This is a genomic window from Paracholeplasma vituli, from assembly GCF_025446935.1.
Lineage (GTDB): Bacteria > Bacillota_I > Bacilli_A > Acholeplasmatales > UBA5453 > Paracholeplasma > Paracholeplasma vituli.
In genome coordinates this window covers 57,672-115,342 of sequence record NZ_JAOEGN010000001.1, presented here as the reverse complement: position 1 = coordinate 115,342, position 57,671 = coordinate 57,672, and the positions used below count along the sequence as shown (strand labels likewise).

Here is a 57,671-nt window from a genome sequence, read left to right as displayed (position 1 = left end):
AAACTCACTTTTAACATTGAATCTGTTAAAGATGAAAACCTCGGTTTATTTAACCCTAACCTACATGCTGCACAGCTTTTATGGTATTTCGTGATTCACGATACAGGGATTGAAGGTTCTAAGGGCTATGGCAACTTCAAAGAATTCTTTTGGTTTGGTATACCGCTTTATGATAACCGTTATCCATTCATTGAAGAGTCGATGCATGTCGACCAGGGAGGGATTGGTACAACCGGTAGACTCATCTACTCGATGTCCAATCGAAACTACTTAAAAGAACCCATTCAATTTGGAAAAACCTATCACATTGTAGTGGATATCTTACCGTTTGTCTTAAAAGCCAAACAGTATGCCTTAGACCACGGGTATTTAAAAAAACATGATCAAGCAAACTATCAAATAGGTTATATGAATTTTGGATGGGAACTGCCTGGACGATTTGATGTTAAATCATACATCCAAGGCGTTAGCGCATTAGCAGTATTAAAATAAGTCGATTCAACAACTGAGACAGTTGTAAAAAATATATGGAGGGAACCATGAAAAAAATCGTAGCATTCAGTTTAATCGTTGTTTTAGCATTTATGATGATGGCAAAGCAAGCTAAAGCAGCCGTATTACCAGAAAATCCACCAGTCGTTGGTGTAGAATCAACCACAACGGATTTCTATTCACATTGGCAACCAGGTAGTTTTGGTGCATCCCGTATTGGCGACCAAGGTGTCGCAATGGCGTTAACCACAGGGTTCGGCTTAAGAGCTGGATTTAGAACCCCATTTAACGCAACCGATTTTGAAATGCAACTGGATTTAACTTATATGGACCCAGGTACAGCAGCAATCACGTTCTTTGGACCACAAGGTTCATACATCAGTGGTAATGGTGCAGTCTTATCGATTGAATTTGTTAAGCACACCACAGTCGCTAATAAATACTTAGTCGCTATCCAAGTAGGTTCAGGCACACACCACATTTCCTTACCAGAATTCATTTTGGCTGAACAAGGGGATTGGGAAGATGCGAACTGGAAAGGCTATCAATTAGTCGCTTTAGAAGATGTGATCACCGTATCGATCAAAGAAGTAGGCACCAATGTGAATGTGACCATCAATGGTCAAGTATTCACCGTCGCTTCAGCCACTTTCTATCAAAACTTCGCAGATAAGACGAACTCTTATTTCCTAGTTGGTGGATTAAACATCGATGGTTCGATTCAAACCTTAATCGCGAATTATGTTGTGGATGCTAGCCGTAGAGCGTATTATGCAGAAGATGGTGCTTATGACACCTTCAAAACAAACTTAGTCGCTTTAGAAGCCGCATTATTAGAAGACTTATCCGTGATCGCGAATGTACAAGCTGCACAAGCCATCAACGCGAACATTAACTTTGATTCATTGAAATCATATGACAAGAATTATTACCAAGCACGCTATGACGCGGCTCAAGACACCCTTGAAGCAGCAATCACTGAACTTGGTGGCGACATCGTCTTAGATGAACTTGAAGCTTCCGTAGTCAACCTAGAAGGTAAAGTCAATTTAATTACCAACTTTGCTACAGCTAATCAAGCTATCACCCAATTAGAAACAGCCCAAACAAAAGAATTAGCCGTAGATTCAAGTGAATTTACCCCAGAACAACTTACAAGACTCACAGCATTATCCGGTAGAATTGAAGACGCCGATGCATTAATCATTTCTAAGGTTCACGATTTAGTTTCAACTCAAATCGATGCTTTCGAAGCCTCTGTATTAGACTTATCAGATATTTCAAAAGTCAACGCAGCCCTCGATGCGAAAGCAGGCGTTTCAAATAACTTAATCAGCTTATTAGCAGAAGTAGACCAAATTGAATTCAATGATGCGTTTGACGCTGCTGAAGCTGTATTGCTTGAAGCAACCCAAACCTTAGAAGGTTGGATTGTTGGCGATAACACCTATGTCATCGAAAACAACAATAAGATTGAAGCGACTTTCCTAGGCTCTGGTTTAGGTGAAGGCAACAATGGTTTATTCTATGAACTTGAAGCACTTGATGTCAGAAACTTCAAGATGACTTTAGACATTTCTGCCATTACAGTAGAAGCTGGTGGATGGATTAGCTTTGGTATTATGGAAAATCCAGAAATCTTCTCAACTGCCGATGATGCTTCTGTACAAAACAATAAAGGCTTATTCTTCTTGATTATCCCTGATGGCGCAAATCAAGCGAGAGTTGAAATTTATATGTTAAGCCTATATTCTAACCGTTTTTTTGATGCGAAACGTACAGCGACCCTAACGATAGATTTATCAAATGAAATAGTCATTGACTTCTCAACCGAAATGAAGACAGTCTCTGGGGTCACAGATGAATATCTAAAACTTTCCATAGGCGGCCAAGTGATGACTGGTGATACTATCACAACAAGATCCTTAAAAACATCTTTAGCCAATGGTACAGGTTATTTATACTTAGCGGCCACCGGTGGAACCAATGCTTCTAAGAATACCTTAAGCGTATCCTTAATCAATGGTAAAAACCCACTTTCTGAATCCTTAGCCGTTGCTTATGCACCAGCACCGCATGTATTAACAACAACGCTATCTTATGAACTTGAATCCTTAACCGATAAGAATATCGAATTCTATAACAGAGATTTAACCTACACTGTGAAAGTGAATGGTGTGGTTGTTGATGGTGCAAACTACACTTATGCAAACAACGTTCTTAAACTTAAATCAAGCTTCTTAGAAACACTTGAAGCTGGAGAACACGAAATTAAGATTGAAACAGCGGGTGGGTCAGCAAGCGTTGCTTTATCCATCACAGCAGCCCCTGCAGCGCCACAATCTTCTAACCGTGCTTTAGTCTTATCCTTAAGTATTGGTGGCGGGGTCATCCTCTTAGCCGCAGCTGCCTTCTTCGTATTTAAGAAAAAAGGTATCTAAATGAACAAAAGAGTAATCTATAAGCACTTAATCCTGTTTATCAGCTTACTCTTTACCAGTTTTATTCTGAGTGCTTGTCAAAAAGACTTAGGCTATCAGTATGGAGAAAAACAAATGTTAGTAAACGTATGGAAAGATAAAATCATCTATAATGAAACGGTTGTCTTAGAAGATAACGGTTCGGAAATATCCGGTAAGTTACTCTTTACACCCACTGAAATCATATCTGTAAGAGATTATACGCTTGATAAAGAATATGATCCAAAAGAATATGAAATTAGAGATAACACCCTCATTAGAACCGATGTTTCCACGATGCCCTATTTAACATCTGAACAGTTGGCTGGAAAAAACTTACCTGAAGAGTACGCTTTTAGTACCTATCAAGCGAAAGCCCCAGGCACACAAATTATCTTTACTGAAGGCATTGGGATTGTCATGCATCAAATCGCCGTAACGTATAAACACGCATCCACATGGGCAGGCATTACACCTGCCCATCAAGCGGATGCATTGGCGCGATTTACTAAAAAAATAAATGCTGGTGAAGCAGTAAATGTCGTATTATATGGAGACTCGATTTCCACCGGAGCGAACGCTTCAGGCATCTTAGGCATCAAACCCTATTTGGACGATTTTGGAACGCTATTTACCAATTACATCCAAGATAAATATGATTCAGAAGTCAGCTTAATCAACACCGCTAAGGGTGGTATGTTGGCTTCGTGGGGAAAAGACAATGTCGATACCCTCGTCAATGACTATAACCCTGATTTAGTCATCATTGGGTTTGGGATGAATGATGGGTCTTTAGGGGTTTCTCCATTAACCTATAGAGAACACATTGAATTTATGATTCGTTCAATTCAATCCAGACACCCGGTTGCGGATATTATTTTGATTCAAACTATTTATGCGAATCCGTTATCCATTCAAAACCAAGGTCAAAAGAATTACTTAGTTGAGTTAGAAGCGTTAAAAGACCAATACGGGGTGGCGTTACTCGATATGGGTAGTATTACTGAAGAGCTTTATAAAACCAAAAAGGGTGTAGATATTCTCGCGAATAATATCAACCACCCGAGTGACTTTTTAGTTAGAATCTATGCAGCAGGACTCATTCGAGTGTTGGAGGGATAAGAGATGTTAACTTATAGCGCAAATCACAACAGTTTAATTGAAGCTTCTTATGAAATGAAAGAAGAAGCGAGAAATGCTGCGCTATTTACCACAGGGAATGGGTACTTTGGCATCAGAGGATCATTTGAAGAATTCGGTTCTTTGAATGTTCAAGGCGCGTACATCCGAGGTTTAATCGATGAAATCATCGAGATTCCTCAAATTTATATCGATAATATGTATATGCGAAAATACTATATCAATGAGATCGAAGCGAAACAGTTCGAGACTCAAGATTCGTGTATTAATTTTGCGGATATTTTACTCTTAAGATTTACCATTGGGGGGCATACCTTTTACCCTTGGGAAGGTAAGATTGAATCGTGGGTTAGATACATTGATACCAACGATGGGTGTTTAATCAGAGAAGTGGTTTGGAATGACTTAGAAGGTCATTTAACCAAACTCTCCTTTAGACGGTTCGCCTCATTTAAAGACAACCACCACTATTTCATTCACGCAACCCTAGAAAAACTCAATCATAACCTCGATGTTGTGATTGATAGTGGGTTAGATACATTCATTAAAACAAACGGACAAAAGAAATCCAAACTAAAATCATTCGATTATGATCAAGGTCAGTTTTTGTTTGGTATTGGAGAGAAATATCATTTTGAAACAGCGATTTCCATTCACAATGAAGTAGAAAAAGAATCATCCGAATGGATGTATGATACCGGTTGTCATTTTGAACGTATACATCCGAAACAAGAAAAAGTAATCCACATCAAAAAAGCGATTGTGGTTCATATGACCCAAGATGTACTGTTGAAAAGCGAACTTGCAAGTGTTAATCATCAGGCAATGAGAGAAGTGAAAGAACAACCCCATAGTTCGCACTATCAAAAGCACCTAATCGCCTATGTTCAAGCATTCACACGAATGAATATTGAACTTGACCATAAAGAAGATGAAGCCTTACTTCAATATGCTAACTATCAAACTCTCATTTCACTAGACCGTTATGACCAAGTTCATAGCGTCAGTGCGAAAAACTTAACCGGTGAAAAATACAATCAATTTGTATGGTGGGACGCTGAAATATTCCAATTTCCTGTGTATTTAATGACACAACCAGAAGCGGCGAAATCGATCTTGATGTATCGGTATAACCGGTTAGAAGAAGCCGTTAAAAATGCGAAAAAAGAAGGCATTGATGGCGCACGTTATGCGTTTTGTTCATCGGTATTAGGGGATGAGAAAGTATGGGCTTATGCAAGACACCCGTTTATGCAAATCCATATCAACTCGGATATCGCCTACGCAATCCTCGCCTATTACCGCGTAACTAAAGACCATGAGTTTATGGTGAATTATGGGGTAGAGATGCTTTTAGAAATTTCCAAGTACTTTATCCAAAGAGTTCAGTATAATGAAAATGAGGATATCTACGATTTAAATAACGTCACAGGTACCGATGAACACCACCCTTATATCAACAACAATGCCTATACCAACTTTATGGTTTCCTATGTATTAGGAGAAACTGTTGAGTGGTTAAGAAACAAGGTTTTAAAGGATAAGTATGGTATTCAAAAACCGTTACTCGACAAAATAAAACAAGTCTCTTTAAAGATTAAAAAAAGCATTACCAAGGATGGCTATATTCCACAGTTTGATGGGTACTTCAATTTAAAAGAAACCCTCGAAGTGACTGGCAATGGGTCAGCCAAGAGTTTCCAAATGAAACAATCAGGCCTTTACCATGAATCTCAAGTCATCAAACAACCGGATGTCATCATGCTATTTACCTACATCGATTTACCATTAGGACCTGTCTCTTATGAACGAAACTGGCAATACTATGAAAAGATGTGTGAAGCCTCCTCTTCACTCACCTACCCAGTTCACGCCATCGCAGCGATAGACCATCAAGAGTGTGATAAGTTTTATGATTACTGGTATAAGAGTGTCGCTATTGACATCATCGACCACCACAAAGAAGCCCATTTAGGCTTACACGCTGCGTGTATGGCTGGTGGATGGTACTCAGTATTTAGAGGTTTATTTGGCTTTAAACCAGCCCTCAATTACTTAGAATTAAACCCAACGTATTTTGAGCGTTGGGGGAACGTTAAAATGGAATTCATGTATCAAGGTAAACTAGTCAAAGCGGAGTTGTCTAAAGAGTCTGTAACGATTTATTGTACATCCCCACTCCGATTGGTTTATAAACAACAAACATTCGAACACACAAAGAAAACCATCATACCACTAACCGGTATGAGAAAGGATCAAATATGAAAAAAGTCTTGACCCTAGTTGCTTTAATACTATCGCTAGTAATCGTGTCAGCTTGTAACGGTAATGGCGGTGTAGGTGAAGTAAAAACCATCGTGATTGATGGGGGTGGCGATATTGGTAACTTCAATACAACCCCACTCATGACCCCAAGTGAAGCCAATCCATTTCCTTATAATACATTAGAAGTATTGGCGAGAGAATGGGAAAAGTTAAATCCGAAATACAAAATTGAAATCAATAAAACATCTTCTAATGGCGATAGAGCCATCTTAGTGCCACAATTAAACAATAAGACCGCCCCAGATATTACCTATCAAAACGGAACGGTTGTCAACATGGATTTAGGTAAAGATTACTATGTCGTTTTAAATGAGTATTTAAATAAACCAAACAAATATGTTTCAGGGAATAAAGCCTGGAAGGATTTATATATTCCTGAGGAACTTGCCCAAAATATGGCAAGTGATGGCAATTATTACACCATCACGTTAGAAAAAGTACCGGTGGGCATTATGTATAATAAAGCCATCCTCGCAGAAGCGGGCATCACCAAAGTACCTGAAACCTATGCAGAGTTTTTACAGGCTTTAAGCGATATTAAGTCCAAGACTAATAAAGAAGCCTATACTACGACTTACACATGGTATGATATTGTTTTAGAATCTACGATGTTCTCTGATATTTTACCGCTTGCAGATGTGCTAACAGTCAATGGTAAAGTCGATACGGAAGAATTTGTCAGAGCCTTTGAAAAAGGCATCTGGAACCCAACTGTAAATGCGATAGGTTCAGGCGCATCTTTAGTGGATAATCGTTATTATGAATACATCAAAGTCACGAAGATGAAGACAGAGTTTTACCCACAAAATTGGCAAAGCTATGATGCTCATACGAATTTTGTCAACGGCAATTTGGCCATGGTTGAAGTAACAGGTAGGGAAATCCGTAAGTTATCCATCAATAAGAACATCAATTTTGAATGGGGTGTCATGCCGTATCCTGACCTAACTACAGCAACCACTCAACATGCGTATTCGCCGTCGATTCGAGGTGTTGCTGGACTTGCAACACCGTGGTTTATCACTAATTCGGCAGTAGAAAAAGGTACAGTTGAAGGCGCAGTTGATTTCTTAATGTTTTTAACAGCACCACAGAATAATAATCGTTTAATCGGTGATTTAAAAGGTGGTATTCCACTGAATCCAGATTCAGAGACTGCCATCGCACCATACCTTCAAGATTTATTAGAGATTTATACCCAAGATAAAGCAACCGTAAACACAGGTAGCCGTGTATATTGGGGTTCTGTAAATTCATGGGCTATGTTAGGTTATGCTTATAACACAGCATTCATCAAGAGCTTACAAGATATTGATAATAAGGTTAAAACCACCGAAGAAGTAGCTCGTTCTTTGGCACAAACAATTCGAAATACGATTCAAGCACTCAAAATAGAAAACGAGTACGACGAATCTAAATGGTGAGGATTATGAAGAAAAATCAGCGAAAACCCAAATTTCAATACAAAGCCTTTATATGGCTTTCGCCAGCGATTTTGTTATTGCTGATTTTTTCTTACTATCCACCGATTCGAACATTGATGTTTTCGTTTACGGATGCGAATGGTGCAGGGATTGGAAAATTCATTTTCCTTGATAATTTCATTGAACTATTCACATCCCCAGTTTTTTATCGAAGCTTGTTTAATGTGGTAATTTTTATTGTGGTAGGGATGTTTGTAGGTAATTTTGCTACAATCTTTCTAGCCGAGTTATTATATAATCTAAAAAGTCGATTTGCGAGTGCATTATACCGTTTCTTATTTATCATACCGGTATTAGTCCCTGCTGTCGTCGTCATTCTTATTTGGCAATATATCGTGTTTGCTGGTGGTGATTCGGGTATTGCGAATCGACTCATCAACTTCTTCGGTGGTGGCAATCAAAACTGGTATTTTGATCCTAAATTAGCGCCAGTAGCCATTATGTTAACTGCATTTCCATGGGTTGCCGGGACTTCATTTTTAATCTATTTAGCGGGACTACAAAACATATCCAGTGGGGTCATCGAAGCCTCTAAGCTTGATGGTGCAAACCTACTTCAACGAGTGATTCGAATCGACATGCCTTTATTGAAAGGTCAAATCAAATACTTTGTTGTGATGGGAATTATTGGGGGATTACAGAACATTAATCTACAGGTTTTAGTCACAGGTAGTGGGCCAGGAACAACGAACGCGACGAATGTCCCAGCCTTCATGTTATTCGAAGAAGCGTTCACGTATGACCGGTATGGCTATGCCTCTGCAATCGGGATTGTTATTTTTCTAATGACGTTAGGGGTTACCCTTTTCAATATGAAAAAACTGAAAGGAAATGACTAATATGCTGATCGTTAGATATTTAAAGAAACAATATGTCGAAGTCATCATAACTTTATTAGTAGTGACCTTATTGGTTTTATCATTCTACCCATTGTTCATGCTTGTCATTAAAAGTTTTAAAACCATTTCAGATGATCAGTCTAACCCATTCGGATTACCCAAAGTATGGAGTCTTGAAAATTATGAATATGCTTGGATTGTCATCAAACCGTATTTGTTTAATTCGTTGTTTGTTACGATCATTCAAACTTTTGGGATTGTTTCCATCGGTTCATTTACAGCGTTTGCTTTTGTGAGATTCAATTTTCCGTACAAAAACACCATCTTTTATATGATCATTGCTTTGTTGATGATGCCAGGAATAGTGACCATCACCAGTCAATATGAACTTGTTAATAAACTCGGGTTAGTGAATACACATTGGGGTGTTATTTTGCCCGCTATTGCAGGTTCGATTCCGTTTGCAACATTCTTACTCAGAACCTCATTTTCTGGTGTTTCTACAGAATTATTGGATGCTGCAACTATCGATGGTGCAACTGATTTTCAAGTCTACTATAATGTGATGTTACCCATCTCAAAACCCATTATTTGGACTTTGGTAATTACCTCATTTATTGGTGGTTGGAACGATTACTTATGGCCATCACTGGTCTTACTTGAAGAACGATTACACACGTTACCGATCGCACTAGTCAATTTCACCTCAGCTTATTATGGTATGACAGGTGGTTATGGGGCACCTTTTGCAGCGTATGTCATCAGCAGTTTACCACTACTCATCGTGTTTTTATTAGCATCTAAACAATTTATCGCTGGATTGACCAGTGGTAGCATTAAAATGTAAAGGAGAAACCTATGAAAAAAAGCCTGATACTGTTTTGTATGTTAGGATTATTTATGACGCTTACAGCCTGTAATCAAAAACCACCGAATCCAGAAAGTAAGGTCATTGAACTCATTCAAGATAATCATTTCCGTAATGGATTTGTGATATCTCCAGCAGATAATGAACCACAACCAGACAATCGTTATCCTTTAGATTATAATTTGACCTATGGGACACCAACGGGTCAGATTGCTTGGCTTTTAGGGCAAGCTGGCAATCGTTTTGGATTAGCGGATGATTATGCATTGAATGGTAAAAAAGTTGCCTATGTGGATGGTTTCTATACCATTGAAGATCCATCTAAAAAACTCATTATTAATCCAGATACTGGCGAAATCACATTTGTCTTGAATACCTCAAAAGAATACCTACGTCCAAGAGAATCTAAAGAAGCTTGGCCCCATTTATTAATCCAACAAGGCTTATCACAAAATGTATCAGTCAGTGATGTAGAAAGCATCGTATTGAGTCTTTCCATTCAATTGAATAGTTTAGTGAATCATATGTCAAATGCAGAGTATAACGCCTCATTACACACAGCACAGTTCTTGATGTACATTGTAGTAAGAAGTAATGCAGCTGCTGATGCAGGTGAATATATGTGGTTTGGTATCCCATTTTTTGATGCACGATATCCATTGATGCAAGAAAATGGCATGATTGATGCAGGTACTTCAGGTAATACGGGGAAGTTTATCTATCAAATGCCACAAATTGATTTTATGCCAAATGGGTTACAAGTAGGTGTTCATAATGACATTAACATCGATTTGATTCCATACTTTGCTCGCGCATTAATGCTTGCTAAACAACAAGGCGCATTACTCAATACCGAGGTAGAAGATTTATACTTAACGAACATGAATATTGGGTATGAAATACCAGGGACATATGACGTTTCAATAACCCTCCAAAATTTCTCATTAAAGGCGACCAAGAAATAATATGATAAAAGGTGTAATATTTGATTTAGATGGGGTCATCGTTTCAACCGATGACCTTCATTTTGAAGCATGGCAATTTATTGCAAATCAGGAAGGAATACCTTTTGATCGAACTATCAATCATCAGTTGAGGGGTGTTTCGAGAATGGAGTCTTTAGAGATTATTTTATCTAGAGCATCTAAGGTGTACTCTAATGATGAAAAGCAATCATTGGCTACTCAAAAAAATGAATTCTATGTAAGATTATTAGATCAACTATCAGAAGCAGATATATTACCCGGTGTAAAAGAGACTATTCGATTGCTAAAACAGCAAAATATTAAGATTGCTATTGGTTCATCTAGTAAAAATGCAAGGAAGATACTAAAAAAGATTGGATTACTGGATAGTTTTGACGCGATTATTGATGGTAATGACATCACATACAGTAAGCCTCATCCTGAGGTGTTTATTAAAGCGGGTCAAGCACTGGGGTTAAAACCTGAACAATGTGCTGTCGTTGAAGATGCAGAAGCTGGTATCTTAGCAGCAAAAAATGCTAAGATGTTTGCTATTGGCATAGGGCCAGCAAGTCTCTCAAAAATGGCGGATAAAACACTACTAGGAATTAACGAACTATTGGTTGGACAAGCATTCCTTGACAATAAATGATTAATGACTATATTGGTAACCCAAGTACAATATAATAACCAAAAAAGAGACCAAATGGTCTTTTTTTGGTATAAAATGAAAAATTCAGTATTTTTTTCTAAAATAAAGCGGACAAAAAATTAATAAAATTCGTTTTATTAGTATGAATGGGGTACTATCTAATACATTTTTCGATAAAAGTGGAGGTGAATATGAAATATGGATATTGAAATGTGTATAAGGAAGATGCATCATCGAAAGGGAGAAAAAATGAAAAAAATTGTTTTATTAGTGTTATTAGTATTATCATTAAGCGTAAAAGTTTATGCATTAGAAGACAATAGTCTAGTCGTACCTGATGTTCTTAATGTAGTAGAAAACACGAACTCATTATTGTTCACAGAGTTTGACGAAATTAAATTAACTACACTTAAGCGATTATATGGGCCATATTATGGCAACGATTATAATATTTATTATGAAGTTAATAATATTATAGGTACAGATTCAAAAGGTCTTTATGCACATAATTCTGGCTATGCAAGAGACATTTATAGATCAGTTAACGGTAGAACAAACTCAAGCAACACACCTATGCCGTCTGATGATGTATCAATACTTATTGGAGCGGAAAATGCCAATATAACCAACGATCCAATTTCCTTATCAATTATCTATGAAACGAGATACTACTTTGTACCAGTGGATTTTGATTACACAAGCAATAGCGGGGAATTCATACACTATGTTACATCGATAAGTGGAGTTACCGAAGTACCGGAAAGTGTCATTGAATATACACCAAATGATATGAAAATTCCTAAGACGAATGGAGTAAGTGACAGCATAACCTCTGGTGCAGTTGCCAAATTCAAACTAACTGATCTATACTCGTATATTAAGAATCTTCATTCCCTTGTAGATAGCACCAGTGATTTTCACGATTATGGTGCATATTGTAGCTCAATAGGAAATAATAGCTATCTTGGATTTTGCAATGTTGAACAAGGCTCGAACGTTCAAGTAAATATAATTCCACTAATAAAAATTAGAGAGATTCGAATGAACTACACAATAAGAGTAAATAGTCAATACAACGACAAGACTGGTGAAGAATCCGCTACCCAAGTATTTCATACATTGTTTGGAATGTTTTCTAGTGCAACCTATAATCAGACTACAGTAGATTTAAACTTTAATCATACTTACGGGTGTGGAATAGAGTTATCAAAAGATATTTTGGGATGCTTTGGACCAAGTTTTAGTCTTGATATAGGCAATGAAGTAGTAAATGATGTAATCAATAAGGAGCTTATGATTAATCGATACATACATGTGACGCAAACTATTAAATATCCAGGTGGTGCATATGCAAATAAAACACATGTAAAGTATAACGACGGCAGTATAATGAAGATAGATTCATTTGTTAAAGGTGATTGGTCAGAACAAAACCCAGGCATTTTAAGTAGGCCAACATTCACAATCTTGGGCGCAAATCAATCGGGGTATCAGTTACAACTTACAAATAATGCACCAATTCCTGTGTCAATTTCACTAACGAATGGGTTAACAGGCACACACTCAATCAATGGATTACAGTGGGTAATTTTAACGAAAAACTTTGGTTCTTATAACCAAACAAGCACAATTAATGCCCAAGCATTCAATCAACCACAAAATATAGAAACTCAATTCTATAATACAACATCGAGTGTTACCTCATATGCCGTGTCTGTTGCGCATAAAGTACCAATCGTAACCATTGATCAGCAAACACCCTATAGTTTTAGAATTCAAGTTAGAAATCAAAATAATTTTGCTGTGCCAATGTATTATAATTTGAATGGGATTAATTATTACTTAGGATATGCTTCTTCAGATCAAACATTAACAAAAACTATAAATAATTTACAGCCAAGCATGAAAATCAGTCTAACTGTCTATTCATTTGCTAATACGATGGTATCTGTAAGATATACATCAACATTTTTTACACCAGCCTATGGACTTGAACAATAAATGAACTTGAGCATAGTTGGCGTGAGTGAATCTTACGCCAGTTATGCTTTATAAATAAGGAGAGTATATGTTTAATTTTGGTAATCACGATGATATCACAAAAATAGTTAATGGTGTTTCGATAGAAGAAAGTGACTTTAAAGTTGCTTATAAGAAGTGGGCGATTTATTACTATGAATCTGCAATTAAAGCGGCCACATATGTCATTAATAATTCAGACATTAATTTAATAGTTGATACAAACACATTACCTACTTTTTATTTATTTCGACACGCAATTGAACTGTTGCTAAAATCTATACTTATTAAGAATAAATCCAAAACTGAGTGCATATCGATATTTGAAAGTAACAAGCACGATTTGAAAGCATTGTTTGATGTAGTTAGTACAATACGGATGATGCCTCAAGAAGAATATACTTGGATAAGTAAGTATTTTGATAACATCAACATATTTGATCAAAAATCTGATTTGTTTAGATACCCTTTTCCGAGTACATTCTTAGCTCAGTATAAAAACAAATATTTAGATATACTAATAATTTTAAACTGTTTAAATAGTGTATTTCTATTGGTTCACGACTTCTATTGTGATGATAAGTTAGCTAGTGATTCTTTACAAGAAAACATAGATTATATATATGAGAATTCACCCGACGCAACTTTTTTATGTCAAGCATCGAATGGTTACGGCAATTGCTACTTATGGCAAATGTACGAAATGGATAGTTTTAAACAAATTGAGGGTTATAAATCAATAGGTGATCTTCTTTATAGGGAATTTACAACATCAGGTGATGTCATGTATATCCCACCAATGATCTTTATGTATCGTAATCTCATTGAATTACTACTTAAGGATATAGGCATTAGTTTGCATCCTAATGTGATAAGCGAAATTAAAAGACGCTACGTTGTCAATATAACACAGGATTACTTGAAGTCACATGAACTGAGAAGAGGATTATGGAGTAAGTATAAGTTTGTTTTTGAATACTATGCAAATATCGAACACTGGCAGACAACAGAAATTCACATTCTTGAAAAATACATCAAAAGCATTGATAAACTAGATAGAAATGGTGATAAATTCAGATATCCTACCAATAAATCGTTAGAACTTTATCACAAAGGTTCCTTATATGATCCAAATAATATGTTTTATTTCTTTAATGAAGCTGCTATGTTTATCGAAGGAATGCTAATGCATATTGAGGCTACAAATGAATTTTTGAATGAATACTAGTATGAGCATCAGGATTTAAAGAATTGAAATCGGATTAAACTACCAGTTTATTGCTCCCATAAATAACAACCCCTATAATAAAGGTGTAAAGACACGAACAGCCAATTTACAGATTATAGATAAATAGGTTCTTCAATATTCACACAAACATGTGTCTTGTCGTATGAGGGTATCTTATATTAGATATCCTCATACCCCCTTATGATGGAGGTTTTTTTCATGGATGCCTATACCTATTTCACACAGGAACTCAACAACACCAAAACAGAGAATGGCGACAAAGCCTATGTTAGCACAGGCTCATACTGTTTAGATCTTTATGCATTAATTGGTGGCATGCGCTATCATGTAGAAGACTTATATACCTTATTCTTAAAGGCATATTATGAAGACTATAAGCTTGCAACTAAAATTTTGTTTTATGCACGTGACATCAAATCAGGTCTGGGTGAAAGAAGAATCTTTAGAGCACTCATCAATGGGTTAGGTCACTTTCACCCAGAAATTGTGAAAAACCTCATTCCTATCATCCAAGACTACGGTCGATATGATGATTATTTCGCCCTAATGGACACCCCGGTCGAACAAGACATGTTGGAATGGATTAAATTACAACTGTCAAAAGACATGAAGGCCAAAGAACAGAACGAACCAATTTCGTTATTAGCGAAGTGGATGCCCTCAATCAATACCTCATCCAAACAAACCAGAGACTTAGCACATAAAGTAATTAAAGCACTCGATTATACCAATCAAGATTATCGTATGATGTTAGCTTACTTAAGAAAGGGTCTCATTGTTGAAAATGTACTCAGAGAAAAAGGTTTGGTTGATGATTATCAAACATTACCCGTTAAAGCCTTATTCAAATACAAACAAGCCTGGATCAGAAATGACTTGACTAGATTTACTGAGTTCATTAGCAGTAAAGCACCCAAAAAAATGGATGCTTTACATCCTTATGAAATTGTAAGAGATGTCCTAGAACAATCTAAAGTGGATGAAACCACCAAACAGTTCTATCAAAAACTATGGGATAACTATCCAAGACAAGAATTAGATAGTTCAACCATTGTTGTGAGAGACGGCTCAGGTTCAATGTTTCAAGAAAATGCGATACATATCGCAACCAGTCTAGCCATACTAACCTCAGAAATGCTGAGTGGTCCATTTAAAAACTCATTCATCACCTTTGGAGCAACACCACAATTGGTTAAACTAGACAAAGGTGATATTTATGATAAAATAGTGACAGCGATGACCTACGCTGATTGTTCCAATACAGACATTAAGAAGGTTTTTGATTTAATTCTTAAGTATGCTAAAAAGACTGGAATTAGTCAGGAAAACCTACCCAAACGAATTCTCATCATATCCGATATGGAATTTGATCAGGGTGTCAAAGGGATGTCATCCTATGAGTATTTCGAAACTGAATATGCCAAAAATGGATACGCGTTGCCTACCGTCGTATTCTGGAATGTATGTGCAAGAAGCGTTCATGTACCTGTCCTAAAAGAGGATCAAGTTTTATTGGTTAGTGGAGCATCACCCAGAATTATAGAGAAAATTGCACAAAATAAAAGTATCAATCCATATGAATTTATGATGGAATCACTTAAGAAATATGAGGTGATTGATACCTTAATTTAGAGGAGGGTGAACAATTTTGGCAACAACATTCCCACGAATTAACATGAGGGCAACCGGCAAAAACATTGAATCGCTACGAAAACAAAAAAACCTGTCAGTCAAGGGCATCCAAGCATTCTTCGGATTTGATTCTCCCCAAGCCATATACAAATGGCAATGGGGAGATTCACTCCCCTCGATTGACAACTTAGTTGTGTTAGCGACAGTATTTGAAGTATCCATTATGAACATCCTAGTCATTGATTAGGATGTTTTTATATTAAAGAGTTTAGGCTTGCAGCTAAACTAGGATCAACTTTTGGAGCTGTTATTTCTAATACTGGAATCGATTCGATCAGTTTCTTATGAAGCGTCTTTTTAAAGTAATTCGTTTCATTCCCAAGCGTGCCGACAATGACAAGTTGTGAATGTTCAAACTGTAGTCTTCTGTGAACTGCACATACAGCTAAAACCAATTCATCCACTGCGTTATCACAAATCTTCATGGCATAAGCATCGCCTAAATCTGCATGCTTCGTCACGATAGGAGCGAGCGACGCGATGAAGGTTCTATTTTCACGATAGTGTTCCATAAAGTCGATAACGTCGTTCGGTTCTTTAAAGTTTAATACTTCAATAACCGCTTTAGTAAAGGCGGTTGTTTCATATCGATTATCCAGTGCTTTTGATGCTGCTTGGATGGCTTTCAAGCCCAAATCATAAGCACTGCCAAAGTCGTCTTCTTTGTATCCAAGTCCACCTGCTTTATGGGTTTCACCTTTTTTATTTTTACCATAAGCTACTGAACCAGTTCCTACAATCAAGACCATGCCTTCATCTTCAAATAAACCGCTTACTAGAGCGTTTTCCATGTCACTGCCTGCAGTGACATTTGTTTTATTAGTAACGCCTGGAATGAGCGAAAGGATGTTTTTAAGTTGTGTTTTATCAGACACTTTTGAAACGCCTCCAAGACCTGCGAAAACACCTTTAAAAACAGTATTTGGGTGTTTTTCAAAGAAAGGGATCAATGCGTCTTGAAACGCTCTTAAAGTAGTCTTTTGATTGACTGTATCAAGGCTTGAAGGTCCGGATAGACCTTCATAGACTAGTTGCTTGTTTGCGTCGATGATGGATACTTTGGTTTTGGTTCCACCACCATCAATACCTAAGAACAGTAAGTCAGGTTCTTTATCTAAAATGTGAGAAGCAATCACCAAAGTTGGCTCATTTGGATAAATATCAATCAATTTCATTAGTGAAGTCACAATACAAGAATCACCTTTTTTATAGGGATACCCATTAATCATACCCGAACCTTCAACGAATGTAATCAGTTTGAACAATGGATTAGTGAATGTCATATGTTCAGAGAGTACCCATTTATCCACAGTGAAGAAAGATGAATCAATCAGTCTTGTGATTTGATTTTGATCCACTTTGAATGTATGTGGCTTAGTATTTGAATTTGGACTTGGGATCAGGGTTGCTTCTATACCTGCTTCTAAATGAAGTTCTCGTTTGGTGCCATTGATATCGATACGATCATAGTCGTATAAACGATAAGTGATATCTGAAGACTGCTGTGTCTCTAATACTAAGATGCCTTTACCTAATGCATGTAGAATCCCTGCAGGAATATAGAAGAAGTCACCCTTTTTAACAGGCACTTTATAGAGCAATTCATCCCATTTGCCTCTATTCACATAATCAATAAATTCATCTTTGGTTAAAGCCTTATGACCAAAAATAATATAAGCGTCTTCGCTTGCGTCTAAAATATACCAACACTCGGTTTTACCCAGTGATTGGTATTTTTTTGCAAGTAAATCATCAGGATGAACCTGAACGGATAAATCATCATTCGCGTCAATGATTTTTATTAATAACGGAAATACATCACTCTCAATGTTACCGAAGAGTTCACGGTTGGTTTTATACAGTTCAGTTAAGGTTTTGCCTTGATGATCACCATTCAAAACTTTTGAAGGTCCATTTGGATGTGCACTGATGCACCAAGCTTCACCTGTTTTATCAAAAGGTAGCTTTTCAGAATAGATTTCTTCAAGTCGGCGTCCACCCCATATGCGATATTTAAACTCTGTGGATAAAAATAATACATCGTTTTTCATGGTGTATACCTCACTTGTAAAATTTGTCACTTTACATGACTTAGCACACATCATATCATTCACTTTGAAAATTGTCTATACACCAAAAATCGTATGTTTTATTATATAAAACATAGAATTTTTTTGAGTATCCATTTGAAACCGAAAGTTACAACTATTAAGCCAAAAACCATTATTTTAAGTATCCATTATTTCACATTAAATTATATTTAAATAGGCAGTTTTCCAACTAGCTGGAAATCGGTTGCCTAAAAAAAGTGGTGTGAAAGCGTTGACATTTGAAAATAAAGTCGGTATGATATAGTTACGAAAATAAATGTAAAGTTACGAAAGGACACAAAAACCTTATGAAAAAAATGCTAGGTATGTTACTGATGGTCTTAGTAACCGGTATACTTGCTGCTTGTACAGATAACACCCCGTCGAATGAGTTTACGATTGCGACATGGGCAGCTGGTACAGAATTATCCGAATTCAATGCGATTGTCAAACAAGTCAATGAACAAGCAGAAGGGAAATATACGATAAAGACGTTATCGATACCTTCGGATTACTATATTAAACTCTCGACACAAATCGCCGCGAGAAGAGCGCCATCTTTCTTTTGGATCACACAAGAACTCATCGCTAAGTATGCTGACTTAGGCGCTATTGTCGATCTAACAACGTATATGGCAAACAGTGAGTCACTCAATGAAGAAGACTACTATGAAGGTGTCATCCAAAGTGCACAGTTCCAAGATAAGACTTGGGGCTTACCTTGGATTGCGAACCCATTCATCGTCTATTACAACAAAACGATGTTCGAAGCCTTAGGCGTCGATATGCCAACACAAACCGACGACTGGACTTGGGCAGAGTTTATTGAAACTTCCAGACAAATCGCTGGTAAGACCTATCGAGATAAATCGGTATATGCGACAGTAATTGAAGGTAACCCAAACATCGAAACATTCATTTGGAGTGGCGGTGGTGATATCTTATCCTCTGACGGTAAAACTGTCTTACTCGATTCAGAAGGCACAAAAGCCGGTATCGGTAATTTAGTGACACTATTTAGAGAAAACCTCATTCCAAGATATAACAACATCTCTTACCCACGTAATGTCTATTTTGAAAGACAAGAAGTGGCGATGTATATGGGGGGCATTCAAGATGACTTTGAAAGAAAAATCACCTTAATGCCTGAAGCGGATCGATTTGAATTAGGCTACGCCCAAATTCCATCCGACCCAAGTGGTAAATCGAACCCATTTGACTGGACCGCATCTACCGTGATGTCATCAAGTGTTAAAGATAAAGATTTAGCCTATGAAGCTCTAGAAGCTTTGACACTAGCCTTCTTTACTTGGAAGATTGCGCCACCAATTAAAGGCACATTAGATAACATTAGTGTGATTGCTCCTGATAAGATTCCTGCTTTGCCTACGATTGAACATGCCTTAGCGAATGCAAGAAGTGCGAACTACACAGAACAGTGGACTGAACTATCAGATTTATATTTATGGAGAGGCTTATACTTACCAATTCTGCAAAATCCGAATGTCGACTACATCGATTTAATCGATAAAGCCGCAGCGAATATGCGCGCAAAGATTAAGGATTAGATGATGAGTAAAAAAGATAGAATAGGACTCTACTTTGTATTACCTTGGGTCATTGGATTTCTTTTGTTCACCATTTTACCAATGATTGCTGCGGTATTCATCAGCTTTACCGATTGGTCAATTGTAGGAACCAACATTCAATTTATCGGTTTACAAAACTATCAAGAAATATTTAATGCGGATCAATTTTGGCATTCATTATGGATTACGTTTAGATATGCTATTATTGCGATTCCATTAGTGGTATTTACCTCATTTACAATCTCAGTCATGCTATCAAAGAATCTACGAGGCGCTGGCGTTTACCGTATTTTATACTATATGCCTGCGATTGTCTCAGGGGTTGCCGTATCGATTGTATTTAGATGGATATTAGATCCAAACAATGGCTTAATCAACTATATATTAGAGTTGGTGGGAGTCAAAGGGTCTAACTGGCTTTATGACCCGGAATGGGTATTACCTTCCTATCTCATTATGGCAGTATGGGGTGCAGGCGGGGGGATTCTAACGTATCTCTCTGCTTTAAAAGACGTGCCAACCTCACTCTATGAATCTGCAGAGATTGATGGCGCGAATAGCTTACATAAGACTTGGTATATCACCTTACCAATGATGACACCGATTATCTTCTATAACTTAATAATTGGTATCATCTCTGCGTTCCGTAAGTTTACAGATGCCTACGTCTTGGGTGGAGCGGGCGGTGAGGGTGAATTCTACATGGTTTACCTTTACGAACAAGCCTTTGCGCATTATAAGATGGGTTACGCAACTGCGTTAGCTTGGATTTTGTTTATCATCATTATGTTCTTCACTGTCATTGTGAATGTGACCAAAAAATATTGGGTTCATACGGAATAGGGGGCACATCATGGAAAAAACAGTCAAGCAAGTCAGAAGTGCACACTTCCGTAAAAAAACCATTCAGAGCGTACTTATTCATACGGGTCTACTCTTAGGCTCAGTGGTCATGTTATTGCCATTTTTCTGGATGATTTCGACTTCACTTAAAACCGAATCGGAAATCATCAATGCGAATATCTCGTTTTTCCCGAAAGGCTTCTTTATTCAAAACTTTAAAAGAGCCTTCGAAATCATTCCCATATTCAGTTATATGTGGAATACCGTAGTAATCGCTATTCTTAAGATCTTTGGGGAAGTGTTTGTTTCCGCAGCGGTCGCTTTTGGCTTCGCACGATTCAAGTTTAAAGGTCGTAATCTCTTGTTCATGATATTATTAGCAACCATGATGTTGCCTTATGAAGTCACGATGATTCCAACCTTTATCATGTGGTCGATGTTAGGTCTTACCGACAACTATACCCCACTTATACTTCCTGCCTACTTCGGGAGTGCATCGTTTATATTCTTCCTAAAAATGTATTTTGAAACATGCCCCAAAGATTATGAAGAATCGGCTTATATCGACGGTGCAAACCATATGCAAATATTCACCCGTATCTTTATTCCGCTGGCTAAACCAGCGCTCATAACGATTGCGCTATGGGCCTTCATGGGCACATGGAATGACTTATTAGGTCAGTTGATTTATATCAATGACCCAGCGAAGTACACGATTCAACTGGGTTTGGCTTCATTCAACTCATTATCGGGTGAGATCCTCTGGGGTCCACTGATGGCAGCGAGCTTCATCGCCTTAGTCCCGATATTAGCCATTCTCTTATACGCCCAAAAGTATTTTGTGGAGGGCGTCAAAATGTCCGGTATCAAAGGTTAAAAAATATATAGAAAGAGGAGAAAAAAGAAATGAAAAAGTTTTTAACTTTGGCAGTAGTTTTATTAACAGCTCTCGCGCTTGTAGCGTGTGGCAATGAATCAGGAGATGGCTTAAAAATCGTTAAGCAATTCTCTGCACAAGATTTAGGTTCATGGACAGGTTCTGTAACTCCAGACGGTTCTGCATTAGGTACAGCAACGTATAACGCAGAAGGCGACTTCACTGTGATTCGTGTAGGTGCTGAATCTTGGGGTGGCGTTCAATCTCCAGTTTTAACATTAGATTTAACTAAACAAACTTATATCGCAATCCAAATCAAAGAAGTCAATGACGCTTTCAAATGGACTGTTAAGTTCGTGCCTGAAAACCCAGAAGAAGGTCACGATTGGGGTCTATATGTATTTGAAGACAACGGTATGAAATGGGGCAAATATGTCATGGTTGACGTGAACTCTCAATTCGGACAAGACATTATCGACGTATACAATGGTAAAATCGAAGGCAAATTCTGGATTTGGGCTGTCGGAGCTTCTGACGCGAATGTAGAAGTATTATCCTTCACCATTTTACAAGGCAACTTATAAGATCCCATGAGGGTCAAAAAGATCACATTGGTCATGCTACTGGTGCTTACAAGCGTAAGCACCTTTGCTTGCACCAATACTCAAAATAACAACTTAAAAGCCGTATATCAGAAATCGATTCAACGCGTGAATCAATTCGATTCTGAGCTACCTGAAAACTACGAAATCATCGATTTCAAATCAAAAGCACTCGCTTATGATCAATTGGTGTTTGATTTTGAAAAGACCGGTACGTTATTTCCGCTTATTTGGGCAGATTCGACAAATGACGCATATGGGATTTCCGCTTATGTAGGCGATTATCGTAATGGCGTGGATGGGTCTCAAGAAGCTGTAACTTCAGTTGCTGCTGTCTTAAGTGCTTCCTTACTCGGGATTGATAAATCCAATCAAAACGGACACAACTTTGTTACCCCACTGAATGTATACTTCAATGAAGAAGAACAAGTGGTCATCAATAACCCATCGGGCAATAGCCGTAATATTTCGATGTGGTATATGATCTACCCAGCGATTCTTTTTACCCAAGTATCGATACTCTATGAGGATGAAGTACTCTTAAGAACCAACACATTAAAGACAATTGAATCTTGGTATCAAGCGTATTTAGTAATGCATAACTTACAAGATTATGACTTTACTGGTTTTGATTTCAAATCCATGACCCCTTACCGTAACAACGTATGGCGTGAACCCGATAGTGCAGTAGGTATTTCGATGCTTATGTATTATGGATACAAACTCACTGGAGAAACCAAGTATAAAGACGCTGCGATTGAATCTTTGAAGTATATTGAAGAAAAATACTCAGGGTCACCCATGTATGAAATCCTTTTATACTTTGGACCTTACTTAGCTGCTAAATACAACCAAGAATTTGACACCAACTTTGATGTGAACCGTTTGTTTAACGCGGTGTTTAATGGGAACTCCATTCCGCGTGGTGGTTGGGGGATGCTGAATGATAACTATAATGGCTTCGCGGTATCGGGTTTAATGGGTTCTATTACCGATGGCGGTGGCTATCCATTCTCGATGAACTCTTTCGCCTCAGCATTCATTATGGCGAAAACCGCCAAATACGACACACGCTATGCGGCCAGTATCGGAAAATGGCTCAACCATTTGATTTCAAACTCAAGATACTTCTTCCCGAATTACGCTAAAGATGAAAATGAATCGATGAATAACAGCGAGTACGCAAGTGAAGCACAGGCCTTCAATACACTCGCGAATAACGTCTTCCCGTATGAAGGGATTCGTAAATCAGGTAACAATAAATCACCTTGGTTTGGTGGAGACCCAACGGTTTACAATTGGGCTAAAACAGACTTTTCAGTCTATTCAGGGGCCTCTATGGGAATGCTTGGTTCCCTCTATGAGAAGACGAATGTGGATGGCATCCTGAAGATAGACTTGAACTCAGGTGATTACTATAACCAAACCTATCCAACTTATTTACTCTATAATCCAAATTCAAAGACTGAAACAGTTAAATATACACCTGAATCGGGTACTGTACTTTATGACGCAGTCACAGAAAATGTACTTACGACTAACGCTAAAGGTGAATACGATTTGGTTTTAGAAAAAGAACAAGCAGTTGTAATCGTTGAACTTCCAAGTGGTGCGAACCCAACAAGAACTGAAAACCTCACTAAAGTAGGGGATATCATTCTTTCCAGTTCACAAGCCACATTAAATGTTCTCAACTATCAAAACAATGCAGAAGTACCTAAAAACTTCAAACTCATTGTGGATACATTCTTAAACAATCCAACAGATGAAGTGGATTACTATGAAGTCGTTTTCGAAGGGAAAACAACCCAATATACATCCAATAGTTTAAACTTAACAGGGACCTCAGGATCTAAGTCAATCATCATTCGTGTCTACACAAAACAAGGCGCTTATGATCAAATCACACTTAGAGTCCGAGTTCTATAAAGAAATGATCGGTGAATAGATGAATAGAGCTAAAGAAAATCCACTTATAACCACTAAAGATATTAAGCCCACCCATGAATCACTCAAAGTGGATGGTGTATTCAATTGTGGCGCAACCACTTACAATGGACAAACCGTCCTATTACTTAGAATCGCAGAGAGTGCGAAGAGTAGACCTGGGTTCATCGATGTACCTGTTTTAAATAAAGACAACGAAATTGAGATAAAGACCATCGATAAATCGAACCCAAATCTACTATTCCACGACTCTAGAACAATTAGTAATTTAAACAAAAAAGTGGAATACCTCACCTCGCTCTCTCATCTTAGAAGGGCCTTCTCTAATGACGGTATTCACTTTATAATCGACGAACAGCCTTGGATCTTTCCAGAAGGAATGATGGAATCCTGGGGTGTCGAAGACCCACGCATTACCCAAATCGAAGATACGTATTACATTACCTACACCGCGGTGTCCAAACACGGTGTATCTGTTGGACTCATTGAAACCAATGATTTTGATACATTTACACGTAAAGGGATCATTTTACCTGTAGATAATAAAGATGTTTCGCTATTCCCAGAAAAAGTAAATGGTAAATACTATATGTATCACCGCCCCGTGCCGAGTGATATTGGTTATCCAAACATGTGGGTGGCTTCATCCTTAGATTTAACCCACTGGGGTGACCATCACCTCTTGATGACTGTAAACAAAACAGGTTGGGATAATGGCCGTGTCGGTGGTGGAGCGCCTTCTGTGAAAACAGACAAAGGCTGGCTACACATTTACCACGCCGCGACTGCAGGTAAAGCCGTCTACAGTTTAGGGGCTTTCCTAACCCCACTAAATGATCCAACCAGAATCACACATAAAACCAAGCATCCGATCTTAAAACCGGAAACCATTTATGAAAAAGAAGGTTTCTTCGGAGATGTGGTATTTACCTGTGGGGTCATTTTGAAAAATGACTTACTAGATATTTATTATGGCGCAGCAGATGATAAAATATGTTTAGCTACGATATCATTAGATGAATTATTTGAAGCGCTAGAACCGTTTGAAGGAGCCCTATGAGACAACCCATTGAAGATTTATTAAAAGACTACCATCAAAATGAATTACCTAAAAATCCAAAGACCTTAGTATTTAAAGGTGTGGATGGTTATGATGTGTATAACCCGTCATCCCCATTTCTATTTGAAGGTAAAGAACTCATTCTCGCGAGAGTTGAAAAAAGAGACTCAGAAGTCTCCAAATCTGTTTATTTTGAAAACCAAAATGGTATTTATGTTAAAAGAGAAGATTTAACCCCACTAGACCTTCAAGACCCTTGTATTACAAAGATTGGATTAGACTTTGTTGTGGGTGGTACGTATGTATTCCATGAAAATGGCCAAGTACGTTGGTATACCCGCTTCTATAAGGGAGATCATCCAAATAATCTTAAAGTATCCTTAAACGCACCGATGGGCATGAAAGATGTTCGTTTAATTGAACTTCCAGATGGTCGTATCGGTGTATTTACAAGACCTCAAGGGGAAAAAGGTAAACGCGGACAAATTGGATTTGATATCGCGAATTCGTATGACGAAGTCACCACAGAATTCATCGATAAAGCGCCTTTATTCGAGCAGTTCATTCTAACTGAATGGGGTGGTGCGAACCACTTACTCATGTTAGATGACCACACGATTGGAGTACTAGGCCATATCGCGAACTTCTCAGGTAATGACATCAGACACTATTATTCAATGACATTTAAAGTGGATATCAGAACGAAACAAGCAAGCCCGATGAAACTCATCGCTGCGCGCGAACATTTCAATCCAGGTCCATCGAAACGCGATGACCTGATTGACGTTTTATTCTCAGCTGCATTGGTTCCACTAAACAAAAACACCTACACACTCTATGTTGGGGTGTCGGACGCAGAAGTCCAAACGATCGAAGTATCGAACCCATTCTAATAATTACGTTGAAACAATGCTTATTCATGATAAAATATGAATAATGAAAGTGGTATACTCATGAAAAAATCAAAGCTTCTACTCATACTGGGTGCATTCCTAATCTTCCTATTAAACTGTTTGGTATTCTTTGGAATGTCTGAGTATGTAGAAGAAAGTCAAACGTTTCTAAATCAAGTCATGTTATACCTAACAGTTATTATCATTGTGGGTTCTGGTATTATCGCTTTTATCGGTTATAAAGACTTATCCAAATTTACACTTAAACAAAAAATCACCGCGCATGTGATCTTTAGTATGCACATGCTCGGTTTAGCTTTATTTGTCGGAACCATTTGGTTCGTTAATCGCTAAGAAGGAGGTATACCCATGTCTAAGAAAATCTCAATGCAAGACATTGCTAACCGTTTGAATATCTCAAGAATGACCGTATCCAAGGCTTTTAAAAACGATACGGATATTTCCTCGGATATGAAAGAAAAAGTCCGCCTTGTCGCTCAGGAAATGGGTTATCAGTATACCAAGAACGAACAGTATGAACTGATTGTTTTAGTCCCTGAAATCTTTTTAGCGGAAACCGAAGACTTTTATACAACCCTTTATAAGCGATTAAACGAAAACGCCATTACAAAGAACATCAGTCTCGTTTTAAAAATCGTTTCGAAGAACGATGAAAAGAACTTACAAATCCATTTTTCCACCTCAAATAAGGATGGCATCATGATGTTAGGACAGTTTGAAAAATCGTTCGTGAGAGCCGTTGAAGCCTTAGAACTTCCACTCATCTGTGTCGACTTTTATTACGATGACCTCAATTTAGATAGTATCGTTTCCAATAACTTTAACGCGGGCTACATCGCCACGAAATACTTACTAAAACACGGCCACAGTTCGATTGGGTATGTGGGAAGAATCCCATCCACCAATTCGATTATTGACCGTTATTTAGGCTTTACCAAAGCGCTCATTGAAAAGGGGCTTGACTATAAAAACGCCCTCATTTTAGAAGACCGTAACGAACTTGGTGAAATGAAAGAAGTCGTTTTACCAGAATCCTTACCAAGTGCTTTTTTATGTAACAATGACCATAGCGCTTATTTACTCATTCAAAAATTAAACAAACAAGGCTTAAGAGTACCTGAAGATATTTCCATCATCGGATTTGACGATGTCATTTATTCCAAAATTTCAAACCCTCAAATTACCACGATGAAAGTATCCCGTAAATATATGGCTGAACAAGCGATTACCTTGATGCTCAGACGCATTCACAATAAGAAAGCGAAACTGATCAACATGACCCTTGAATGTTTAATGGTAGAAAGAGAATCCGTCAAAGAACATAAAGGAGCTTAAATGAAGAAATTCTTTCTTTTACTGACTGTATTAGGACTTGGATTATTAGTAGGCTGTACACAAAAAGAAGTCGATAACATAAAACCCATCATATTAGTAAATGGCGGCACCACCGCGATGATTGTCGGCGGTGAATTCACACCCCCGAGCGTGGTTGTATCCGATAATATAGATGAAGACATTGAAGTGGTGGTTTCAGGGGATACCTTAAACACCAATCGAACAGGGACATATACCCTGAAATACAACGCGACCGACAAAGCGGGCAATACCGCGAATGAAAAGACATTCACTGTTGTCGTATACGAATACGCCGCAAACATGGACATTCAAAATGGCGGTTTTGAAACAGGCGATTTAACCGGTTGGACGATTGAACAAATCAGTGGTTCTAGTGACGCATTCAAAAACGAATATGTCATTTCTACCAATAACCGTAAAGAAGGTACCTATTTCTTTGATGGGTCCAAAACCGATGACGATAAAGTCGGTGCGATCCGTTCTTCAAACTTTGTCTTAGGAGGGTCTGGTTGGATCAACTTTAGACTGGGTGGCGGTAATGATATCCAAAACCTATATTTAGGGGTTTATCGAGCATCCGATGATGTCATGATTGCGAAATTCGCGAATTCAAACCCACAAAAATATGGTGGGAATGAATTCCTAGTTGGCTACAAGTTTAACCTACTCACTATTTCTGGACTAACTAGAGGCGAAACGCTTTATATTAAGATTGTCGATACGAAGTTAGAAAACTGGGCAATCATCAAAATCGACGATGTGAAAACATTTAATATTGTAGAACCATCTGCAACAACCTACGAAACCATTATTAATCAATTACTATAATAGATTTATATCTCTCCAAAAAAACCCTATAGCCTCTATGCATATCATGCACTAGGTTATAGGGTTTTATACTAATGTGGATTAAAGGATTTATATTAATTGCTTGTTGTAGTAATAAAGTGCTAGTAACGCTGCAGCATAGGCTGGGTCAACTTTAGGTTCAATGATTTCAATTCCAGGAATGAATGTTTTTAAATAGCCATGAAGTGCTTCTTTAAAATAGCCACCTGAGTTGCCGAGTGAACCAACAACCACGAGTTTTGGAGTTGCTAAACTAATTGTATCTTGGACCGCTTTAACTGATAAAGCTAGTTCTCTAGATGCTTGATTACAAATATCAATTGCATACCTGTTACCAAGGTTTGCATGCTTGGTTACAAATGGTGCTAGGTTGGCAATCTTGGTTCTTTCGTTTTGCCATTTGTCCATTAGCGTTGCAATCTCACTTGCAGTGGATATCTCTAGTGCAGCTTGAAGGTCATCTGTAAAAGCTGTCTTTTGATAACGATTATCAAGCGCTCTTGCTAATGCTCTAATAGCGTTGATACCTAAATCATAGCTACTGCCAAGATCTCCTTCTTTATAGCCTAAACCACCAGCCTTATGGGTAATATTTTCTTTGTTTTTCCCATAAGCGACCATCCCGGTTCCCGCGATTAAAGCTAAACCTTCTTCAAAGTATAAACCGCTTGCTAGTGCGTTTTCCATATCGCTAGCAGAAAGTCTCAATGTCTCTTCTGAAACACCAATAACGTGTCTTAATAAATCTTTTAGACGTGCTTTATAATAATCATCAGATACGCCACCCAAACCAGCGAAAACAGCTGTAAATGATTCATTAACAGTATAATGAGATAAGGCTTCATTGATGTGTTTTATGGTTATAGATTCTTCTACTGTATCTAAACTAGAAGGACCGGATGTACCTTCATATAAGACTTTCCTTTCTTCATTTATGATGATGACTTTTGTTTTTGTCCCGCCACCATCGATACCTAAAAATAACATATTATCACCTGAAATCATTGTAGCATAAATAAAATGTTTTCAAAGGGTTATTAGAAATTTCTTATGGGTATAAATGATATAAAAGTATGCATCAAAACAAATGCATTTCGCCGTTTATTTATAATAAATAAAGGCTACACACAGAAAAAAAGCGTTTTCTTATAAGGCTTGAGATTCAAATTTTAATTTGTTAATATCATGAAGAGGAGTGATGAATTTGAAAAAATTATTTACAGGTCTTTTAGTCATCCTAGGTTTATTAATTTCAGGATGCACCAATAAACCAAAAGAGGAGGAAGAAGTGCCAACATACGATAATCAAAAAATTCTAGTGATTGGTAATAGTTTCAGTAATGATGCATTAACCTATTTTTATGACATCATTGAAGATAATCTTATAAAACCTGGATTTGTCTTAGGACATTTAGATATCGGTGGGTCAAGTCTAGAAGTTCATGACACCAACGCCAGAACAAACAATGCAGTTTACAATTATCAAAAGCGAACAGAAGCTGGTCTAGATACCAAACCGCTTCATACCATGGCTCAAGTACTACAAGATGAGTCATGGGATATTGTAACGGTTCAACAAGTCAGTGGTAAAAGTGGGGTTGCTAATACCTACCAACCTTACTTGGATAACTTGATCAACTTTATTAAAACCAATTCTAAAAATAAGCATGTGCGCATTGCGTTTCATATGACATGGGCATATGAAGCATCTAGTACACACCCAGATTTTGTGAATTATAGTAAAGATCAAGTGATGATGTATGACAGTATCATTTATGTTGCACAAAACATCATCGGTAAACATGACGATATTGACTTTATTATTCCTTCTGGGACAGTTATTCAAAATTTAAGGAATTCAGTCATCGAAGATAATTTAACAAGAGACGGGTATCATTTAAATAAGATAGGGCAATATGCAGCTGGATTAACCTGGATTAAGTATTTCTTTGATACGGATTTGGATACATTAACCTTAACCGATGAAGAAGTAACAACGGATGAGTTTGGCGCAATCAAAGAAGCAGTTGATGCAGCTATCTTAAATCCATATGCCGTTACATCAAGTGAGCTATACCCAAAACCAGACCCTTCAAAAGTATTAAGATATATGGACCAACTATATATGTTATCGATTGGTAATAGTTTTACAGCAGATGCCTATTCATTCCTAGATGAAATGGTTGTTGATATCGGTATTAAGGATTATGTGATTGCATATCTTTATATCGGTGGATCGTCCTTAGCTCAACATAATGGTAACTTATTACAAAATAATCCTGTATACGAATATCGTGTATGGAGCTCTAAAGACGGACATAGTATTACGAAAAACGTCACCATTAAAGAAGCAATCGAAATGATGAACTGGGATATCATCACAGTTCAACAAGTGAGCGGACTCAGTGGTATTGAATCGAGTTACGTTCCAACACTTAAAGATTTTATCTATAATATCGGCAAAGTGAATAACAATCCAAATACGAAGTTTGCATTCCAAATGACTTGGGCTTATCAACAAGACAGTACACACTGGGAATTCCCTAAATATGACAATGATCAAACTAAGATGTATGACATGATTGTATCGGCTACACAAAAGCAAGTAAAAACACTAAAAGAAATAAGTTATATCATTCCATCCGGTACAGCCATTCAAAATTTAAGAGTATCTGTCGGAGATACACTAACCAGAGATGGATATCACTTAAATGAAATGGGTCAATACACAGCTGGTCTTATGTGGATTAAAACCATTACCAACATCGATGTCACAAAAGTAACCTTCACAAAACCAGGGGTTGGAATCATCGCAAATCTTGATAATATTAGAAAAGCCGTTAACGATGCGAACGCTAGGCCATATAGCGTATCCTAATAAAAAAATACTTCAAATGTTATAAATGACATAAAAAAACCAATCAGGCTGTAAGAGATTGAAATCGGTTTCATCTTCACTTATAATGAGGATAAGGAACACAATTTCAATCTCTTTTTATTATATAATGTAATGATATATCATTTATTACATATACTAAAATTGAGCTTGAATAGGGAGTGTAAAGGTTCTAGTATAGCTAGAATATTAGGATAGTGAGACATAACATTTGTTTTGTCAACGGAGTGTAACGAATACTGTAGGATCATTTTTACAATAAAAGGAAAATGGAGGAAAAAATGAGAAAATTTCGTTTAATGCTTTCAGCAGCAATCATGCTACTAGCCGTTGTTGCATTTATTAAATCACCTACTCAGTTATCTGCAGCTGCAGATGCTAACACAGGTGTGATTGTAAGTGCAGAGGTTCCTGCTTGGGCAAAAGGTAAAGAATCATTCATTCAACAACAATTTGTGGATGCGTATGAATCAAGCGGTTTAACTAAACCATCTGTTGGTACAGTTAAAGTCATTAGTTTAGATAAAGCGCGTCACGGATTATATCAAACATTTGGTGATTCAGAAGCCGCACTAGAAGGGGCAATCTTCTTCAATGAAGTAGAAGGTAAACCAATTGTTGTTAAAGATTTAGCCGTTATTGCAAAACTAAATGAGCTAAATACAATTACCCCAGGTGTATTACTTGCCGTTACTGAAGTATCGGGTGAAAAATACATCGTTAGCGACCTAGCGGTTGTTAAGGTATCAGATTCAAGTAACCACACCTTTAATGTTGGTGTTGGTACAACACTAGATGCATTTATGGGTGCTGGTGCAAGCTTCACAGCTGAAGCTGTTAAGAATGACTTTGCAAAAGCATATAAATGGTCAGAAAACTTTGTTGCTTCATTAGGGTTACCTACAAGCGAAGTAGCGATGGCTAATTATAACCCACTTGCATTTACTGCAGAATCTGGCGAAATTGCAGAGCCTAGAGTAAATGTTGCTAAGAAACTTTATAAGCAATCATTTGAAAATGGTTATATTATGATGGGTAGCCACGCTGGTAGACCACAATACGGCGCAGCACCTATTACAAAAGCAATGTATGACTTAGTGGTTGCATTAACTGGTAATGCGGATTTCTCATTAACCGGGGCGCCAACCTCTATTCAATATGATTTCGAAGGTGTATTATATCAAAACTTTGAATATGGTCTTGTTAAGGTTGAAGCAGGTGTTGCAACTTTCTCTGAACAATTAGCAGTAGACTCAGTTGGTACAATTATGAACTTTAGAGTCGGTGCACCAAGAGAATTCATCAACTATCACTGGGGCACAACTAACAGAGACGTATACATGACCGGTTGGGAACGTATTCGTATCACTGAAAACATTAGAGATGTTGTCGGACAAATGATCCGTGACGATAGAGCACCATATAAGACAAGTGTAGATGATCCATTTGGTAACACACGTATTCATGCTTTGACATTTAGAGCAGATGACGTTGGTGTATGGCACATTATGAAAGATGGTACAGGTCAAAACATCGGTTGGGGTAACGTATTCATTACACAAGGTTACTGGTATAACGATGCATTTGAAATTGCACCAGAATTTAACCAACCTGCATTAGGTGAAAGAGTTGCATTAGGTCGTCCAAGTGACATCAGAAGAACACTTTATAATGCAACCTATCAATTATTCGAAAAAGGTATTGTTTACACATCAAACTTAAGAGATGTCAATAATAACTTGATTAAAGAATTTAAAGCAGGTGCTGAATTTACAACTTGGCTAAACGGTGAAACCGTTGAACAAGCATTAGTCACACATGGTATTGCAAATGCAAACCATACAGTCACATTCATAGACTGGGATGACACAGTTTTAGGCACTGTTTCTGTACCACATGGTACGGCTGCAACTGCACCAGTAACACCAACTAGAGCAGAATATGACTTTAATGGTTGGGATGGCGATATCACAAACGTTACGAATGCACTAACCGTAAGAGCAACTTATGTCATCGCTCGTGGTGTACCTGAAGTAGGCACATACAAGTTCATCAATTTTGATGTTGCTGAAAACTCAGGTAACTTCTGGTATGAAAACGAAGACAATAAGATTAGCATCACAGATGCACATCTATATAACGCATTCCGTTCTGGCAAAGATAATATGGCTGAGGCTATCGAAGTAAGTGGTTTCCCAATTTTCGCTGACTCAGTAAACTTAATTACAACTAAGTATCATTTCCAAATTGATTCATTAGATCCAACTAAAATTAATGTATTACCTAAGACTATTGGTCAATTAGGTGATGACGTTACTTCACTTAAGAATGTGACTTCTAACATTGCATTAGACGCAACTAAGAAATTAATCATTCAAGACTCATTTGGTGATGCATTTGTTTTCGCAAGAGACAGAGGCGGTCACGATTTAGGCTTACCAGTCGGTGATGCTGTTATCGTGAGATTATACCCAAATCCATCTATCACAACTGAATGGATCGATGTTATCGTTCAAGAATTTGAACATGGTAAGATCATGCAAGAAGTATATGACAACGCTGCTTATCCAATTTATGGCGACATGCTAACAATTTGGGAACGAGCTAATGCTGAAGGTGCACCAGGTGGTGACGGATTCGAAGGATTAGGTACACCTACAAGTAGAGAATTCACACACGAAGGCTCAACTTATCAAAACTTTAAATATGGTTATATGAAGGTAACTGAAGAAGTGGTTGAAATCACTTATTCAGAATCTGTTCAATTAGACTTTAAAGGTAGAGAAATTGACAAACGTGCCGGTAGAACTGAATCTAGAAGTAATATCGCCAAAGGTAACCATGTTGACTTTGAACACGAAGTATTAAGAGTGTATGAAGCTTATATGAATTACTTCACCGCAAAAGTGGATGAAGGCTTTATGTTCAATCATGCTATCGAATGGGTTCATGAATGGAATGGAAACGGTTTAACTCAAGGTTATAACCCAAGTAAGAGTACTGCAAGTGTTTGGGGACAATCTAACTTCACAGTTGTCCTCATGCAAACACCATACTCACCAGTTGTATTAGTTAAAGATGAAATGTTACAACAATACGCATTATTAAATGGTAACATCACATTTGGATTCCCAGTTGCTGATTCATTTAAAGTGAATGTTGATGTGACTTATGAAGGTCAAGCTAAGACACTAGAAGTAACGTATCAAAACTTTACAGCAGGTTACATTAGATCTTATATTACTGGCGATGTGATTGTGTATGAATACTTTAGAGATGCACAAATTACAGAAGACAATAAACATATGGTAGAAGGCGTTGAACAAGCCCTTCCAGAATGGAACTTAGATGGCTTTGAAGAACTACCAACTATTGATAAAGCAGAACTTCAAGCTAAGTTAACACAACTTAAGACTGAAAGAGCTAAAGTAGTTGAATTAGTTGGCGATATCAAAGATAAACCATCGACACAATTATATGCTTCTAAAGCACTATTAGCAGAAGTTGATGCTAAGATTGCCGCAGTTGAAGCGATGTTGTTAAGAGAAGATTTAACTGCAGAAGAAATTACAACTGAGTTAGTTGCATTAGACGCAACCATCACGAAGTTGAAAAATCAATCTCAAGCAGGTCAAAAGACGACAACTGGTGAAACACCATCTGAAAATGAAGGTTTATCTACAGGCGCAGTCGTTGGTATCGTATCAGGTTCAGTTGTGACACTTGCAGTTGTAATCTTCTTAGTATTCAAATTTGTTCTTAAGAAAAAATTCTAAAAAATAGTCTTCCCTATGAATGTTACTTAGGAGGGTATGTTACCCTCCTAAGTAACATTTTTATTAAGGGAAATATGGAGGAAAAATGAAGGAATATAGTAAAACCTACGAGTGGCTTGAAGCTAGACTCGAAAAATTAAGTAAATGGCCAGACCTACAAAAGATGTATAGAAACACCTTCCTAAGCACTCTTGAAACCACGACTAAAATACTAAACGATGGCACATCTTATGTATTTACAGGTGATATACCTGCCATGTGGCTAAGAGACTCGAGCGCACAAGTAAGACACTATATTGGTTTATGTAAAATTGATCCGGATATGGATAGACTTGTCAGCGGATTAATAGAAAGACAATTCAAATATATTTTAATTGACCCTTATGCAAATGCATTTAATGAAGCACCAGATGAAACTTTAGGTCATGTTGGTGACCTACCTAAAAAAGACCCATGGGTATGGGAAAGAAAGTTTGAATTAGACTCACTTTGTTACCCACTATGGATTCTAGATTTATATTATAAAGAAACTAATAACAAAACTATTTTTACAAAAACAGTTTTAAAAGGCATGGATGTTATTCTAGACACATTTAAAACTGAAATGAATCATCAAGAAAAATCGTCCTATTGGTTCGTAAGACCAGGCGCTAAAGTAGAAGAATCACCTCTAAATGGTGGTCATGGGCTAGCCGTAAATGAATCACTTGATTTAGTATGGAGTGCCTTTAGACCATCTGATGATGTTTGTACATATAATTACTTTATTCCAGGTAATCAATTTGTTGTCTTAGCATTAAAGATTATCGGAACATACCATCCAAATGAACAAGTTAGAACAGAAACTATCTTGTTAGCTAAAAAAATAGATGAAGCCATCCACACACACGGCGTGGTTGAACATGACACATTTGGGAAAATATTTGCTTATGAAATCGATGGCTTTGGACAGTATCATTTAATGGATGATGCAAACGTTCCAAGTTTGTTATCACTACCTTACTTAGATTATAAGACATTAGATGATCCACTCTATCAAAATACGAGAAAATTCATCTTAAGCAAACACAATCCATTTTACTATGAGGGTAAATTTGGTAGAGGTGTTGGTAGTCCACACACACCAGATCGTTACATTTGGCACATTTCTTTAGTCATTCAAGCCCTAACTACAACAGACTTAGATGAAAAGAAATATATGCTTAAAATGCTATTATCAACCCATGCAGATACATTCTTAATGCATGAAGGTTTTCATGTAGATAACCCAAGTGAATTTACCAGAGAATGGTTTTCTTGGGCAAACTCGTTATTCGCGTATTTTGTCGACGAACATATAGACCAAATCGATAGTTTAATGACCCCATAAGGAGGCAACATGAATAAGAAGATCATGGTATTATTATTACTAATTGGCAGCATATTTTTGTTAGCTGGATGTAATAATAAAAAACCACCAACAGAGGATGACACAGACACCCCAATCGAGGAGAACCCAAAAGTGAAATTAAACTATGAATATGTAATCAAAGGCAACCTAGGTGAAATAGCAACTAGCTATGCTGATTTGATTAATGAACACCTTAGATCGAACCAAGGTACACTTTACGACAATAACCATCAAACGGTTAAGCCAAGAGCAAACTTATGGAGCTATGGGGCATATTTCACGATGGCTAGTCAATTATATAATGTTGAAAGAACGAGCGTTAATAAGGCACGATATGATCAAGCTTTAGAAGAATTAGAATGGTACCGTTCTTTAAATAGACCAGATGACCACTTAGTGTATGCATCAAAAAATGGCGATGAAATCCCACCATTTTACGATGATAACGTTTGGTTAGTCATTGGGTTAATCAAAGGCTACACAACGACAGAAGATGAAAGCCAACTAGATAAAGCCAAAAAAATCATGGCTTATATCTATGATGGCTGGCAAGAAGATGAAGTGGGCGGCCTTTTTTGGCGAGAATATAACTATAACGAGATAACCGCTAAAGAGTTTGAAGGCAAGGATGACCGTAACACTTGTATCAACGGTCCTGCAGCCTGGGCATCCTTATTACTATATGAAATCACAGGTGATGCCACTTACTTAACATGGGGCATTAGATTATATAACTGGACCAAAGATAAACTTTATGACCGCATCACTCAAACGTATTCAGATAACATTAAGGCAAACGGTAGAGTCGATACCAAAAAGTGGACCTATAATACGGGCACGATGTTATCTTCTGCAGCGATTTTATACAAACTCACAGGTAGTGAGTTCTATAAAACCGACGTCGATAATTTAATGACAGGTTCAAAATCATTTATCGAACCATACAGCGTTGTACCTAATGGTGAGTTTTATCGTCCATCAGACGATAACCCTTGGTTTAGAGTGTATCTAGTTCAAGGCTATTTGGATGCCTTTAGATATGTCGATTATAACTATGGTGTTAGATTGGAACATATCAAAAACGCATTTACTTATGCAAACCAATACGTTAAAGATGATAAAGGCTTTATTAAAGCAGATTGGTCTGGTAGATACGCAAATGAATACCCAAATCAAAAGACATTAGATCAAGCTGGTAATGCTGAATTAATTTCGATTCTTGCAGAATATGAACAAATATTACTAAAGGTGGCCGAATGAGAAAAACATTAATCCTTAGTTTTCTAACCCTAGTAGCTTTGATTATTACAGGTTGTAAGAAAGAACCAAAAGTCGTGATTACGAATGCGTATTATGATCACGCCTTAGACCAAATGAATTTGATTTATGAACATTTCTATTATGAGAATGCGAATACATTCTCAGGGTTCAGTCCCCAAGACCCAGACCCAAATTCAAACTTTAAAGGTGGGGCTTCACTTTGGGGATATGGCGGGATGTTAACTGCGATATCTGCAGGTGCTTTAGTAGACCCGTCCAATGAAGTCATAAAAGGTTATGCAGACTTATTAGTTGAAGGACTTTCTAATTATAGATACCCAATTAAACAACTTTACTATACCTCTAATATTAGAGGCGGTGAACCATATTACGATGATAACGCTTGGATTGTCTTAGGTCTTTACGAATTAGGCAAAACCTATAATGATGAAACCTATATAAACCATTCAAGAGAATTACTTGATTATGTCATGAGCGGTGAATCACCAGATGGTGGTGTTTTCTGGAAAGAAACAGTTGTTTCAAGAAACACATGTAGTACAGCACCAGCAATCATTGCTGCTTTACTACATTACCAAAATAACCCAGAACAAGAATTATTAGAGTTTGCGATCAGAAACTACAACTGGACCGTGGCGACTCTAAAAGACCCAGTTGATCATGTTTATTGGGACAATACAACGATGGATGAGTTTGGTGTTGAACATATCGAAAAAACCAAATGGACTTATAATTCAGGCACCATGATTTGGGCGTCAGTATTGTTATATGAAATCACAGAAGAAGCGAAATATTTAACAGAAGCAGAAAGAACTGCTACTGGTGCACTAGCATTCTTCTATAGAGGTACTCAAGGTGTATATAACTACCCAACAAGCCCTTGGTTTAACATGTATTTATTAAGAGGCTTCATCGAACTAGCAAAATCAAAAGAAGATGGAACAGTTGATTATATGATTAACACATTTGTCACATCGATGAACAATGCGATTTTAAAAGGTAAAGACGATAGAGGTCTTATCCTCCGTTCTTGGGGTTCAGGCAATAGCGTTGCAACCGACAAATTCTTAGATTTACTCGATGCATCTGCGACAACTGAAATCTTATTCTTAATCGCTTACTACCAAATTAATTTAAAAGTGGAATCTTAGTATGAAAAAAATAGTACATATCGTTTTGGCCATCCTTTTAACGTTCACGTTATTTGGCTGTAACCAAACAAACAAGAATAAATCTATCACAGATGAACAAGCGAATAAGAAACTAGCAGCTTTAAATGATTATGGCTTAGATTTATTTAAAAAAATTGACTTCTTACCTCGTATATCTAATCACATCTACAGTGAACAACAATCCAGTTACTCTAGAAACGGAAATAACACAGACGGGTTTGGTTTACCAGGAAACGTAACAGGAGAAGTCAGTGATAACAACTTTATTAGACCACTCCTTGAGTTAAATCAACCAGGTGTTATTTACAGAATGTGGTTTACAAACTTTGGGGCAGTTCCAAGACTAGCCATTTATATCGATGGGGCATCATCACCAAGTTATAACCTGAATTTAGTAGATTTAACCAGTGGTGAACAAAGCCCATTTCTTAAACCACTCGTATTTGATTCAATCGAATCATCAGGTGGATTCGTATCATACGTACCAATTGTGTTTAAAGAATCCATTAGAATCGTTGGACAAGGGGATTTCTACTACAATATTAACTATCAAAAATACCCTTCAAACTATGATTTAGAGTACGACGATTTTGATGCAAAAATGACCGAAGTTGCAAGCATCTTAAATCAAAGTGGGGTAGATCCAAAAATTTACCAAAATGATACAAAGTTAAACCAAACTAAAAAGCTAGAAGCTAATCAAACGATTACGCTTTATGAGACTTCAGAAAAACAAACAGTTACGTCACTCGCAATTAACTTTAATGACTTTGATGTAACAAAGTTTGATAGAACTGAGACGAAGGGTCAAGGCATCAGGATATCTCGAAACGGCTCTATTAAGTTTGAGATGTCAGTTAATGATACCCAGTTTAACCAACTAAAGTTTAAAAGTGTGTTATTAGATTATAACCAAACAGCAACCATGAAAATCGATGGTGTTACGGTATCAAACTTTGAAGTAAGAGCTAGAAGGTTAAATGGGTTTGAATGGAAAGATAGCCCATATTTTGGCGATATTATCTATAATATTCCCCAAAGTCTTACAACAGGCAAAAATACCATTGAAGTCACATTAAATGTAACTTCTCAAGATTTAACTTTATATGATGTTGATACGATATCAGGTTCTAAAACAATAGATTCATTTGATTTATCGAATGAGTCAGAAAGAACAAGAAAGAACTTTACAGGGACACAAACAACACCTGTTGAGCACACGTATGAATATGATCCAAACACATTAATATCAGATGAAACTTGGACTCAAATTCATGAAAGTGAAGACATCATCAATCAAGTTTATCTTAAAATAACTTATAAAGATCAAACTGGGGATGCAGTATACGCACCTGTATCTAGTTTCTTTGGATTTGGGGCTTATGGTCTATTTGAAACCCTAGGGTTAATGGTAGGGCTAAAAGAAGATGGTACGATGTACTCATATTATCCAATGCCTTTTGAATCGGGTATTAAGATCGAGCTTGTGAATCAATCGAACTATACATTTAATGAAGTAGACTACGAGGTTAAACACGAAAATAATTACTTTGAAAAAGGTTCATACGGCTATTTTAAGAGTGCCTATGTGGAACGTTTAAACGGTACTGCATCTGCACTTAAAAACCAAGAACCAATTACCTTCTTAAAAACAAATGGTGAAGGCCATATCGTTGGTATTACACACTCGATGAGTGGGTCATACTTCGGACTTCACTCACGCTTTTATTTAGAAGGAGATGAACAAATCTATATCGATGGTAGTTTGTCTCATAGTTTTCACGGGACAGGTACAGAAGACTTCTATAACGGTGGATGGTATTTCAAAGCTGGGGTAAAAACAAATCCATTATTTGGACAATCCAACCATAACTATCGTGATTCAAGAGATCGAACCGTTATGATTAGAACCCTCATCACAGACCCAATTTATTTTAGAAGTAGTATTGATTTTAAAATGGAGCATGGTGGTTTAAATGACCGTCCAGATGCAGATGTGATAGCATCTGTGTATTACTACCATAAAGAATCAAAAACGATTAGAACAGATGGGTTCGCACTGAACAATGAAGAAAGTCTTACGAACCATAATTATGTGTTAGGGCCAACCTCAAGTATAGTTACAACACAAAGTAACTACTATGAAGGTATTTATAGTAAAACCACAACCAACTATAACAAAGTAGCCAATATCACAGATTATTCGACGTTTAATGTCCACATTTTAAAACAAAATGAAGGCGTCATACTTAGAAGAGAATACTTGTTAGCACCAATTGGACAAAAAGCAAAAGTATATGTGGATGGGCAATTAGTTGGAATCTGGCAATCATCCTTCAGAAACTCAATAGAAATGTTCATCAGACAAGATGATTTCTTTATTCCAAAAGAGTTTACAAACCAAAAAGAAGTACTCAACATAAAAATCGAGTTTATGGCAGGTTCTGCCAATAAGTGGACAGAAAGTTTTTATGAAATATACACAATAGAAAGTGAGTGAAACAATGAAAAAACTATATTCAATCATGGTAATCCTAGCATTATCAATTGTACTCGTTGCATGTGGAAACGGTAATGGCGGTACAACAGGCGATGGTGATGAAAATCCAGACAAACTAGTCGTATGGGCAGATAGCACATATTGGGGTGGTGAAAATGGTAAGTTAGTTGCCGAAATGGTTAAAAGATACACAGAAGAATCTGGTATTGAAGTGGTTTATGAAGCCCAACCAGACTTAGACAACAAATTAAGAGGTGCCTCATTAGGCGGCGAATCACCAGATTTAATTATTTGGGACCGTTGGCAAACAGTGACTTATATCCAAGATGGGTTACTAGTCAACCTAGATAAATATATCGCAGAAGATGGAATTGATACATCTGAATATCAACAAGAAGCTTTAAATGAAATGGTATTAGATGACAGTGTTTATGGTTTCCCACTAGACATTGATGCTTGGGGATATTGGGTGAATAAAACCGTTCTTAATGAAGCAGGTATCACTGAATTACCTAAGACATGGGATGAATTAAGAGCAGCTGCTATCGCAACAACGAAGTATGAAGGTTCAACCATGGTAAGAGCAGGGATGAATATGGATACTTCAGGTGCCTTTTATTCATACTTACAAACTGCAGGTGGTAAGTTATTAAATGATGACAACAAAACTGTCGCATTTAACTCAGATGCCGGTAAAGCAGTCTTAAAATATTGGTATAAATTAATTCATGAAGATAAAGTCTATGATAGATCCTTCGCATCCACCCAAGGTGGCGCGGATGACCCATTTGTTACACAACGTTTCGCTATCCAAGCAAACTCATTATTAAATGGTTCACAATTCTATAAGACTTACATTGGTGATAACTTTGAATATGAATTTATCCCATTCCCACAAGGACCATCATCAGAATATGCAACAGTAGATAATCCAGCTGGTTCAAACCACGGTGGATTAATGGGTGGATTTGGACTTGCAGTCCCACAATCCAGCAAATATAAAAAAGCTGCATGGAACTTAATTAAGTGGTGGATTACAGATACTGAAAACCAAGTTTTATGGAGTGAAATCTCAGGGTTAATTCCAGCTAAACTAGAAATCATTAATGACCCAAGAATGAGAGACATTCCAAACGTCAGAAACGTCATTGATTCACTACCATATATCAAAGCACGTCCAAAAGTTGCAGGTTACACAGCCGTTGAAACCAGTGTAATCATGAACAAGATTAGCTCTCTTTTATTCGAAGGTGGCTATGTAAGAGGTAACGACACCGTTGATAAACGTGTTCAAGCTGCCCTAAATGATATGGAAAAAACAGCGAACGATATCCTAGCGTTTGCTGCAGGCATGTAAATAAAATAGAGTCTAATTTAGAAAGGTGGTGGTTTTCTTGAATAAACCATCCATAATGAATCAAAATCAAACCCTGTTGGAAAGAATTAAAAAGTCGATTATTTCACTTTTCACGACAAGAAAAGGTAAACGTAATCTTTGGGGGTATGCATTTGTCTTACCTGCACTAATTCTTTTTACATCCTTCACGGTTATTCCAATCATTTTATCCTTAAGTCTAAGTGTCACCAACATGAGAGGCATCAATATGACAGACTTAACCGTGGTTGGATTAAGAAACTATAAATACATATTTGAAGTAGATCCTTACTTTTGGGTATCCATGAAAAATATCGCCATTTATACGGCAATTACAGTACCATTAACGCTATCTGGATCTATGATCCTGGCGTTAATCATTAAAAAACCAATTGCAGGTACCAAGTTCTTTAGAGGCTTATTCTATTTACCTGGTATCACAAGTGGGGTTGCTACAGCAATGGTATGGAGTTATTTATTAAATGGTAATGGCATCATTAATAATGCCATCATGAATTTTAATGAACTATTTAATACAGATTTCACAAAAATCTTGATGAATGATACTAGAACCGCTTTATGGGGATTAATTCTAATGACTTTATGGGGTGGTCTTGGTGGAAACATGGTCTTGTTCCTGGCGGGCATGAACGCGATTCCAACGTCGATTTATGAAGCGGCAGATATTGATGGTGCAAATAAGAGACAAAAATTCTTTAGAATTACAGTGCCAATGATGAAGCCATCCATCTATTTTGCCTTAACATTATCCTTAATAGGCTCACCACAAATGTTTGAACCAATCCTAATTATGGATGCAAGAACAACCACACCGGTTTATGAAATCTATAAGAACGCACTAAGAGGTGGACTAGGGGTAGGGTTAGCATCCGCTCAATCTGTATTACTATTTGTCTTTATCATGATGATTACGGTCATCATGCAAAAAGTCAATAAAGAAAGCAATATTTAGGAGGCCATATGGAAAAGAAAAAACTATCGATAAAACAAAAATTCGACTCCCCTAAATATCGAAGAGAATTCATCCAGAACACATTATTATGGATTATAAGAATTGTGTTAGGACTAATTTTTGCTTTCCCACTTTATTGGGCGATTACAACCTCATTTAAACCACTAGATGAAATCATATCACCAACCATTAACTTGTTGATCAAAAACCCAACATTCGAACACTATAGTTATGTCTTAACTTGGCGTGACTATAACACGAATAAGATCTTAATATTTAACGCATTAATCAATACACTCACACTAACTGTGTTAGGTGGCGTATTAAATATTACAGTATCTGCGATTGCGGGTTATTCATTTGCTAAACTGAAGTTTAAAGGTCATAAAGTCATTTTTAGAATTCTATTGTTATCGATGATGATTCCGGGGATTATTACAATGATGCCTACCTTCATCGTAATATCAAGATTGAAGTTATGGGGTAGTTTCATGGGGGTTATTTTACCAGGGATTGCCAGCGTATTTAACATATTCTTTATGAGACAATTCTTCATTACATTACCAGATGAACTTGGTGAAAGTGCTGAAATTGATGGGGCAGGCGAGATGAGAATATTTTTCCAAATTTACTTGCCTCAAGTTAAGCCAGCACTCGCAGCACTTGCAATCTTTAACTTCCAAGGTGGTTGGAACAACTTCTTAATGCCATATGTTGTATTACCAACCAATAAACTCGTATTATCCACATTTATAAGAAGTTTTCCAGCTGAAAACTATGGTCAAACCATGGCAGCTTCCATGTTAGCAACACTACCAGTGTTAATATTATTTATTGTTTTCCAAAAATATTTCATGCAAAGCGTGACACTAACTGGTTTAAAAGAATAGATAACTTAATTGATATAAATGATATATAATTAAGATGGGGCGATCATATGAAAAATATTCCACTATACCAAAAGATTTTCGAACATTACTATGAAAAGATCATGAATGGACAACTTAAAGAGGGACAACAAATACACACAGATAAAGAAATCATGGATATCTTTTTCGTGAGTAGAATCACAGCAAAGGCTGCGATTGAGATGTTGGTAGAACGCGGACTTGTTCAGCGTATTCCTGGTAAAGGTTCATTTGTTACCAAAACACCTGTGGTTCATCAAAGAACTCAAAGTACCTCAAAGTTAATTGGAGTTGTTTTGTGTGATATCGATCATTCATTTGGATTCGATTTACTCAAAGGGTTAGAAGAAGAAGCTTCAAGAAGAAACATTCATATGATTTTTAAAAGAACCTTCGAGTCTTCTAAAGTGGAAAATGAAGTTATTCAATCGATGGTTCAATTAGGTGTCAACGGGATTATCATTCAAATGGTACACGGTGAAACCTATAGTAATGAAATATTAAAATACTACTTGAATGGACTACCTATGGTTTTAATCGATAGACATATGGATAAAACCAGGGTGCCATTTGTAACAACAGACAATAAATTAAGTGCTGCTAAAATGACAAGGTATCTACTTGAAAATGGCTATAAGAACATTAGTTTCTTTTCCGCTAGTACAAGTGGGACATCAACTTTAAATTTTAGATATGAAGGCTTTAAGTCTGTTTATACAACACCTAGAAATATCGATTTACTAACACTTAAGACACCAGAAATTAGAGAACGCGATAAACAAACCATTGAAGGTGACTATCAAATAATTATAGATCACTTGATGAAATTCCCTGAAATTGATTGTATTTTCGCTGCGGAATTATACGTTGCTAAACTTGTGAAAAAAGTATTAGATGAATTAGGAAAAAGAATTCCTGAAGATATTGGCGTTGTTTGTTTTGACTCTGAAACGTCTGATTTAGATGAACCATTCTTCACGCATATTACTCAAAAACAATATGAAATGGGTAAAAAAGCAATTGAAAAAATGGATGACATCAATGAAGGCAGTTTTAAATATCCATTCGATTGTTATATCGAAGGCGATATCGTAAAAGGTAAATCAATAAAATATAAAAATAACGGAGAATAAATATATATGAGTAAGTTCAATGGATTAGTCACTGACTTAGGTAGTTTAACAAAATTATCGGATGCAAAAAGCCGTTCTTTAAGCCCAGAAAACTATAATGGTGAAAAGGGTAAAGGCGGTATGGCTAAGATTGGTGAAGGTAGCGCATCTGAACCAGCTAGAGAATTAGGCGTCGGATGGAAAGTGAATCCATTCCACGTGATTAAAGCAAAAACAACATTTGAATTAGGTAACATTGAAGGACCAGGGGCAATTCAACACATTTGGATGACGCCAACAGGTTCATGGCGTCATACAATTTTAAGAGTTTATTACGATGATCAAGATTACCCTTCAGTAGAAGTACCAATCGGGGATTTCTTCTGTAGTGGATGGGGCACTTATTCACCACTTAACTCTGCCACTATTACAGTAAACCCAGGTAGCGCATTTAACTCCTATTGGATTATGCCATTTAGAAAAAGATGCCGTATTACCTTAGAAAACGTTGATACTACAGATATGACAGTTTATTATCAAGTTGACTATACGTTAACTGAAATCGATGAAGACCAAGCTTATTTCCATGCTAGATTTAACCGCGTGAACCCATTACCATATAAAGATGTTTATACCATCATTGACGGCATTAGAGGTAAAGGTCACTATGTCGGTACTTACATGGCTTGGGGCGTAAATAATGCCGGCTGGTGGGGCGAAGGAGAAATCAAGTTCTATATGGACGGTGACAAAGACTATCCAACCATTTGTGGTACAGGTACTGAGGACTATTTCTGTGGTTCTTACAACTTTGAAAACAAGAAAACAAACCTTTATGAAACATATACCACGATGTATGCTGGATTAAACCAAGTCATCAGACCTGATGGACTTTATAACTCTCAACAAAGATTTTCAATGTACCGTTGGCACATTACAGACCCAGTTCGTTTTGATAAAGAATTAAAGGTTACAATGCAAGCACTTGGTTGGCGTAAAGGGTTTAGATATTTACCATTACAAGATGATATTTCATCTGTTGCATATTGGTATCAAACACTTCCAAGTCCTAAATTTGAATCCTTCTTTACACCGGATGAATTGGAAGTGATCTAATGAATCACATAGTATCTTTTAATACAGTGATGCAAAAAGAATCAAATGCCATCTTAAAAGCCATAGAAGCGATTAAACAAGACCAACTTGAGTTTATCGTGGATTCGCTTATAAGACTAGAAGGAAAACTTATCGTGATTGGTTTAGGTAAAGCAGGCCATATCGGTAAGAAACTTGCAGCAAGTTTTTCTTCAATGGGGACGTCTAGTTTCTTTGTGCATGCAACTGAATTATTTCATGGCGACTTTGGGATGATCACAAATCAAGATATGGCTATTTTGATTTCACATAGTGGTGAAACTGAAGAAGTGATTAAAGCAGCAGCAACATTAAAAGATCGCGGTATTAAAACCATCGCATTAACCAGATCACAAACTAGTAGCTTATCCAAACTAACAAGCTATCAATTGAATTATGATATCCAAGAAGAAGCTGATCATTTAAACTTAGCACCGACTAACTCATCTACTGTGATGTTAGCGATAGGCGATGCCTTAATGAGCACGGTAAGTGAAGCCAAAGGCTACACGAAAGAAGATTTTAAAAAGAATCATCCAGGTGGGAGTTTAGGGCAGAGGTTGACAAAGTGAGTATCCTTATTGTCGGTAGCTTCATGACTGACTTAGTCGTTAGAACACATCAAGCACCTAAACCTGGTGAAACAGTGATAGGGTTAGATTTTGATATATTTCTAGGTGGGAAAGGCGCAAATCAAGCCATTTCTGCATTTCGCCAAGGAAGTCACGTAAACTTACTTGGCGCGTTAGGAAAAGATTCATTTGGAGATAACTTTTTAAACTTTTTGAAAACTGAAAAGTTAGATATAAGCCACATCGAACAAAAGAACTTACCGAGCGGTGTTGGACAAATTGTTGTCAATGAATCCACTGGTCAAAATCAAATAATCATCATTCCGGGTGCTAACTTAGGGTATGATCAAACCGATTTAATCCGCAAGGAACATCTCTTTAAAGAAGCTAATTTAGTCATCAACCAACTGGAAATGACGGATGAAATTACTAGGCTTACCAAAGAACTTGCGAAAAAATATGGAAAACTCTACTTACTAAATCCTGCACCATACAAGTCACTTGAGGATTCATTTCTGGATGGTATTGACTACCTCACACCAAATGAATCAGAATTAGCAGGTTTAGTATCTAAATCATTAGTCACTTTAAATGATTATGAAGAAGCGGCTAAAGCATTGGTTAGTAAAGGCGTTAAAAATGTTATCGTCACGCTTGGTAGTCATGGTGCATTACACTGTGATCAATCTGGGTGTAACTTATACCCCTCTTTTAAAATCGATCAAGTTGTGGATACAACCGCCGCAGGTGATACGTTTAACGGTGCGTTCGCTAGTAAAATAGATCAAGGTTATAGCATTAAAGAAGCGATCATGTTTGCCAATGCAGCTGGTGCCTTAAGTGTAACAAAAAAGGGTGCGATTCCAAGCATTCCTAATAAAGAAACAGTCTTAAAGTTTATGAATAAAAATATATAAACACCTCTCAGCGAGGTGTTTTATCTAGGAAGGTGAAAAGATGTATTTAAACTATGTAAATCCAAAAATAGGGACACTGAATGACAACCGTTTTTCAAGTGGTAACTTATACCCAGTAGTTGGATTACCTCACGGTCTTTCAAGTTTCTCTATACAAACAAATGCTCATGGACAAAGATGGTGGTATCACCCATATGACCGCTCCTTTGAAGGTTTTCGTTTAACACACCAACCTTCACCATGGATTGCAGATTATGGTCATATCGTTTTTATGCCATCTTCAGGCAAACACGGGATGACTAACGATCAAAGATGGTCTTACTTTGATCAAGAAAAAGAGCTTTTAACACCATACGAAATGAGCTACTATTTAAGTAGGTATCAAGTAGATGTGAAGTTAACACCTACTAATAGTGGTGCTTATATAAAACTAGATTATAAGAAAAAGGATTTAAATCGATTCACCATATTCGGTCAAGATGGTTTTCTTTATTATGAAGTCATGGATGCGTATACCATTCACATTAAAACAAATGCTAAGGTAGAACACACCAATCCAGAGATTATCGAATATGTGCTAATTAAAACCAATCAGCCATTTACTTTCGAGAATATGAATAATGCACTATCTATTCTCTTTGAAGAAAGTTCAGTCGAGATTAAGATCGTAACATCATTCATTAGTCATGAACAAGCTTATATTAATTATAACCGTGAACTCAAATATAAAAACTATGACCAAATCAAACAATCAGCCATAGATATTTGGGAAAAAGCTTTAAGCAAAATAGAAGTAGAAGATCAAAATGAATCCTTAAAACAAGTCTTCTATACAGCCTTATACCGATCACTCATATTTCCAAGACAGTTTCATGAATTTGATGCATTAGATCGACCTCATCATCTAAATGCGAATCTTGCGAAAGTATTTGAAGGTTATAGTTATGTGGATAACGGGTTTTGGGATACATTTAGAACGTTATACCCATTCTTATCCTTTTATGATCCAACACTATATAAAAAAATGTTAACTGGTTATCACAATTATTTTAAAGAAAATGGATTCTATCCGAAATGGATTGCCCCAAATGAAATGAAAATCATGACTGGTACCTTATGTGAAGTCGTGATGTCAGAAGGTATTATGAAGGGGTTCTTCACAAATGAAGAAGCAGAAGAGATTGTTCATGCATTAGTTAAAAACGCCGAAACGGTTGACCCAAGTCAGCGATTTGGTAGAAAACATCCTAACCTATATCAAAAACTAGGGTATTTACCGAATGAGATTGGTTCATCTGTTTTATCTGAAAGTTTAGATTATTATTATGGAGATTATGCCATCGGTTTAGCCTCAAGAAAAGTCGGTCTCAATAGTATTTCAAACAAGTATTTGAATCAAAGTGAGAACTATAAAAAGTTATTTGACTCAAAACATGGCTTTTTAAGATCGAAAGATCAAGACGGTAACTTCAATACATACTTTGACCCATTTGACTGGGGTGGTGATTATATTGAAGGTAGTGCTTGGCAATGTGCCTTCTCTGTCTTCCATGATATTAAAGGGCTAGACACACTTTATAACCATAAACTCAGTGAAAAGATCGATGAGTTGTTAACAACTGAACCAAATTATAATGTCCATATGTATGGACAAGAAATCCATGAGATGTCAGAGATGGCGTCCCTAGGGTTTGGACAACTAGCGCTATCTAATCAACCATCATTCCATATTCCATTCATTTATGCAGAATTAGGTAACATTAAGAAAACCAATCAATTGGTTGAATCACTTGTGAAAAAGTTATTTAAACCAGGGTATGATGGCTATCCGGGAGACGAAGATAATGGATCAATGTCTACATGGCTTATATTCAGTTGTCTAGGCTTTTATCCAATGGACCCAGTTTCAACTAGATTTGTTGTGTCTGGGCCACTATTTGACAGAGTCACGATTCACTTGGAACAAGGAAATTTTGTAATAGAAAAATCTAAAATCAATCTAGATACATGTAAAACACACTTTGATTATGCAGACTTAATCAAAGGTGGACATTTAGCAGAGCTCATCAAATAAAAAAAACAACAACATCTCTAAAATTAGTAAAAAGAGGTGTTGTTGTTTTTCTTAAATATAGGAAGATATAAAAAGCGTAAAGTTTGAAGGGCTAATCAAGATATTATTAATGTCATTAGTGACAATACATGAATCGCCTTTTTTGTAAGTTTGTTCTCCTATTTTCCCACTACCTTCTAAGAAAGTGATGAGTCTATATTGTTTGTTTTCTAGTAGGTAAGGTTCTTGTAGCTCATATTTTTCAACCGAGAAGAACTCAGAATGAATGAGATGTGTCACTAGATTTTGACCAACTTTATGTTCAGACACATGAGTATTAACTACAGGTGATGGTATTTTTGTCGCTTCAACCCCTAAATCAAGGTGAAGTTCTCTTTTTTGATTGTCTTTATCAATACGATCATAGTCATACAAACGATATGTAATATCTGAAGATTGTTGTGTTTCTAAGATAACAATGCCTTTACCTAATGCGTGAACCATGCCTGCTGGAATAAAGAAGAAATCGCCTTTTTTAACAGGGACTTTATTGAGTAGGTTATCCCACTTATTATGCTCAACACATTCTAAAAAATCAGCTTTACTTAAAGCTTTATGACCATAAATGATATAAGCATCTTCTGAGGCGTCTAATATATACCAACATTCTGTTTTACCTAATGAATGATATTGTTTAGCCATTTGATCATCTGGATGAACTTGAACAGATAAATCATCATTGGCATCAATAATTTTAATTAGCAATGGAAACTCATTAGATTCTACATTGCCAAATAGATTTCTATGACGACTATATAAATGATCGAGTGTCATGCTTTTATATGGCCCATTCAAAACTGTTGAAGGTCCATTTTTATGGGCACTAATTGCCCATGCTTCACCTGTATTTTCAAAAGGTAAAGTCTGGTTATAGAATTCTTTTAGTCGAGTACCGCCCCAAATACGATATTTAAATTCAGGACTTAAAAATAAAACTTCTTTCATATAAATCACCACCTCTATTTTATAATATTTTACCCGAATAACCAATTGATTTGGTTATTTTATATCATTTATTCGACAATAAAAATATAGATTAATAAAAGTTTATGCTCGTTTACTTTCTTGATAACTTAAATATTGACTATTAACCTTGTATATATTGTGTTATGATTTTAATTAGAGGCTATTATTTATGACTGAATATAACAAAAGAACTTACAAAAAGTTAGTGAAGAATCCGAATCAAATCTATAACGCAAGCAGTCCGATCACTTATAACCTACAATACAGTAATTTTATGAAAGCTTGTAGGGAAATCATTTTAAAAGATGCTACAGGCAGTGGCTTTATTTTCGAGTATAAAAACAAAATATTTTTAATTACTGCTGCACATGTGGTCATTCATAAAAATCGAGTTAAAAAGAAACGCATTTCAATATCCACCCACGGGGGCGAAACTTATACATTCATGGGTCAAATCTTTTATCACCAAAATATCGAACTTGATCTCTGTGTCATTAAATTACCAGATGATTATATGAGTGAAACCGCCCTCTCCTATCGATATGGCTCTGTAGAAGTTGGTGAAGAACATCTTTTCTTTGGTTATCCAGGCACAATCAATAGCACCTATGGATTTGATTTAAAACACGGCACACCGATCCCTGTGATACGAAGAGGTATAATTTCCCACTTTGGTGAACAAGATGATATTAGCTATATGTGGATAGACACTCTAGCCGTTGGAGGGTTTTCAGGCAGTCCTCTCATATCATTTGATAAACAGCTTAGAGGTAGTGTAATTGGTGTCATCACCAATGGTAATTTGGATTTTGCTGAAGTTTATGATAAAGATGGCAATGAACTGGATTTGTATACAGTTCAACAAACTGGTTTTACAAAAGCAATTCATATACTCTATGTAATCGATATCATCGAGACGAACCACCTAGTATAAATCAAACTAAGTGAATATACCCATCATCGGTGTATTCATGCAACTGTATTTATTCTAAAAGACAAAATAATGTATAAGGCTAAGTCGAGCTTAATGAACTAAAAAAATACCGAATTATTTAGAGATAAATTACAAGCTGCGAGATTAGGCTCAAGTTTAGGTGAGAATACCTCTAGTTCAGGCATTGAAACCATTAATTTTGAAAACAGTGTGTTCCTAAAGTAATGTGTATCATTACCAAGTGTTCCAACAATGACGAGTTGGGGATGTTCAAACTGTAGTCTTCTCTGAACTGCACATACAGCTAACACTAATTCATCGACAGCGCTATCACAAATCTCTTTCGCATATTCATCACCTAAATCTCCGTGCTTAGTTACGATAGGTGCGAGAGATGCGATGAATGTTCTATTCTCACGATTTACTTCCATAAAGTCTATGACATCATTAGATATATTAAATCTCAATGTTTCAATAACCTCTTTTGTAAAAGGTGTCATATCATATCGATTATCGAGTGCTCTAGAGGCTGCTTGGATGGCTTTTAATCCAAGATCATAAGCACTACCGAGATCGCCCTCTTTATAACCAAGACCACCTGCTTTATGGGTTTCACTAAACTTGTTTTTACCGTATGCTACCATCCCAGTTCCAGAAATTAGAACAATTCCCTCATCTTCAAATAAACCGCTTGCTAGAGCGTTTTCCACGTCACTATCCGTAGTGACTTTTGTTTTTTATTAGGAAATTGTATTGATAAGACAAAAAATTACTAAAGTGAAAAAACCTCGATGAGGCTAAGCTTGGATTGAGTTATCTATATAGAATCGATGAGTTTGTTATAAATGTCTAAAGGCACAAATTGAAGCTTTCTACAGTGAGGACAAGTATCTAAAGGAAAAGGAGACTTTTCTAATTTCATATACTCTGCATAAAGAGCGAAATTGACTCTTAAAGCGAATTGACAATCCAAACATTTCATATCGACCATAACCTCAAGGTTAGGTTGATTAATGAAAGACATATAAGACATTTTAGGACCCATAATGAGATCCTGATCGATGTTATCTGAGTAAGCTCTGTAAAGATTTTGTTTTTGAGCAGACGTCATTTTAATTTGAATGGTATTAAAGAACTTAGGCATCTATGAGTAAACCACACTTTCTTGAAGGCAGATAAGAATAATCCAAATTGAGTTTCAAAACGAAACCATAAGGACAAAGTAAAGGGTCATAATGATAAGTAGATTTTATCATAGAACGGAACGTAAGTTTAGCCTTAGCGAAGTTAATGGCAGATTTTTGACGTAGTTTCTTAAATAAAGAAAGCTTAGACGTCGATTTATTGGCGTAAAAGCCATAATAACGAATGAGATGAAACCCTTTGTCAGGGATATGACGGATGAGTTTTTGAATGAAAGTAAAGACGTGTTCAGTCACGACTTGACGTCCTTGTTTTAAAGAGTCATCCTCAATATCGTCATCTTCATGAGGATGATAAAACCAAGTGACGGTATGATTGTCTAAATCTAAGGCTTGAATCCAAGACTCACTAATAGCAGGATGAGAAGCGTATCTAGCGATATAGTCAGAGACCCCTTTAGCGGAAGATAAACTAAAAGACTTAGATACCTGAGTACCATGGTGTAGAAACCCTTCTTATACTTGTTATTCAAGAATGTACATAGAATATTGAACTCACGATAAACGTCTTTAGGAGCGTGAACTTTAAGATAGGCAGACATATTCTGAAGCAGTAGATATTGATAGAACATACGAAGACGGTCAAAAGGGAAGTAAAAGAAGTTTTTGAGGTGATTAAGGTCATCTAGTGTTTTCTCAGCGATTAAAGCGTGGATATGAGGGTTAGGTTTCATATCACGGCCATAGGTATGAAGGAAACAAATGACACCGAGTTTAAGATTGAGTTTCCGTTTCAATTTAGATTGACGAATGGTTTTATGGAGGGCTTGATTGACCGTATTGAATAAGACATCAAACAAGCCGCGATAGTGAAAAAAATACTTTCTAAGTTCTTTCGCAATCGAGAACACGAAGTGACGGTGATTGGCTTCTAGCAATTTAGATTGAATCGCTAGCGTACGGGCATCACGGTACCTTTGGTTACACGAAGGACAGAAACGTGAATGACATGAGAGACCTTGGAGATGGTAGTTATTACAATTTGGGCACTCAAAGAAAAGATAACCATATTTAAGATTACGGCATTTAATCATCTTCTCGACGTAATCAATGATGGCTGGACGTGTAAGTTCATTCTCATAAACAGATGAACCGGTCATGGCAGCGATAGCTAAGATATACTTGAAGTTTTGTTTAATGGGCTCTATGTTCATAACAACAGTATAAAATTAAAAGCATAAAAGAAAAAGGCGCCGTTAATCGCCCTTAATAAGTTTACTCACTTTTGTTCAAAATACTCATGAATTCGCAACATTTACTTTGACAAATATTAGCAATTCACTTTATAATTGAACTTAAAATAAAGGTGAAATATGAACATTAATATAAAGAAAGCACAAAAAAAGAAATCAAAACCTGACCACACTATTCTAGGCTTTGGGAAGTACTTCACAGACCATATGTTTACCATGGAGTATACTGAACAAGCAGGTTGGATAAACCCTCAAACAATCCCATTTGATGATATGGCTATGAGTCCATCTACCACTGTTTTTCATTACGCACAAAGCGTATTTGAAGGACTGAAAGCTTATATTAATAATCAGAATGAAGTTGTTTTATTTAGACCCTATCAGAATGCGAGAAGATTCCAAAAATCGTGTTTAAGAATGGCGATGCCGACAATTCCAGAAGATGACTTTGTTAAAGCTATTTCAACATTAGTTAAAATCGATAAGGACTGGATTCCAACCCAAGAAGGCACTTCTTTGTATATTAGACCCTTTATGATTGCGAAAGATGAAATATTAGGTGTTCATCCAAGTAAGACCTATCAGTTCATTATTATTTTATCGCCAGTAGGACACTATTATCCAAAAGGTATTAAACCCATTTCCATCAGCATTAATCCAATATACTCAAGATCATTCTTTGGAGGTACTGGGGATGTGAAATGTGCAGCTAATTATTCCATATCGTTATTAGCTCAAAAAGAAGCCAAGGAAAAAGGATTCGATCAAGTCTTATGGTTGGGCGGGAAAGAACATAATATCATCACCGAAGTCGGTGCGATGAATATGATGTTTGTCATTAACAATGAGATTATTACGCCTAAATTGGATGGAACCATTCTCGCAGGTGTCACAAGAGATTCTGTAATTACCCTTTTAAGAGAATGGGGTTATACCGTTATCGAACGCGATATGACTGTGGATGAATTGATTCATCACCTTATGAATAAGTCAGTCCAAGAAGCGTTCGGTACAGGAACGGCCGCTACGATCTCTCCAGTTGGCATGATTGAGTATAAAGGTACTCATTATCTAATCTCAGAAAACATCGGAGTGCTTTCAAAACGAATCTATGATACACTCAATATGATAAAGCTGAAAACTGGTTCAGTACACCCTGATTGGGTCCATTTGGTTAAGTGAATATTAACAACGAAACGAATTGAAAACACAAAAATATGAACTCTATTTAGATGAACAACTTAAATGAAGGAAGGTTGAAATAAAATAAAATATTGATTAATATTCAACTGTATTGTATAATCATTTTGGTTAACCACCATACAGAGGTAATTATATGAGAATTCATCCAAAGGTACTTGTAATTCAAGGTGTACACCTCGTTTTGACAATTGCACTGATTGTTTTATTTGTTTTAAAAGATTGGTCCACCTTATGGTTAATACCAATCATCGTTACGACACTACTATTGTCAATTTTTATTTCAACCTATATTAATAGAACAGAATTACCTTATTGTAAATGTGGTAAAAAATTAAGTATTGCTCAAAAGACACTCTTATCACAAACAGAAATCGTTAGACATGGTCGATTCGTTTTTTACTATAAATACGAAATCGAATATCATTGTAAAGCGTGTAACCAACAGTTGAAACTGAATAAAGTGGTAACTAAATAACTCTTAAAACAATAAGACCTATCCAGAATGAATCCATTCGATAGGTCTATTTTTTTAGAGATTTAAAAGTACGAATCAAGTTTGACGTAAAATTAGTGAATTATATCAAATATTTTTATAATATAGTTAGAACACTGTGAGGTAAACAAATGAACATAACGATGGACCCCATTTTACTCATTTCAATTTTGAACACAAAGCTTCGAAACGAATACCCAACCCTGTACGATTTATGCGATGATTTAGATATAAATCAAGCAGACTTAGAACATATCTTAGGCAAGAATAGCTACGTATACGATGAAAAACTTAATCAGATTAAGAAAGGGTTGAAAGTTAAATCTACTTGGTAAAAAATGTTTTTTTATTAAAATATCGATATTTGGATGATTTACCGACAAAAACAATCCAATTACACGTCTTATTATTGAAGCACGCTTATGGAGGTGATCTAAATGCGTAAATTATTTATGATCTTAATCGTCATTGTTTTAAATTTACTAATGGTTTCATGTGAATATATCGGATCACGGGTCATAACAGAAGGCGATTTCGTATACACTGTATACCCGAAGAAGGTTATGATTAATGAACTATCTGAAGAAGGCAAAGAGAAAAGTTCCATTTACGTTCCGTTAACACTCAAAAGCAAACCTGTGATTGCACTCGGATTTACACAAATGGGTCAATATCACTTTATAAGAAGTAACACAGTTACACACTTAAATTTGTCCCACAACACACAAGGATACACGACACTAAGCGGAATGCCCAATCTAAAGTCGTTGGTTTTTTCAAGTGTGATACCATTTATGGTCGTAGAATCGGATAATCAACTTTTTCAGGGTGAAGATGGGGCTCGGATTTATATCCCAAAAGGCAGTCTTGAAGGTTACCAAACACTCAATAAAGATATTATAGATAGCTTTGTATTTATTGAAGCCAATATATCCTACATGTATAACTTTGAAGATAGCCCAAATGGCAGTTATTATATGGTTGATGCAAAAACGATAAATCAGTTAGTTTATGAACCAATTAATCCTGTAAGAGAAGGTTATACATTTAAAGGCTGGTATATTGATGATTCATACCAAGAAATGTGGGATTTTGGTTCCATTTTGGATGTAAACGAACTAACACTTTACGCAAAATGGGAAGTCAAATCTTAAATCCAATTTAATCCTCTTCATAGTGGATACACCGATTTGGATAGGAAGCCCCCATTTCTATTAAGCGGTGGGTAGTTCAGTACCAATAGAGAAACA

48 protein-coding genes and 1 pseudogene (1 of these 49 only partly in view) are annotated in these 57,671 nt (G+C 36.6%); 42 read left to right on the top strand and 7 right to left on the bottom strand.

The window, feature by feature from the left end; genetic code table 11:
* From N7603_RS00525 to N7603_RS00465, 13 genes are all read left to right on the top strand, one after another.
* On the top strand, positions 1-492 hold the 3' portion of the coding sequence (locus tag N7603_RS00525) for a hypothetical protein (protein WP_262095357.1). It extends 402 nt beyond the left edge of the window; only the last 492 of its 894 coding nucleotides appear in the window; its start codon lies off the left edge, out of view; it ends in the stop codon at positions 490-492.
* Positions 493-539: 47 nt separating this feature from the next.
* Positions 540-2,933 carry a hypothetical protein gene (locus N7603_RS00520; RefSeq protein ID WP_262095356.1) on the top strand — a complete coding sequence of 798 codons (2,394 nt, stop codon included), beginning with the start codon at positions 540-542 and terminating at the stop codon, positions 2,931-2,933.
* Positions 2,934-4,073 (top strand): SGNH/GDSL hydrolase family protein, encoded by a 1,140-nt coding sequence (locus tag N7603_RS00515; protein ID WP_262095355.1) that lies wholly within the window; start codon positions 2,934-2,936, stop codon positions 4,071-4,073. It abuts the gene before it with no gap.
* 3 nt (positions 4,074-4,076) lie between these two features.
* Positions 4,077-6,356 carry a glycoside hydrolase family 65 protein gene (locus N7603_RS00510; RefSeq protein WP_262095354.1) on the top strand — a complete coding sequence of 760 codons (2,280 nt, stop codon included), beginning with the start codon at positions 4,077-4,079 and terminating at the stop codon, positions 6,354-6,356.
* Positions 6,353-7,840 (top strand): ABC transporter substrate-binding protein, encoded by a 1,488-nt coding sequence (locus N7603_RS00505; protein ID WP_262095353.1) that lies wholly within the window; start codon positions 6,353-6,355, stop codon positions 7,838-7,840. The genes N7603_RS00510 and N7603_RS00505 overlap by 4 nt, the downstream gene beginning before the upstream one ends.
* A gap of 5 nt (positions 7,841-7,845) precedes the next feature.
* Complete coding sequence (locus N7603_RS00500; RefSeq protein ID WP_262095352.1) at positions 7,846-8,739, top strand: carbohydrate ABC transporter permease; 894 nt, start codon at positions 7,846-7,848, stop codon at positions 8,737-8,739.
* Positions 8,732-9,586 (top strand): carbohydrate ABC transporter permease, encoded by an 855-nt coding sequence (locus tag N7603_RS00495; protein ID WP_262095351.1) that lies wholly within the window; start codon positions 8,732-8,734, stop codon positions 9,584-9,586. The genes N7603_RS00500 and N7603_RS00495 overlap by 8 nt, the downstream gene beginning before the upstream one ends.
* Before the next feature lie 11 nt (positions 9,587-9,597).
* Positions 9,598-10,572 carry a hypothetical protein gene (locus N7603_RS00490; RefSeq protein WP_262095350.1) on the top strand — a complete coding sequence of 325 codons (975 nt, stop codon included), beginning with the start codon at positions 9,598-9,600 and terminating at the stop codon, positions 10,570-10,572.
* 1 nt (position 10,573) lies between these two features.
* Complete coding sequence (gene pgmB, locus N7603_RS00485) at positions 10,574-11,224, top strand: beta-phosphoglucomutase (protein WP_262095349.1); 651 nt, start codon at positions 10,574-10,576, stop codon at positions 11,222-11,224.
* A gap of 198 nt (positions 11,225-11,422) precedes the next feature.
* Entirely contained in the window at positions 11,423-13,225 is a 1,803-nt protein-coding gene (locus N7603_RS00480; RefSeq protein WP_262095348.1) for a hypothetical protein, read from the top strand.
* A 67-nt stretch (positions 13,226-13,292) separates the two neighbouring features.
* Positions 13,293-14,471, top strand: a complete 1,179-nt coding sequence (locus N7603_RS00475) for a hypothetical protein (RefSeq protein ID WP_262095347.1) — start codon at positions 13,293-13,295, stop codon at positions 14,469-14,471.
* Positions 14,472-14,690: 219 nt separating this feature from the next.
* The gene (locus tag N7603_RS00470) at positions 14,691-16,124 is read left to right on the top strand and encodes a DUF2828 family protein (protein WP_262095346.1); all 1,434 of its coding nucleotides are present in this window, start codon (positions 14,691-14,693) and stop codon (positions 16,122-16,124) included.
* A gap of 43 nt (positions 16,125-16,167) precedes the next feature.
* On the top strand, positions 16,168-16,371 hold the full coding sequence (locus N7603_RS00465) for a helix-turn-helix domain-containing protein (protein WP_373425327.1): 204 nt from the start codon (positions 16,168-16,170) through the stop codon (positions 16,369-16,371).
* Positions 16,372-16,378: 7 nt separating this feature from the next.
* On the opposite strand, the gene N7603_RS00460 is transcribed toward N7603_RS00465, so the two are convergent.
* Positions 16,379-18,235 carry a type I phosphomannose isomerase catalytic subunit gene (locus N7603_RS00460; protein WP_262095344.1) on the bottom strand — a complete coding sequence of 619 codons (1,857 nt, stop codon included), beginning with the start codon at positions 18,233-18,235 and terminating at the stop codon, positions 16,379-16,381.
* Positions 18,236-18,582: 347 nt separating this feature from the next.
* On the opposite strand from N7603_RS00460, the gene N7603_RS00455 reads away from it, so the two are divergent.
* The 10 genes from N7603_RS00455 to N7603_RS00410 are packed head-to-tail and all read left to right on the top strand — an operon-like array spanning position 18,583 to position 28,290.
* A complete protein-coding gene (locus N7603_RS00455) occupies positions 18,583-19,842 on the top strand; it encodes an ABC transporter substrate-binding protein (RefSeq protein WP_262095343.1) in 1,260 nt (419 codons plus the stop codon).
* Between the two features lie 3 nt (positions 19,843-19,845).
* Positions 19,846-20,706 carry a carbohydrate ABC transporter permease gene (locus N7603_RS00450; RefSeq protein WP_262095342.1) on the top strand — a complete coding sequence of 287 codons (861 nt, stop codon included), beginning with the start codon at positions 19,846-19,848 and terminating at the stop codon, positions 20,704-20,706.
* Between the two features lie 10 nt (positions 20,707-20,716).
* Positions 20,717-21,583: a carbohydrate ABC transporter permease gene (locus tag N7603_RS00445; RefSeq protein ID WP_262095341.1), complete on the top strand. Its 867-nt coding sequence runs from the start codon at positions 20,717-20,719 to the stop codon at positions 21,581-21,583.
* A gap of 29 nt (positions 21,584-21,612) precedes the next feature.
* Positions 21,613-22,167, top strand: coding sequence for a hypothetical protein (locus N7603_RS00440; protein ID WP_262095340.1), 555 nt, complete (start codon positions 21,613-21,615; stop codon positions 22,165-22,167).
* A gap of 33 nt (positions 22,168-22,200) precedes the next feature.
* Positions 22,201-24,114: a hypothetical protein gene (locus N7603_RS00435; protein ID WP_262095339.1), complete on the top strand. Its 1,914-nt coding sequence runs from the start codon at positions 22,201-22,203 to the stop codon at positions 24,112-24,114.
* A 19-nt stretch (positions 24,115-24,133) separates the two neighbouring features.
* Positions 24,134-25,192, top strand: a complete 1,059-nt coding sequence (locus N7603_RS00430; protein WP_262095338.1) for a glycoside hydrolase family 130 protein — start codon at positions 24,134-24,136, stop codon at positions 25,190-25,192.
* Complete coding sequence (locus N7603_RS00425) at positions 25,189-26,085, top strand: DUF1861 family protein (RefSeq protein WP_262095337.1); 897 nt, start codon at positions 25,189-25,191, stop codon at positions 26,083-26,085. Before N7603_RS00430 ends, N7603_RS00425 begins: the two co-directional genes overlap by 4 nt.
* Before the next feature lie 60 nt (positions 26,086-26,145).
* Positions 26,146-26,439 carry a hypothetical protein gene (locus tag N7603_RS00420; RefSeq protein ID WP_262095336.1) on the top strand — a complete coding sequence of 98 codons (294 nt, stop codon included), beginning with the start codon at positions 26,146-26,148 and terminating at the stop codon, positions 26,437-26,439.
* A 15-nt stretch (positions 26,440-26,454) separates the two neighbouring features.
* Positions 26,455-27,441, top strand: coding sequence for a LacI family DNA-binding transcriptional regulator (locus N7603_RS00415; RefSeq protein ID WP_262095335.1), 987 nt, complete (start codon positions 26,455-26,457; stop codon positions 27,439-27,441).
* Positions 27,442-28,290, top strand: a complete 849-nt coding sequence (locus tag N7603_RS00410; protein ID WP_262095334.1) for an immunoglobulin-like domain-containing protein — start codon at positions 27,442-27,444, stop codon at positions 28,288-28,290.
* A gap of 90 nt (positions 28,291-28,380) precedes the next feature.
* On the opposite strand, the gene N7603_RS00405 is transcribed toward N7603_RS00410, so the two are convergent.
* Complete coding sequence (locus N7603_RS00405; RefSeq protein WP_262095333.1) at positions 28,381-29,298, bottom strand: N-acetylglucosamine kinase; 918 nt, start codon at positions 29,296-29,298, stop codon at positions 28,381-28,383.
* 217 nt (positions 29,299-29,515) lie between these two features.
* Between N7603_RS00405 and N7603_RS00400 the strand changes: the two genes are divergently transcribed.
* The 14 genes from N7603_RS00400 (at position 29,516) to N7603_RS00335 (ending at position 50,391) form a co-directional block, all read left to right on the top strand.
* Positions 29,516-31,189, top strand: a complete 1,674-nt coding sequence (locus N7603_RS00400; protein WP_262095332.1) for a DUF4886 domain-containing protein — start codon at positions 29,516-29,518, stop codon at positions 31,187-31,189.
* A gap of 299 nt (positions 31,190-31,488) precedes the next feature.
* Positions 31,489-34,983, top strand: a complete 3,495-nt coding sequence (locus N7603_RS00395; protein ID WP_262095331.1) for an InlB B-repeat-containing protein — start codon at positions 31,489-31,491, stop codon at positions 34,981-34,983.
* 85 nt (positions 34,984-35,068) lie between these two features.
* Positions 35,069-36,352, top strand: a complete 1,284-nt coding sequence (locus tag N7603_RS00390) for a glycoside hydrolase family 125 protein (protein ID WP_262095330.1) — start codon at positions 35,069-35,071, stop codon at positions 36,350-36,352.
* A gap of 9 nt (positions 36,353-36,361) precedes the next feature.
* Positions 36,362-37,633: a glycoside hydrolase family 76 protein gene (locus N7603_RS00385; protein ID WP_262095329.1), complete on the top strand. Its 1,272-nt coding sequence runs from the start codon at positions 36,362-36,364 to the stop codon at positions 37,631-37,633.
* A complete protein-coding gene (locus N7603_RS00380) occupies positions 37,630-38,805 on the top strand; it encodes a glycoside hydrolase family 76 protein (protein WP_262095328.1) in 1,176 nt (391 codons plus the stop codon). The genes N7603_RS00385 and N7603_RS00380 overlap by 4 nt, the downstream gene beginning before the upstream one ends.
* 1 nt (position 38,806) lies before the next feature.
* Positions 38,807-41,326 (top strand): DUF2961 domain-containing protein, encoded by a 2,520-nt coding sequence (locus N7603_RS00375; protein ID WP_262095327.1) that lies wholly within the window; start codon positions 38,807-38,809, stop codon positions 41,324-41,326.
* A 4-nt stretch (positions 41,327-41,330) separates the two neighbouring features.
* On the top strand, positions 41,331-42,683 hold the full coding sequence (locus N7603_RS00370) for an ABC transporter substrate-binding protein (RefSeq protein WP_262095325.1): 1,353 nt from the start codon (positions 41,331-41,333) through the stop codon (positions 42,681-42,683).
* A 37-nt stretch (positions 42,684-42,720) separates the two neighbouring features.
* Positions 42,721-43,674, top strand: coding sequence for a carbohydrate ABC transporter permease (locus N7603_RS00365; protein WP_262095324.1), 954 nt, complete (start codon positions 42,721-42,723; stop codon positions 43,672-43,674).
* Positions 43,675-43,682: 8 nt separating this feature from the next.
* Positions 43,683-44,564, top strand: coding sequence for a carbohydrate ABC transporter permease (locus tag N7603_RS00360; RefSeq protein WP_262095323.1), 882 nt, complete (start codon positions 43,683-43,685; stop codon positions 44,562-44,564).
* 47 nt (positions 44,565-44,611) lie between these two features.
* Entirely contained in the window at positions 44,612-45,715 is a 1,104-nt protein-coding gene (locus N7603_RS00355; protein WP_262095322.1) for a GntR family transcriptional regulator, read from the top strand.
* Positions 45,716-45,721: 6 nt separating this feature from the next.
* On the top strand, positions 45,722-46,810 hold the full coding sequence (locus tag N7603_RS00350; RefSeq protein WP_262095321.1) for a glycoside hydrolase family 172 protein: 1,089 nt from the start codon (positions 45,722-45,724) through the stop codon (positions 46,808-46,810).
* On the top strand, positions 46,810-47,400 hold the full coding sequence (locus tag N7603_RS00345; RefSeq protein ID WP_262095320.1) for a KpsF/GutQ family sugar-phosphate isomerase: 591 nt from the start codon (positions 46,810-46,812) through the stop codon (positions 47,398-47,400). Before N7603_RS00350 ends, N7603_RS00345 begins: the two co-directional genes overlap by 1 nt.
* Positions 47,397-48,317, top strand: a complete 921-nt coding sequence (gene rbsK / locus N7603_RS00340) for a ribokinase (protein ID WP_262095319.1) — start codon at positions 47,397-47,399, stop codon at positions 48,315-48,317. The genes N7603_RS00345 and rbsK overlap by 4 nt, the downstream gene beginning before the upstream one ends.
* A 40-nt stretch (positions 48,318-48,357) precedes the next feature.
* Entirely contained in the window at positions 48,358-50,391 is a 2,034-nt protein-coding gene (locus tag N7603_RS00335; RefSeq protein ID WP_262095318.1) for a GH92 family glycosyl hydrolase, read from the top strand.
* Positions 50,392-50,442: 51 nt separating this feature from the next.
* Here the strand turns inward: N7603_RS00335 and N7603_RS00330 are convergent, their stop codons facing one another.
* Positions 50,443-51,375, bottom strand: coding sequence for a type I phosphomannose isomerase catalytic subunit (locus N7603_RS00330; RefSeq protein ID WP_262095317.1), 933 nt, complete (start codon positions 51,373-51,375; stop codon positions 50,443-50,445).
* 190 nt (positions 51,376-51,565) lie between these two features.
* Between N7603_RS00330 and N7603_RS00325 the strand changes: the two genes are divergently transcribed.
* The gene (locus N7603_RS00325) at positions 51,566-52,330 is read left to right on the top strand and encodes a S1 family peptidase (RefSeq protein WP_262095316.1); all 765 of its coding nucleotides are present in this window, start codon (positions 51,566-51,568) and stop codon (positions 52,328-52,330) included.
* 98 nt (positions 52,331-52,428) lie between these two features.
* Here the strand turns inward: N7603_RS00325 and N7603_RS00320 are convergent.
* The 4 genes and pseudogenes from N7603_RS00320 to N7603_RS00305 all read right to left on the bottom strand — a co-directional run.
* Positions 52,429-53,049: pseudogene (locus N7603_RS00320) on the bottom strand (BadF/BadG/BcrA/BcrD ATPase family protein); the annotation flags it as partial.
* A gap of 98 nt (positions 53,050-53,147) precedes the next feature.
* Positions 53,148-53,474, bottom strand: a complete 327-nt coding sequence (locus N7603_RS00315) for a hypothetical protein (RefSeq protein ID WP_262095313.1) — start codon at positions 53,472-53,474, stop codon at positions 53,148-53,150.
* Complete coding sequence (locus N7603_RS00310; protein ID WP_262095444.1) at positions 53,467-53,886, bottom strand: transposase; 420 nt, start codon at positions 53,884-53,886, stop codon at positions 53,467-53,469. Before N7603_RS00310 ends, N7603_RS00315 begins: the two co-directional genes overlap by 8 nt.
* Complete coding sequence (locus N7603_RS00305; RefSeq protein ID WP_262095312.1) at positions 53,859-54,686, bottom strand: IS91 family transposase; 828 nt, start codon at positions 54,684-54,686, stop codon at positions 53,859-53,861. Before N7603_RS00305 ends, N7603_RS00310 begins: the two co-directional genes overlap by 28 nt.
* Before the next feature lie 159 nt (positions 54,687-54,845).
* On the opposite strand from N7603_RS00305, the gene N7603_RS00300 reads away from it, so the two are divergent.
* The 4 genes from N7603_RS00300 to N7603_RS00285 all read left to right on the top strand — a co-directional run bounded on the left by N7603_RS00300 (position 54,846) and on the right by N7603_RS00285 (position 57,575).
* Positions 54,846-55,907, top strand: a complete 1,062-nt coding sequence (locus tag N7603_RS00300) for a branched-chain amino acid aminotransferase (protein ID WP_262095311.1) — start codon at positions 54,846-54,848, stop codon at positions 55,905-55,907.
* Positions 55,908-56,061: 154 nt separating this feature from the next.
* Positions 56,062-56,403: a hypothetical protein gene (locus tag N7603_RS00295; protein WP_262095310.1), complete on the top strand. Its 342-nt coding sequence runs from the start codon at positions 56,062-56,064 to the stop codon at positions 56,401-56,403.
* Positions 56,404-56,552: 149 nt separating this feature from the next.
* Entirely contained in the window at positions 56,553-56,756 is a 204-nt protein-coding gene (locus tag N7603_RS00290; RefSeq protein ID WP_262095309.1) for a DUF4250 domain-containing protein, read from the top strand.
* Between the two features lie 102 nt (positions 56,757-56,858).
* Positions 56,859-57,575, top strand: a complete 717-nt coding sequence (locus N7603_RS00285; RefSeq protein WP_262095308.1) for an InlB B-repeat-containing protein — start codon at positions 56,859-56,861, stop codon at positions 57,573-57,575.
* The last annotated feature ends 96 nt before the right edge of the window (positions 57,576-57,671 follow it).

Bases quoted from the DNA above. Each gene is read 5' to 3' on its own strand.
- N7603_RS00520 (WP_262095356.1), top strand. From the start codon at position 540: ATGAAAAAAATCGTAGCATTCAGTTTAATCGTTGTTTTAGCATTTATG.
- N7603_RS00515 (WP_262095355.1), top strand. From the start codon at position 2,934: ATGAACAAAAGAGTAATCTATAAGCACTTAATCCTGTTTATCAGCTTA.
- N7603_RS00510 (WP_262095354.1), top strand. From the start codon at position 4,077: ATGTTAACTTATAGCGCAAATCACAACAGTTTAATTGAAGCTTCTTAT.
- N7603_RS00505 (WP_262095353.1), top strand. From the start codon at position 6,353: ATGAAAAAAGTCTTGACCCTAGTTGCTTTAATACTATCGCTAGTAATC.
- N7603_RS00500 (WP_262095352.1), top strand. From the start codon at position 7,846: ATGAAGAAAAATCAGCGAAAACCCAAATTTCAATACAAAGCCTTTATA.
- N7603_RS00495 (WP_262095351.1), top strand. From the start codon at position 8,732: ATGACTAATATGCTGATCGTTAGATATTTAAAGAAACAATATGTCGAA.
- N7603_RS00490 (WP_262095350.1), top strand. From the start codon at position 9,598: ATGAAAAAAAGCCTGATACTGTTTTGTATGTTAGGATTATTTATGACG.
- pgmB (WP_262095349.1), top strand. From the start codon at position 10,574: ATGATAAAAGGTGTAATATTTGATTTAGATGGGGTCATCGTTTCAACC.
- N7603_RS00480 (WP_262095348.1), top strand. From the start codon at position 11,423: ATGGATATTGAAATGTGTATAAGGAAGATGCATCATCGAAAGGGAGAA.
- N7603_RS00475 (WP_262095347.1), top strand. From the start codon at position 13,293: ATGTTTAATTTTGGTAATCACGATGATATCACAAAAATAGTTAATGGT.
- N7603_RS00470 (WP_262095346.1), top strand. From the start codon at position 14,691: ATGGATGCCTATACCTATTTCACACAGGAACTCAACAACACCAAAACA.
- N7603_RS00465 (WP_373425327.1), top strand. From the start codon at position 16,168: ATGAGGGCAACCGGCAAAAACATTGAATCGCTACGAAAACAAAAAAAC.
- N7603_RS00460 (WP_262095344.1), bottom strand. From the start codon at position 18,235: ATGAAAAACGATGTATTATTTTTATCCACAGAGTTTAAATATCGCATA.
- N7603_RS00455 (WP_262095343.1), top strand. From the start codon at position 18,583: ATGAAAAAAATGCTAGGTATGTTACTGATGGTCTTAGTAACCGGTATA.
- N7603_RS00450 (WP_262095342.1), top strand. From the start codon at position 19,846: ATGAGTAAAAAAGATAGAATAGGACTCTACTTTGTATTACCTTGGGTC.
- N7603_RS00445 (WP_262095341.1), top strand. From the start codon at position 20,717: ATGGAAAAAACAGTCAAGCAAGTCAGAAGTGCACACTTCCGTAAAAAA.
- N7603_RS00440 (WP_262095340.1), top strand. From the start codon at position 21,613: ATGAAAAAGTTTTTAACTTTGGCAGTAGTTTTATTAACAGCTCTCGCG.
- N7603_RS00435 (WP_262095339.1), top strand. From the start codon at position 22,201: ATGCTACTGGTGCTTACAAGCGTAAGCACCTTTGCTTGCACCAATACT.
- N7603_RS00430 (WP_262095338.1), top strand. From the start codon at position 24,134: ATGAATAGAGCTAAAGAAAATCCACTTATAACCACTAAAGATATTAAG.
- N7603_RS00425 (WP_262095337.1), top strand. From the start codon at position 25,189: ATGAGACAACCCATTGAAGATTTATTAAAAGACTACCATCAAAATGAA.
- N7603_RS00420 (WP_262095336.1), top strand. From the start codon at position 26,146: ATGAAAAAATCAAAGCTTCTACTCATACTGGGTGCATTCCTAATCTTC.
- N7603_RS00415 (WP_262095335.1), top strand. From the start codon at position 26,455: ATGTCTAAGAAAATCTCAATGCAAGACATTGCTAACCGTTTGAATATC.
- N7603_RS00410 (WP_262095334.1), top strand. From the start codon at position 27,442: ATGAAGAAATTCTTTCTTTTACTGACTGTATTAGGACTTGGATTATTA.
- N7603_RS00405 (WP_262095333.1), bottom strand. From the start codon at position 29,298: ATGTTATTTTTAGGTATCGATGGTGGCGGGACAAAAACAAAAGTCATC.
- N7603_RS00395 (WP_262095331.1), top strand. From the start codon at position 31,489: ATGAGAAAATTTCGTTTAATGCTTTCAGCAGCAATCATGCTACTAGCC.
- N7603_RS00390 (WP_262095330.1), top strand. From the start codon at position 35,069: ATGAAGGAATATAGTAAAACCTACGAGTGGCTTGAAGCTAGACTCGAA.
- N7603_RS00385 (WP_262095329.1), top strand. From the start codon at position 36,362: ATGAATAAGAAGATCATGGTATTATTATTACTAATTGGCAGCATATTT.
- N7603_RS00380 (WP_262095328.1), top strand. From the start codon at position 37,630: ATGAGAAAAACATTAATCCTTAGTTTTCTAACCCTAGTAGCTTTGATT.
- N7603_RS00375 (WP_262095327.1), top strand. From the start codon at position 38,807: ATGAAAAAAATAGTACATATCGTTTTGGCCATCCTTTTAACGTTCACG.
- N7603_RS00370 (WP_262095325.1), top strand. From the start codon at position 41,331: ATGAAAAAACTATATTCAATCATGGTAATCCTAGCATTATCAATTGTA.
- N7603_RS00360 (WP_262095323.1), top strand. From the start codon at position 43,683: ATGGAAAAGAAAAAACTATCGATAAAACAAAAATTCGACTCCCCTAAA.
- N7603_RS00355 (WP_262095322.1), top strand. From the start codon at position 44,612: ATGAAAAATATTCCACTATACCAAAAGATTTTCGAACATTACTATGAA.
- N7603_RS00350 (WP_262095321.1), top strand. From the start codon at position 45,722: ATGAGTAAGTTCAATGGATTAGTCACTGACTTAGGTAGTTTAACAAAA.
- N7603_RS00345 (WP_262095320.1), top strand. From the start codon at position 46,810: ATGAATCACATAGTATCTTTTAATACAGTGATGCAAAAAGAATCAAAT.
- N7603_RS00335 (WP_262095318.1), top strand. From the start codon at position 48,358: ATGTATTTAAACTATGTAAATCCAAAAATAGGGACACTGAATGACAAC.
- N7603_RS00330 (WP_262095317.1), bottom strand. From the start codon at position 51,375: ATGAAAGAAGTTTTATTTTTAAGTCCTGAATTTAAATATCGTATTTGG.
- N7603_RS00325 (WP_262095316.1), top strand. From the start codon at position 51,566: ATGACTGAATATAACAAAAGAACTTACAAAAAGTTAGTGAAGAATCCG.
- N7603_RS00315 (WP_262095313.1), bottom strand. From the start codon at position 53,474: ATGCCTAAGTTCTTTAATACCATTCAAATTAAAATGACGTCTGCTCAA.
- N7603_RS00305 (WP_262095312.1), bottom strand. From the start codon at position 54,686: ATGAACATAGAGCCCATTAAACAAAACTTCAAGTATATCTTAGCTATC.
- N7603_RS00300 (WP_262095311.1), top strand. From the start codon at position 54,846: ATGAACATTAATATAAAGAAAGCACAAAAAAAGAAATCAAAACCTGAC.
- N7603_RS00295 (WP_262095310.1), top strand. From the start codon at position 56,062: ATGAGAATTCATCCAAAGGTACTTGTAATTCAAGGTGTACACCTCGTT.
- N7603_RS00290 (WP_262095309.1), top strand. From the start codon at position 56,553: ATGAACATAACGATGGACCCCATTTTACTCATTTCAATTTTGAACACA.
- N7603_RS00285 (WP_262095308.1), top strand. From the start codon at position 56,859: ATGCGTAAATTATTTATGATCTTAATCGTCATTGTTTTAAATTTACTA.